This is a genomic window from Fuscovulum blasticum DSM 2131 (assembly GCF_003034965.1).
Lineage (GTDB): Bacteria > Pseudomonadota > Alphaproteobacteria > Rhodobacterales > Rhodobacteraceae > Pseudogemmobacter > Pseudogemmobacter blasticus.
Map to the genome: position 1 here is coordinate 1 of NZ_PZKE01000003.1, position 55,577 is coordinate 55,577.

General features: G+C 67.8%; 51 protein-coding genes (1 of these 51 running past the window's edge). 17 read left to right on the forward strand and 34 right to left on the reverse strand.

Annotated features, from left to right (window positions below):
- Positions 1-53 precede the first annotated feature (53 nt).
- Positions 54-1,037, reverse strand: a complete 984-nt coding sequence (locus tag C5F44_RS03810; protein WP_107672194.1) for an aldo/keto reductase — start codon at positions 1,035-1,037, stop codon at positions 54-56.
- Positions 1,034-2,353, reverse strand: a complete 1,320-nt coding sequence (locus C5F44_RS03815; RefSeq protein WP_107672195.1) for a serine hydroxymethyltransferase — start codon at positions 2,351-2,353, stop codon at positions 1,034-1,036. Before C5F44_RS03815 ends, C5F44_RS03810 begins: the two co-directional genes overlap by 4 nt.
- 89 nt (positions 2,354-2,442) lie before the next feature.
- On the opposite strand from C5F44_RS03815, the gene C5F44_RS03820 reads away from it, so the two are divergent.
- On the forward strand, positions 2,443-3,312 hold the full coding sequence (locus C5F44_RS03820) for a LysR family transcriptional regulator (RefSeq protein WP_107672196.1): 870 nt from the start codon (positions 2,443-2,445) through the stop codon (positions 3,310-3,312).
- Here the strand turns inward: C5F44_RS03820 and deoD are convergent.
- The 5 genes from deoD to C5F44_RS03845 all read right to left on the reverse strand — a co-directional run bounded on the left by deoD (position 3,309) and on the right by C5F44_RS03845 (position 7,507).
- On the reverse strand, positions 3,309-4,010 hold the full coding sequence (gene deoD, locus C5F44_RS03825) for a purine-nucleoside phosphorylase (RefSeq protein WP_107672197.1): 702 nt from the start codon (positions 4,008-4,010) through the stop codon (positions 3,309-3,311). The two genes, C5F44_RS03820 and deoD, sit on opposite strands and share 4 nt — an antisense overlap.
- A 147-nt stretch (positions 4,011-4,157) precedes the next feature.
- Positions 4,158-4,520 carry a DUF1127 domain-containing protein gene (locus C5F44_RS03830; protein WP_107672198.1) on the reverse strand — a complete coding sequence of 121 codons (363 nt, stop codon included), beginning with the start codon at positions 4,518-4,520 and terminating at the stop codon, positions 4,158-4,160.
- Positions 4,521-4,628: 108 nt separating this feature from the next.
- Entirely contained in the window at positions 4,629-5,081 is a 453-nt protein-coding gene (locus tag C5F44_RS03835) for a hypothetical protein (protein ID WP_107672199.1), read from the reverse strand.
- Entirely contained in the window at positions 5,078-5,479 is a 402-nt protein-coding gene (locus tag C5F44_RS03840; protein ID WP_107672200.1) for a hypothetical protein, read from the reverse strand. Before C5F44_RS03840 ends, C5F44_RS03835 begins: the two co-directional genes overlap by 4 nt.
- A 72-nt stretch (positions 5,480-5,551) precedes the next feature.
- Entirely contained in the window at positions 5,552-7,507 is a 1,956-nt protein-coding gene (locus C5F44_RS03845; RefSeq protein WP_107672201.1) for a protein meaA, read from the reverse strand.
- Between the two features lie 189 nt (positions 7,508-7,696).
- Between C5F44_RS03845 and C5F44_RS03850 the strand changes: the two genes are divergently transcribed.
- The 5 genes from C5F44_RS03850 (at position 7,697) to C5F44_RS03870 (ending at position 12,714) form a co-directional block, all read left to right on the forward strand.
- The gene (locus tag C5F44_RS03850; protein WP_107672202.1) at positions 7,697-9,043 is read left to right on the forward strand and encodes a 1-acyl-sn-glycerol-3-phosphate acyltransferase; all 1,347 of its coding nucleotides are present in this window, start codon (positions 7,697-7,699) and stop codon (positions 9,041-9,043) included.
- A gap of 136 nt (positions 9,044-9,179) precedes the next feature.
- Positions 9,180-10,472, forward strand: coding sequence for a crotonyl-CoA carboxylase/reductase (gene ccrA, locus C5F44_RS03855; protein ID WP_107672203.1), 1,293 nt, complete (start codon positions 9,180-9,182; stop codon positions 10,470-10,472).
- 160 nt (positions 10,473-10,632) lie between these two features.
- Complete coding sequence (locus tag C5F44_RS03860) at positions 10,633-10,818, forward strand: hypothetical protein (protein WP_107672204.1); 186 nt, start codon at positions 10,633-10,635, stop codon at positions 10,816-10,818.
- A gap of 71 nt (positions 10,819-10,889) precedes the next feature.
- Entirely contained in the window at positions 10,890-12,416 is a 1,527-nt protein-coding gene (locus tag C5F44_RS03865; protein WP_107672205.1) for an ATP-dependent DNA helicase, read from the forward strand.
- A gap of 61 nt (positions 12,417-12,477) precedes the next feature.
- Positions 12,478-12,714, forward strand: a complete 237-nt coding sequence (locus tag C5F44_RS03870; protein ID WP_107672206.1) for an Lrp/AsnC ligand binding domain-containing protein — start codon at positions 12,478-12,480, stop codon at positions 12,712-12,714.
- A 74-nt stretch (positions 12,715-12,788) separates the two neighbouring features.
- Here the strand turns inward: C5F44_RS03870 and C5F44_RS03875 are convergent, their stop codons facing one another.
- Together C5F44_RS03875 and C5F44_RS03880 are read right to left on the reverse strand one after the other, a co-directional pair.
- Positions 12,789-13,850, reverse strand: a complete 1,062-nt coding sequence (locus C5F44_RS03875; RefSeq protein ID WP_107672207.1) for a quinone-dependent dihydroorotate dehydrogenase — start codon at positions 13,848-13,850, stop codon at positions 12,789-12,791.
- Positions 13,847-14,185, reverse strand: a complete 339-nt coding sequence (locus C5F44_RS03880; protein ID WP_107672422.1) for a DUF952 domain-containing protein — start codon at positions 14,183-14,185, stop codon at positions 13,847-13,849. The genes C5F44_RS03875 and C5F44_RS03880 overlap by 4 nt, the downstream gene beginning before the upstream one ends.
- Before the next feature lie 154 nt (positions 14,186-14,339).
- Here C5F44_RS03880 and C5F44_RS03885 point away from each other — a divergent pair, with 154 nt between their 5' ends.
- Entirely contained in the window at positions 14,340-15,938 is a 1,599-nt protein-coding gene (locus C5F44_RS03885; protein WP_107672208.1) for a bifunctional metallophosphatase/5'-nucleotidase, read from the forward strand.
- 57 nt (positions 15,939-15,995) lie between these two features.
- Here C5F44_RS03885 and C5F44_RS03890 read toward each other — a convergent pair whose 3' ends face one another.
- The 3 genes from C5F44_RS03890 to C5F44_RS03900 all read right to left on the reverse strand — a co-directional run bounded on the left by C5F44_RS03890 (position 15,996) and on the right by C5F44_RS03900 (position 18,579).
- Positions 15,996-16,946, reverse strand: coding sequence for a Hint domain-containing protein (locus C5F44_RS03890; protein ID WP_107672209.1), 951 nt, complete (start codon positions 16,944-16,946; stop codon positions 15,996-15,998).
- The gene (locus C5F44_RS03895; RefSeq protein ID WP_235822497.1) at positions 16,933-17,556 is read right to left on the reverse strand and encodes a toxin-activating lysine-acyltransferase; all 624 of its coding nucleotides are present in this window, start codon (positions 17,554-17,556) and stop codon (positions 16,933-16,935) included. Before C5F44_RS03895 ends, C5F44_RS03890 begins: the two co-directional genes overlap by 14 nt.
- A 120-nt stretch (positions 17,557-17,676) precedes the next feature.
- A complete protein-coding gene (locus tag C5F44_RS03900; protein WP_107672424.1) occupies positions 17,677-18,579 on the reverse strand; it encodes a choline/ethanolamine kinase family protein in 903 nt (300 codons plus the stop codon).
- Between the two features lie 97 nt (positions 18,580-18,676).
- On the opposite strand from C5F44_RS03900, the gene C5F44_RS03905 reads away from it, so the two are divergent.
- The gene (locus C5F44_RS03905; RefSeq protein WP_107672425.1) at positions 18,677-19,291 is read left to right on the forward strand and encodes a class I SAM-dependent DNA methyltransferase; all 615 of its coding nucleotides are present in this window, start codon (positions 18,677-18,679) and stop codon (positions 19,289-19,291) included.
- Positions 19,292-19,382: 91 nt separating this feature from the next.
- Here C5F44_RS03905 and C5F44_RS03910 read toward each other — a convergent pair whose 3' ends face one another.
- Both C5F44_RS03910 and C5F44_RS03915 read right to left on the reverse strand, forming a co-directional pair.
- Entirely contained in the window at positions 19,383-20,048 is a 666-nt protein-coding gene (locus tag C5F44_RS03910) for a YiaD family glycine zipper/OmpA-like lipoprotein (protein ID WP_235822498.1), read from the reverse strand.
- A gap of 111 nt (positions 20,049-20,159) precedes the next feature.
- A complete protein-coding gene (locus tag C5F44_RS03915) occupies positions 20,160-20,999 on the reverse strand; it encodes a methylated-DNA--[protein]-cysteine S-methyltransferase (RefSeq protein ID WP_107672210.1) in 840 nt (279 codons plus the stop codon).
- Positions 21,000-21,126: 127 nt separating this feature from the next.
- Between C5F44_RS03915 and nth the strand changes: the two genes are divergently transcribed.
- Entirely contained in the window at positions 21,127-21,768 is a 642-nt protein-coding gene (nth, locus tag C5F44_RS03920) for an endonuclease III (protein ID WP_107672211.1), read from the forward strand.
- Positions 21,765-22,748 carry an adenosine kinase gene (locus C5F44_RS03925; protein WP_107672212.1) on the forward strand — a complete coding sequence of 328 codons (984 nt, stop codon included), beginning with the start codon at positions 21,765-21,767 and terminating at the stop codon, positions 22,746-22,748. The genes nth and C5F44_RS03925 overlap by 4 nt, the downstream gene beginning before the upstream one ends.
- Positions 22,749-22,799: 51 nt before the next feature.
- Here C5F44_RS03925 and C5F44_RS03930 read toward each other — a convergent pair whose 3' ends face one another.
- Positions 22,800-23,756, reverse strand: coding sequence for a zinc ABC transporter substrate-binding protein (locus tag C5F44_RS03930; protein ID WP_107672213.1), 957 nt, complete (start codon positions 23,754-23,756; stop codon positions 22,800-22,802).
- A gap of 69 nt (positions 23,757-23,825) precedes the next feature.
- Here C5F44_RS03930 and C5F44_RS03935 point away from each other — a divergent pair, with 69 nt between their 5' ends.
- The 4 genes from C5F44_RS03935 (at position 23,826) to C5F44_RS03950 (ending at position 27,050) form a co-directional block, all read left to right on the forward strand.
- Complete coding sequence (locus C5F44_RS03935) at positions 23,826-24,344, forward strand: transcriptional repressor (protein ID WP_107672214.1); 519 nt, start codon at positions 23,826-23,828, stop codon at positions 24,342-24,344.
- The gene (locus tag C5F44_RS03940) at positions 24,341-25,114 is read left to right on the forward strand and encodes an ATP-binding cassette domain-containing protein (RefSeq protein WP_107672427.1); all 774 of its coding nucleotides are present in this window, start codon (positions 24,341-24,343) and stop codon (positions 25,112-25,114) included. The genes C5F44_RS03935 and C5F44_RS03940 overlap by 4 nt, the downstream gene beginning before the upstream one ends.
- Positions 25,107-25,898, forward strand: coding sequence for a metal ABC transporter permease (locus C5F44_RS03945; protein ID WP_107672215.1), 792 nt, complete (start codon positions 25,107-25,109; stop codon positions 25,896-25,898). The genes C5F44_RS03940 and C5F44_RS03945 overlap by 8 nt, the downstream gene beginning before the upstream one ends.
- A 108-nt stretch (positions 25,899-26,006) precedes the next feature.
- The gene (locus C5F44_RS03950) at positions 26,007-27,050 is read left to right on the forward strand and encodes a hypothetical protein (protein WP_107672216.1); all 1,044 of its coding nucleotides are present in this window, start codon (positions 26,007-26,009) and stop codon (positions 27,048-27,050) included.
- A gap of 50 nt (positions 27,051-27,100) precedes the next feature.
- Here C5F44_RS03950 and C5F44_RS03955 read toward each other — a convergent pair whose 3' ends face one another.
- Together C5F44_RS03955 and C5F44_RS03960 are read right to left on the reverse strand one after the other, a co-directional pair.
- The gene (locus tag C5F44_RS03955; protein ID WP_107672217.1) at positions 27,101-28,504 is read right to left on the reverse strand and encodes a PepSY-associated TM helix domain-containing protein; all 1,404 of its coding nucleotides are present in this window, start codon (positions 28,502-28,504) and stop codon (positions 27,101-27,103) included.
- Positions 28,505-28,542: 38 nt separating this feature from the next.
- On the reverse strand, positions 28,543-28,935 hold the full coding sequence (locus C5F44_RS03960) for a hypothetical protein (RefSeq protein ID WP_107672218.1): 393 nt from the start codon (positions 28,933-28,935) through the stop codon (positions 28,543-28,545).
- 185 nt (positions 28,936-29,120) lie between these two features.
- Between C5F44_RS03960 and C5F44_RS03965 the strand changes: the two genes are divergently transcribed.
- Entirely contained in the window at positions 29,121-31,619 is a 2,499-nt protein-coding gene (locus tag C5F44_RS03965) for a GcvT family protein (RefSeq protein ID WP_107672219.1), read from the forward strand.
- A gap of 149 nt (positions 31,620-31,768) precedes the next feature.
- Here the strand turns inward: C5F44_RS03965 and C5F44_RS03970 are convergent, their stop codons facing one another.
- The 9 genes from C5F44_RS03970 to C5F44_RS04010 form a co-directional block, all read right to left on the reverse strand.
- On the reverse strand, positions 31,769-32,074 hold the full coding sequence (locus C5F44_RS03970; RefSeq protein ID WP_107672220.1) for an Mpo1-like protein: 306 nt from the start codon (positions 32,072-32,074) through the stop codon (positions 31,769-31,771).
- A gap of 86 nt (positions 32,075-32,160) precedes the next feature.
- Positions 32,161-32,970, reverse strand: a complete 810-nt coding sequence (locus C5F44_RS03975; protein ID WP_107672221.1) for a glycoside hydrolase family 25 protein — start codon at positions 32,968-32,970, stop codon at positions 32,161-32,163.
- Positions 32,971-33,064: 94 nt separating this feature from the next.
- The gene (locus tag C5F44_RS03980) at positions 33,065-33,565 is read right to left on the reverse strand and encodes an EF-hand domain-containing protein (RefSeq protein WP_107672428.1); all 501 of its coding nucleotides are present in this window, start codon (positions 33,563-33,565) and stop codon (positions 33,065-33,067) included.
- A gap of 64 nt (positions 33,566-33,629) precedes the next feature.
- Positions 33,630-33,974 (reverse strand): carboxymuconolactone decarboxylase family protein, encoded by a 345-nt coding sequence (locus tag C5F44_RS03985; RefSeq protein ID WP_107672222.1) that lies wholly within the window; start codon positions 33,972-33,974, stop codon positions 33,630-33,632.
- 96 nt (positions 33,975-34,070) lie between these two features.
- Positions 34,071-35,147: an NAD(P)/FAD-dependent oxidoreductase gene (locus tag C5F44_RS03990; protein WP_107672223.1), complete on the reverse strand. Its 1,077-nt coding sequence runs from the start codon at positions 35,145-35,147 to the stop codon at positions 34,071-34,073.
- Between the two features lie 79 nt (positions 35,148-35,226).
- Positions 35,227-37,494, reverse strand: coding sequence for a VWA domain-containing protein (locus C5F44_RS03995; protein WP_235822499.1), 2,268 nt, complete (start codon positions 37,492-37,494; stop codon positions 35,227-35,229).
- An 8-nt stretch (positions 37,495-37,502) separates the two neighbouring features.
- Positions 37,503-38,306, reverse strand: a complete 804-nt coding sequence (locus tag C5F44_RS04000) for a CbbQ/NirQ/NorQ/GpvN family protein (RefSeq protein ID WP_107672224.1) — start codon at positions 38,304-38,306, stop codon at positions 37,503-37,505.
- A gap of 56 nt (positions 38,307-38,362) precedes the next feature.
- Positions 38,363-38,719, reverse strand: a complete 357-nt coding sequence (locus C5F44_RS04005) for a ribulose bisphosphate carboxylase small subunit (RefSeq protein WP_107672430.1) — start codon at positions 38,717-38,719, stop codon at positions 38,363-38,365.
- A 21-nt stretch (positions 38,720-38,740) separates the two neighbouring features.
- Positions 38,741-40,162 (reverse strand): form I ribulose bisphosphate carboxylase large subunit, encoded by a 1,422-nt coding sequence (locus C5F44_RS04010; protein ID WP_107672225.1) that lies wholly within the window; start codon positions 40,160-40,162, stop codon positions 38,741-38,743.
- A gap of 109 nt (positions 40,163-40,271) precedes the next feature.
- On the opposite strand from C5F44_RS04010, the gene C5F44_RS04015 reads away from it, so the two are divergent.
- Complete coding sequence (locus C5F44_RS04015; protein ID WP_235822500.1) at positions 40,272-41,177, forward strand: LysR family transcriptional regulator; 906 nt, start codon at positions 40,272-40,274, stop codon at positions 41,175-41,177.
- Here C5F44_RS04015 and C5F44_RS04020 read toward each other — a convergent pair.
- The 8 genes from C5F44_RS04020 to xdhA form a co-directional block, all read right to left on the reverse strand.
- Positions 41,174-42,460 (reverse strand): NAD(P)/FAD-dependent oxidoreductase, encoded by a 1,287-nt coding sequence (locus tag C5F44_RS04020; protein ID WP_107672226.1) that lies wholly within the window; start codon positions 42,458-42,460, stop codon positions 41,174-41,176. The two genes, C5F44_RS04015 and C5F44_RS04020, sit on opposite strands and share 4 nt — an antisense overlap.
- 156 nt (positions 42,461-42,616) lie before the next feature.
- On the reverse strand, positions 42,617-43,708 hold the full coding sequence (locus tag C5F44_RS04025) for a BMP family ABC transporter substrate-binding protein (protein ID WP_107672227.1): 1,092 nt from the start codon (positions 43,706-43,708) through the stop codon (positions 42,617-42,619).
- Positions 43,709-43,771: 63 nt separating this feature from the next.
- Positions 43,772-44,878 (reverse strand): ABC transporter permease, encoded by a 1,107-nt coding sequence (locus C5F44_RS04030; RefSeq protein WP_107672432.1) that lies wholly within the window; start codon positions 44,876-44,878, stop codon positions 43,772-43,774.
- On the reverse strand, positions 44,878-45,972 hold the full coding sequence (locus C5F44_RS04035; RefSeq protein WP_107672228.1) for an ABC transporter permease: 1,095 nt from the start codon (positions 45,970-45,972) through the stop codon (positions 44,878-44,880). The genes C5F44_RS04030 and C5F44_RS04035 overlap by 1 nt, the downstream gene beginning before the upstream one ends.
- A complete protein-coding gene (locus tag C5F44_RS04040; protein WP_107672229.1) occupies positions 45,959-47,524 on the reverse strand; it encodes an ABC transporter ATP-binding protein in 1,566 nt (521 codons plus the stop codon). Before C5F44_RS04040 ends, C5F44_RS04035 begins: the two co-directional genes overlap by 14 nt.
- Positions 47,502-48,464 (reverse strand): xanthine dehydrogenase accessory protein XdhC, encoded by a 963-nt coding sequence (gene xdhC, locus C5F44_RS04045; protein WP_107672230.1) that lies wholly within the window; start codon positions 48,462-48,464, stop codon positions 47,502-47,504. Before xdhC ends, C5F44_RS04040 begins: the two co-directional genes overlap by 23 nt.
- Positions 48,457-50,802 carry a xanthine dehydrogenase molybdopterin binding subunit gene (gene xdhB, locus C5F44_RS04050; protein WP_107672231.1) on the reverse strand — a complete coding sequence of 782 codons (2,346 nt, stop codon included), beginning with the start codon at positions 50,800-50,802 and terminating at the stop codon, positions 48,457-48,459. The genes xdhC and xdhB overlap by 8 nt, the downstream gene beginning before the upstream one ends.
- Positions 50,799-52,205 (reverse strand): xanthine dehydrogenase small subunit, encoded by a 1,407-nt coding sequence (gene xdhA / locus C5F44_RS04055; protein ID WP_107672232.1) that lies wholly within the window; start codon positions 52,203-52,205, stop codon positions 50,799-50,801. The genes xdhB and xdhA overlap by 4 nt, the downstream gene beginning before the upstream one ends.
- A 246-nt stretch (positions 52,206-52,451) precedes the next feature.
- Between xdhA and dnaE the strand changes: the two genes are divergently transcribed.
- Positions 52,452-55,577: the 5' portion of a DNA polymerase III subunit alpha gene (gene dnaE, locus C5F44_RS04060; protein WP_107672233.1), read on the forward strand. The gene runs 378 nt beyond the window's last position; the window shows 3,126 of its 3,504 coding nt (coding positions 1-3,126); it begins with the start codon at positions 52,452-52,454; its stop codon lies beyond the right edge, outside the window.

Consider the following 55,577-nt stretch of genomic DNA (forward strand, 5'->3'; position numbering starts at 1 on the left):
CCTTCCGCCCCCCGGACCCCCCCCGACGGGTATTTTGGCCAAGGGGAAGCGGATCAGCAGTAGCGTTCGACGGTGGCCGCCTGCGCATCGTCATAACGGTCACCCCAGGCCCAGCCGACCGGCAGAAGGCGGTCAATCTCGGCCTGGTCCGCTTCGGTCAGCACGATGTCGGGCGCGGCGGCCCAGGCCCGCAGGTGAGCGGCGCTGCGGGTGCCGGGGATGGGGATCAGGTGGTCGCCCCGCGACAGAACCCAGGCCAGCGCCAGGGCTGCGGGCGCCCAGCCGCGGACACGGGCAAAGGCGTGGAACGCCGCCAGCCGGTCGCGGTTGTGCGGCCAGTTCCCGGCCTGAAACCGGGGGATGCGGGCGCGGAAATCGTCCGGCGCAAAGCGGGCCGGATCGGCCATCGGCGTGCCAAAGGCGCCACGGGCCAGCGGAGAGAACGGGACGAAGGCCACGCCCAGACTGGCGCAGCGCTGGATCATCCCCAGCTCTGGCTGGCGGGTCCAGAGCGAGTATTCGTTCTGCACTGCCGTCACCGGATGCACGGCATGGGCGCGTTCCAGCGTATGCGGCGCGATTTCCGACAGGCCGTAGCCGCCGATCTTCCCCTCGTCCACCAGCCGCGACATGGTGCCGGCAACGTCCTCGATCGGGATCAGCGGGTCGTGGCGGTGGGCATAGAACAGCGCGACATGATCCACCCCCAGCCGTTTCAGCGACGCTTCCAACTCGCGGCGCAGGTGTTCGGGCCGGTTGTCCACACGGCGGTTCGGGTCATCTGTAAAGGCCGCCTTGGTGGCGATGGCGGGGCGGTGCGGGCGGCTGGCCAGCCAGCGCCCGATCACCGTTTCGCTGACGCCCTTGCCGTAGATATTGGCGGTGTCCAGGAAGGTGATCCCCGCCTCCCACGCGGCATCCAGCGCGGCCAGGCTGTCGGCCTCGGTCGTGGGGCCGAAGATGCCGCCGAAGGACAGGCAGCCGAACCCCAGCGCCGAGACGGTCGGGCCACCGGCCCCGAGACGGCGCTGTTTCATGCGGTCACATAATGCAGGCCCTGGAACCGGGCGCGCAGGGCGCGGGTGCGCGGGGCAACGGTTTCCGGGGCGTTCGAGCGCAGCCCTTCGGCGATCAGCGCGGCAAGGGCGGGGGCATCGGCGGGCGTCACGCCCCGGCGCACCAGTTCCGGCGTGCCGATGCGCAGCCCGTTCATGTCACCCGGCACGGCGGCGATGGGCAGGCCGATGCCGCAGGCCAGGAACCCGGCCTTGCGCAGCGTCTTTGACGCCGCCTGCCCGCCGCCGAAGGCCGCCGCCTCGACCGCGAACTGGTGGCTTTGCGTGGCGCCACGGTCCCCTGCGAACACCGGCAGGCCAAGCGCGGCCAGCTCGCGCGCCAGCGCCTGCGCCAGATCGACCATCGCCTGCGCATAGGCCGCGCCGTGATCGCGCCAGTCCAGCAGCGACAGCGCCAGCGCCGCGGATTTGGCCGCGTCGAAATTGGCGGTCAGGCCGGGGAAGGCGATGGCGTCCAGCCGTTCGGCAATGCCGGCGTCATTGCTGACGATCAGCCCGCCCGCCGGGCCGCCCAGCGATTTGTAGGTGCTCATCGTCATCAGATGCGCGCCTTGCGCCAGCGGATTGGCCCAGACCCCGCCCGCAATGATGCCGCATTGGTGGGCCGCGTCGAACAGCACCTTCGCGCCCACCTCATCGGCAATGGCCCGCACCTCGGCCACGGGATGCGGAAACAGGTTCAGGCTGCCGCCGACGGTGATGATCTTCGGCCGCACCTTGTGGGCCAGCGCGCGCAGCGCGGGGATGTCCAGCGTATAGCCGTCGCTGTCGATGGGGGCGTCATGGGAGATCAGCCCGTAAAGCCCGGCGCAGCCGGGGGCGTGGTGGGTGACATGGCCGCCGATGCTGGCGGGCGGCGCGATGATCGCATCGCCGGGTTTCGCCAGCGCCATGAAGCCGTAAAGATTGGCCAAGGCGCCGCTGGCCACGCGAATCTCGGCATGAGTGGCGTCAAAGATCTCGGCGGCCAGTTCGGCGGCGATCACCTCGATTTCCTCGATCGCCTCCAGCCCCATTTCGTATTTGTCGCCCGGATAGCCCAGCGACGGGCGCGACCCCAGACCGCGCGCCAGCGCCGCCTCGGCCCGCGGGTTCATCACATTGGTTGCGGGGTTCAGGTTGAAACAGTCGCGGTCGTGAATGTCGAGATTGCGCGCGATCAGCGCCTCGATCCGGTCGGCGACCTGGGCCGAGGGCGCGGCCACCGCGGCGGCCAGCGTCTGGACGCGGGTTTCACAAGGGGCGGGAACCCAGGGGCGGGGGGCAAGATGGGACATGCGACACTCCTTTTTCCCGTAGGCTAGGGGGGGCGGGGGCTTGCGTGCAACCAAGTTCTGCGAAAAATTAGGGTCAGGAAAACTAAGCCATGCCCGTTGCGCCGCCGCCCCCGAAAAGCCTGCCCCTGACCGCGCTGCGTGCCTTCGAGGCGGCGGCGCGGCTGGGCGGCTTCACCGCCGCCGCCGCCGAACTGGGGGTGACGCCGGGGGCGGTGACGGCGCATGTGAAGGCGCTGGAAGAGGGGCTGGGGGCCGCCCTGTTCGAACGGCAGTCCAAGGGTGTGCGGCTGACGGCCCTGGGCGCGGCCGCGGCGGGCGGTTTCACCGAAGCCTTCGATGCGCTGGCGCGGGCCGAGGCGGTGCTGCGGGCGCGGGCGGCGCCGCAGGTCGTGCATGTGGCCACGCTGCCGGCAATTGCGCAGTTGTGGCTGTCGCCGCGGCTGCCGGCGCTGCGGGCGGCGGCGCCCGAGATTTCGGTGTCGATCACGGCGCTTGAAGCCCCGCCGAACCTGAAGCGCGCGCCCTATGACCTGAGCCTGTTCCCCGCGGCCACGGGCGGGCGGCTGGTGGCGGTGGATGCGGTGTTTCCGGTCTGCGCGCCGGCGCTGGCCGACCGGCTGCGCCGCCCCGAGGATCTGGCGGCGGTGCCCTGCCTGTCGGATGCGGCCTGGGCCGGCGACTGGGATCTGTGGCTTGCGGCGGCCGGGGTTGCGGTCCGGCCGCGCGGCCCGGTGTTTTCCCTGTATGCGCTGGCGGTGGAAGAGGCGGTCAACGGGGCCGGGGTGCTGATGGGCCATGCAGCCCTTGTCGCGGACCATCTGGCCCGCGGCAGGCTGATTGCGCCGTTTCCCCAGCGGGTTGCGCTGCCGCAGGGCTTGCGGCTGTGGTCGGCCCGGCCCATGCCCCGGGGCAGCGCGGTTGCCCGTGTGGTCGAGGAACTGTCGCGCGGCGCGCCTTAGGCGAAGGCGGCCTCCAGCGCGATGTCCACCATGGCGCCGAAGCTGGTTTCGCGGTCGGCGGCGGGCAGGGCTTCGTCGGTCAGGATATGGTCGGAAATGGTCAGCACGGCCAGCGCCCGCGCGCCGTAACGGGCGGCCAGCGTGTAAAGCTCGGCCGCTTCCATTTCCACGGCAAGGCAGCCATGGCGCTGAAGCTGGTCGAACAGATCGTTGCGTTCATTGTAGAACGTATCCGAGGAATGGATCATCCCGACATGGGTTGTGGCCTTGCCCTGTGCCGCCTTGTGGGCCGCGGCCAGCAGGTCGAAACTGGCCGTGGGGGCGAACTGCATCTCGCGGAAGATCGTTGACGATGGCGTATGCGTGGTCGAGGACGCCATGGCCAGCACCACGTCGCGCACCTTGACATGCGGTTGCAGCGCCCCGGCCGATCCGATGCGGATCAGCGTCTTGGCCCCGTAGTCGCGGATCAGCTCATTGGCATAGATCGACATCGACGGCATCCCCATGCCGGTGCCGTGGATGGTGACGCGATGCCCGCGCCAGGTGCCGGTATAGCCCAGCATCCCGCGCACCTCGTTCACCAGAACCGGGTTTTCCAGGAACTTCTGCGCGGCCCAGCGGGCGCGGTAGGGGTCGCCCGGCAACAGCACGGTTTCGGCAATATCGCCGGGTTTGGCACCGATATGAAAGGTCATCTCTTCTCCCTGCGGCCCGAAGGCCCTGACCCAGGGGCGGGCGAGGATTCCCCGGCCGCGCCCCTGGCTGTTGTCCCGCGCCCCCGGTCAGGGGCGCGGTCCGGCGCATCAAAGCGGGACGCGGGCGCAGGTGCAAGGGGGGGCGGATCAGGCCGCGACGGCCTCGGCAAGCTCGTGGAAGCTGCGGGCGTTGCGGCAGAAGCTGCAATCGCCGGGGCGGCTCAGATCGCCCTTGGCCAGCGCCAGCTTGCAGGCGCCGCGGTCGCCGCAGGTGCAGCAGGTTTCCAGAAGTTCCAGATAAAGCGCATGGTCGCGCTGCACCTGATCTTCCGGGATGCCGAAAATCTCGGCCATGGCAAGCACGCGGTCGGGCACATCCTGCGGGATGCAGACAAAGGCGCGCATCTGTTCGCGGGTAACGCCAAGATCGTCGAGTTCGTGGTCAGACATCGCCTCGACTTCGCTGAGTTCCTGCCAGCGTTCGATCATGGCCTTGATGCGTTCGAACATGGTCCTGCTCCTTGAGAGTTCTGTTCTGCGGGCAGGACCATGGCAGAGCCGGCCGCCGGCGGCCTTGATCTGGGGCAAGGGCAGGCGGGCTGCGGCGGCGGGTCGCGGTCAGGGGGCCGGCCCGGCCGGGACCAGCGATTCCGCCGCCCTGTCCCAGACCAGCCGGAAGGTGGCGTCTTCGGGCAGGTTCATCAGTTGCCCCGCCTTGGTGACCACCAGAACCTGCCGGTCGTCGTCGGGTTCAAGCGACCAGTCAAGCACAACCAGGCTGAGTTCGTTCTGGTCCACGAAGACGGTCAGTTCGCAGCCGATGCCGTCGGCGCAGAACATGTGCGGGGCGTTTGAGCAGGACAGTCGGGCGCTGTCGAGCAGAAGGTCGGGCGTGTCGCCGCCGGACAGATGGGCCTCTTGCACGGCATCGGGGCCGATGGTCAGCGTGCCGCCCTGCCCGGTGCAGGCGGACCAGTGATAGTCAAGCAGCCCCTGCAGGGCCGGCGGGTAGGGCGTTTCGGCCAGGGCCGGAGCGGCCAGCACGGCAAGGACCGGCGCGAAGCGGATCATTGCAGTTGCCAGTCGCGGCCGGTCCACAGGAAGCGCACCGTTTCCCCCTGGTCATTCGGTGCGGTCAGGTAGGTCTGCCCGCCGTCTGTCACGGTGCCCCAGTCGTGCAACAGAAGATCGCCGCGCTGCCCGTCGATCAGGGTGGTGACGCCACAGCCCGCGCTGCCGCAGTAAAGCGTCGCCGTGGTCGGGCAAGAGAAGGCGCCGGTGTCCACGACCCAGTCATCGGTGCCGTCGCCGTTCAGATCGGCCTGCGACACCGCGCCTTCGCGCAACTCGACCGTGCCGTCGCAAAGGCCGGCCGCCTCATCGACCAGGGCCTGCACATCGGCCGGCAGATCCCCCGCGGCGGCCGCGGTTGCGACAAGGGACAGGGCAAGCAGGGAAAACCGCAACATCGGCGCACCTTCAGGTTTGAACGCCCGCTCACGGTATCCCCCCGCGTACCGCCACGCGAGGGCAGGAATTCCCTATTCCGCCGCCACCGGCTGCGGATCGACCAGACCCACGATGTCCAGCATGATGCGGTTCAGTTCGAAATCCTTGGGCGTGTAGACGGCCGCCACACCCATGCCGCGCAGGGTTTCGGCGTCGTCCTCGGGGATGATGCCGCCCACGATCAGCGGCACGCTCAGCCCCGCCTTGCGCATACAGGCCAGAACTTCGGCCACCAGCGGCATATGCGACCCTGACAGGATGGACAGGCCGATGACATGCGCCTGATCTTCTGCCGCCTTGTCCACGATCTCGGCCGGGGTCAGGCGGATGCCGTCATAGGTGATGTCCATGCCGCAATCGCGGGCGCGGGCGGCAATCTGTTCGGCGCCGTTGGAATGGCCATCCAGCCCCGGCTTGCCAACCAGGAACTTCAGCGGGCGGCCCAGCCGGGACGAGACGGCCTGCACCTGCTGGCGGATCTCGTCCAGCCCGTCGGTGCGGTTCGACGGCGTGCGGGCCACGCCGGTTGGGCCGCGGAATTCGCCGAAGGCGCGGCGCAGTTCGGCCGCCCATTCGCCGGTGGTCACCCCGGCCCGCGCGCAGGCAATCGACGCCGGCATGACATTCTCGCCCGTCGTCGCGGCCCGGCGCAGGCTGGCCAGCGCGGTGGTGACCGCCGCCGCATCGCGCCCCGCCCGCCAGTCGCGCAGCCGCGCGATCTGGTCGGCCTCGGCTTGCGGGTCGGATTGCATGATGGCGCCATCGCCCGTGGTCAGCGGCGAAGGCGCGCCCTCTTTCCAGCGGTTCACGCCGACCACCGTGGTTTCCCCGGATTCGACGCGGGCGATGCGCTCGGCGTTGCTCTCCACCAGACGTGCCTTCATGTAGTCGATGGCCTCGATGGCGCCGCCCATGGCGTCGATCCGGGCCAGTTCGTCCCGCGCGCCGGTTTTCAGCACCTCGACCTTGCGGTCGATGGCGGGGTTGCCGTCGAACAGGTCGTCATATTCCAGAAGGTCGGTCTCATAGGCCAGGATCTGCTGCATCCGCAGCGACCATTGCTGGTCCCAGGGCCGGGGCAGGCCAAGCGCCTCGTTCCAGGCGGGCAGTTGCACGGCGCGGGCGCGGGCCTTCTTCGACAGGGTGACGGCCAGCATTTCCAGCAGGATGCGATAGACGTTGTTTTCCGGCTGCTGCTCGGTCAGGCCCAGGCTGTTGACCTGCACGCCATAGCGGAAGCGGCGGGCCTTTTCATCGGTGATGCCATAGCGGTCGCGCAGGATTTCATCCCACAGGTCCACGAAGGCGCGCATCTTGCACAGTTCGGTGACAAAGCGGATGCCGGCATTCACGAAGAACGAGATGCGGCTGACCATATTGGGGAAGTCGGCGGCGGGCACCTTGGTCTTCAGGTCATCCAGCACGGCGATGGCGGTGGCCAGCGCGAAGGCCAGTTCCTGTTCCGGCGTCGCCCCGGCCTCTTGCAGGTGGTAGGAACAGACGTTCATCGGGTTCCACTTCGGCAGGTGAACCCGGGTATAGGCGGCCACATCGGTGATCATGCGAAGGCTGGGCTTCGGCGGGCAGATATAGGTGCCGCGCGACAGGTATTCCTTCATCAGGTCGTTCTGGACCGTGCCCTGCAGTTTCGAGACATCGGCGCCCTGCTCCTCGGCCACGGCGATATACAGCGCCAGAAGCCAGGGGGCGGTGGCGTTGATCGTCATCGAGGTGTTCATCTGTTCCAGCGGAATATCGCGGAACAGCGCGCGCATGTCGCCCAGATGGCAGACCGGCACGCCGACCTTGCCCACCTCACCCAAGGCGCGCGGATCGTCGCTGTCATATCCGGTCTGGGTGGGCAGGTCGAAGGCGACCGACAGGCCGGTCTGCCCCTTGGCCAGATTGGTGCGGTAAAGCGCGTTCGAGGCGGCGGCGGTGGAATGGCCCGCATAGGTGCGGAAGAGCCAGGGCGCGTCTTTGGTCATGGGGGCCTCGCGATTCTGCGGCGCAACATTCTTTCGTTGAGCTGGAAATAGGGGTTATTTCCTTCCAATGTCAATCGCTGCGCTGCGGCAAGCGGCGCCTGGGGTTTCCCACCCCCGGACCCCCGTGGGGTATTTGGACCAAGCGGAATGAAGGATTGCCGCAAGGCGAAGATCGGATAGGCTGGGCCGATGTTCGGCTCGGTTGCGGTTCCGGTCTGGTTGCTGATCCTGATCCTTGGCTTCGCCGCGATCAGCTTTGCCACGCATTTCCTGTTTCCCTCGGTGCGCTGGTTCTTTCGCCGGCGGGCCGAACGGGCGCTGTCGCGGCTGAATGCGCGGCTGGATCGCAAGATCGACCTGTTCAAGCTGGCGCGGCGGTCCGACATGATCGTGCGGCTGTCCTATGATGCCCGGGTGATTGCCGCCGCCCAGGCCCATGCGGCGGAAACCGGCGAGCCGGTCGAAGTGGCCTTCGAGGAGGCCCGGTCCTATGCGCGCGAAATCGTGCCGGCCTTCAGCGCCACGGTCTATTTCGGCTTTGCCACGCGGGCGGCGCGCTGGCTGTCGCGGCTGCTGTATCGGGTGCGCGTGGGCAAGCTGGCCGAGGAGCTGCGCCAGATCGACCCCAGGGCGACCGTGGTCTTCGTGATGAACCACCGCTCGAACCTGGATTATGTGCTGGTGACCTGGCTGGTGTCGGAGCGCAGCGCCATTTCCTATGCGGTGGGCGAATGGGCGCGGGTCTGGCCGCTGTCGGCGCTGATCCGGTCGATGGGGGCCTATTTCATTCGGCGCGGCAGCCGCAATGCGCTCTATCGCAAGGTGCTGGCCCGCTATGTGCAGATGGCCACCGAAGAGGGCATGACCCAGGCGATGTTCCCCGAAGGCGGCCTCAGCCTGGATGGCCGGGTGGGGCCAGCCAAGCTGGGGCTGATCTCCTATATCGTGGAAGGCTTCGATCCGGCCGGGCGCGATGTGGTCTTCGTACCGGTCGGGCTGGGCTATGACCGGGTGCTGGAAGACCGCGTTCTGGTCGAGGCGGCGCAGGCCGGCGGGCGGCGGTTCCGCAACCGGCCGCTTTGGGTGGGGTTCCATGCGCTGCGCTTCCTTTGGGCGCGCTGGCGGGGCCGGACCACGGGCTTCGGCACCGCGGCGGCGGGGTTCGGGGCGCCGGTGTCGCTGCGCGACCATCTGGCGGGCGGCGGCACGGTGGAAACGCTGGGCACGGTGCTGATGCAGCGGATTGCCGGGGTGGTGCCGGTGCTGCCGGTGCCGCTGGTTGCCGCCGCGCTGGGCACGGGCGCGGCCAGCCGCGAGGAACTGGCCGCGCGGGTGGCCGCCCTGACCGAGCGGTTGCAGGCGGCGGGGGCGGTGTTGAAGCTGCCGCCGCAGGGCGGGCAGGCGGTGCTGGACGAAGGGCTGGCGCCGCTGATCGCGCGCGGCATCGTCACCCCCGGCTTGCAGGTGGCGCCGGGGCAGGCGGATCTGCTGGCCTTCTACGCCGCTGCGGTGCCGCAGCCGGTTTCGGCCCCGTGACCCCACGTTCTGCGCTGCGGCGGACATAAAATTTCAAAACATGCTTTGCAGCTATTGCAAAGTTGCGCGGCGAATCTTAATCCTTCGCCCAAAGCCCGCCGATTCTGCGGCGCGGCACGAATGCAGGAGGTTTCCCGTGCCCTTGGATCGTCCGACCGAGATCGTGTCCTACGACGCGCCGAAAAAAGACCTGTACGAGATCGGCGAGATGCCGCCCCTCGGCCATGTGCCGGCAAACATGTATGCTTGGGCCATCCGCCGTGACCGGCACGGTCCGCCGGAACAGGCGATGCAGCTTGAGGTCGTGCCGACCTGGAAGCTGGACAGCCATGAGGTGCTGGTTCTGGTGATGGCGGCGGGCGTCAACTACAACGGCGTCTGGGCCGGCCTGGGCGTGCCGATCAGCCCCTTCGACGGCCACAAGCAGGACTATCACATCGCCGGCTCCGATGCCTCGGGCATTGTCTGGGCGGTGGGTGACAAGGTCAAGCGCTGGAAGGTGGGCGACGAGGTCGTGATCCACTGCAACCAGGACGATGGCGATGATGAGGAATGCAACGGCGGCGACCCGATGTTTTCCCCCAGCCAGCGGATCTGGGGCTATGAAACCCATGACGGCAGCTTCAGCCAGTTCACCCGGGTGCAGGCGCAGCAGCTTATGCCGCGCCCCAAGCACCTGACCTGGGAAGAAAGCGCCTGCTACACGCTGACGCTGGCCACCGCCTACCGGATGCTGTTCGGCCATGCGCCGCATGACCTGAAGCCGGGGCAGAACGTGCTGGTCTGGGGCGCCTCGGGCGGCCTTGGCTCTTATGCGATCCAGCTTGCCAACACGGCCGGCGCCAATGCGATCGGCGTCATCTCGGATGAGACCAAGCGCGATTTCGTCATGTCGCTGGGCGCCAAGGGCGTGATCAACCGCAATGATTTCAAATGCTGGGGCCAGTTGCCCAAGGTCAACAGCGAGGAATACAACACCTGGCTGAAAGAGGCGCGCAAGTTCGGCAAGGCGATCTGGGACATCACCGGCAAGGGCGTCAACGTGGACATGGTGTTCGAACACCCCGGCGAGGCGACCTTCCCGGTGTCCAGCCTGATCTGCAAGAAGGGCGGCATGGTCGTGATCTGCGCCGGCACCAGCGGCTTCAACTGCACCTTCGACGTGCGCTACATGTGGATGCACCAGAAGCGCCTGCAGGGCAGCCACTTCGCGCATCTGAAGCAGGCGGCGGCGGCGAACAAGCTGATGTGCGAACGCCGGCTTGACCCCTGCATGTCCGAGGTCTTTCCCTGGGCCGACATTCCCAAGGCGCATACGCTGATGTGGAAGAACAAGCACAAGCCCGGCAACATGGCCGTGCTGGTGCAGGCCCCGCGCACCGGCCTGCGCACCTTTGACGACACGCTGGAAGCCAGCCGCCAGGGCTGAGCCGGCAAAAGCCTGCCATCCGCCGCCGAGGCCGCCACGCCCCGGCGGTTTTTGCTTGTGATTTCCGTCCAGTCAACGCTCAGTTGAAAAATCGTGGCGGCCCTTCATTCAGAACATGTGGTGTCCTGCCGCCAAAGGGACTTGCAGGTTCGGGGGCGCCATGCCGCATGACTGGGTGTTCGAGGTGTTGAAAGACCTGATGGCCTATGCGCAAAGGAATGAACTTCCGGCGCTGGCGGCGCGGGTGGAAGAGGCCATGGCGGTGGCCGAGGCCGAGATTGCATCGCTGGGGGAAGAGGCCGCTCTGCCGCAGCGCCCGGGGCCGCACAACGGGCGCCCGCATTAGCGGCAGGGGCCGGGGGGGCAGGGCGGCTGCGGGGGTGGCCCTTGCCGGGCTGGTTGGCTAAGGTCGCCGCCATGGCGCGCAGCGAACTGATCCTTTCCGACGACCAGGCCGAAGCCTGGGACAGGCTGGCCGCCGAATTCGCGGGCCAGGGCATCGACATGGCCGAAGGCGCGCTGTCGCCCGCGGTCGAAGGCAAGGCCATGGTGATGGCCGTGGTGGGCAAGGCCGGGTCGGGCAAGACAATGCTGCTGGGCAACCTGTACCGCGCGCTGCAAGAGGCCGGGGTCGATATCGTCTCGGCCGACTGGGAGGGGCGGCGGCGCAAGGACCGCCGGACGCTGGCCATTCTGGCCCCCACGAACAAGGCGGCATCGGTGCTGCGCCTGCGCGGCGTGCCCGCGACCACGATCCACCGCATCCTTTATACGCCGGTCTATGATCCGCAGTATGAAAAGATCGCCGAATGGCTGGCGGGGCAGGGCACGCGGCCGGTGATCGAAGGGCTGACCGATCAGGCGCTGGACCGCGCTTTTGCCTTTTATCAACAAGTGGCGTCGATTCCGGGCGCGCTGGCCGCCGCCGGTTTGAAGGGATCAGACTTCATCAAGGGATGGAAGCGCCGCGAGGAACCGCTGGACGTGGGCTTTGTCGATGAAGCCTCGATGCTGGACGAACGCCAGTTCGACGACCTGCGCGAGACCTTTCCCCGGCTGGTACTGTTCGGCGATCCGGCCCAGTTGGCCCCGGTCGGCCAGTCGGGCGAGATGGTGTTCGACCGGATGGGCGAAACGCGCAAGCTGATCCTGCACCGCATCCACCGCCAGACGCAGGACAACCCGATCCTTGATCTGGCCCATGCGCTGGCCGATGACCGGCTGGGGTTCGAAGGCTTTGAGGAAATGATCCGCGACGCCGCGCGGCGCGATGATCGCGTTGTCTGGGCTGAACGGGTGGATGCCGACCTGATGGCGCGCAGCCCGGTTCTGGTCTGGCGCAACGTGACGCGGGTCAAGCTGATCACCGCCTTCCGCACCGCGCAGGGCGCCCCCGACTTCGACCTGATCCCCGGCGAGCCGCTGATCTGCGACGGGATCGAACTGCCGCTCAAGCACCGCAAGAAGCGCATCGACCTTGAGGCGCGCGGGCTGATCAAGGGCGCGCAGGTCATCTATCTGGGCGCCGGCAACCGCCCCGGCTTTGCCAAGCTGCATGTGCTGGGGGCCGAAGATCCGCAGCTTTCCGCCGCCTCGATCATCAAGATCGAGAAGCCGGACGAGGAAGAGCCCTTCATCCCCCATGCCGCCACCATGGGCGCGGCCTTCCTGCACGGCGCGGCGGTGACCATCCACAAGGCGCAAGGGTCGCAATGGCCCGAGGTGCAGGTCTTCGCACCCGACCTCTGGGCGGCGGCGCAGACCGGCCGGTCCGAGGCGGGGGTGCCGCTGTGGAAGCGGCTGGCCTATGTGGCGATCACCCGCGCCGAATCGCGGCTACATTGGGTGGTGCGCAACCGGCTGGGCCTGCCCCGGCGCCCGCTGGGGGTGGAGGATCTGCGTGGCCCGGCCCCGGCGCTGTCGCTTTCGGCCGATCAGGGCTGAGCGGGGGATTTTCCTTTCCGCGCCGGGCGGCTAGGCTGGCGCGAAGAAACGGGAGGCACTGATGGCGCTGGTCTTCGTCCAAATCCGCTGCACGCCGGGCCGGACCTATGAGGTCGCCGATGCGATCTGGGACCGCGAGGTGGTGAGCGAACTCTATTCGACATCCGGCGAATATGACCTGATCGCCAAGGTCTATATCCCCGAGGGCGAGGATGTGGGGCATTACCTGTCGTCGCGGCTGTTCGACATCGACGGCATCCAGCGCACGCTGACCACGATGACGTTCAAGGCGTTCTGACAGGGCGGCTGGCGCCGGGGCGCTGCGCCCCGGACCCCGGGGTATCTGGGCCAACTGGAAGCTGCAGGGGCTGGTCAGAGCCAGCGGGTGCGGTCGGTGCCGATGGCGCTGGCCAGCGTCTTGTGCCCGTCGCGGCGCAGCAGCGCGTCCAGCCCGCGCGCGATGGCGGGGGCCAGGCTGAGGCCCTGATAGACCAGCGCGGTGTAAAGCTGCACCGCATGGGCGCCGGCGCGGATCTTCGCATAGGCGTCTTCGGCGCTGGAAATGCCGCCGACGCCGATCAGGGGCATCTTTCCTTCGGTCAGGTGCGACAGCCGGGCCAGCACGCGGGTCGATTTCTCGAACAGGGGCACGCCGGACAGGCCGCCGGCTTCCGGCGCATGGCGGCTGCGCAGCCCGTCGCGCGCCAGCGTGGTATTGGTGGCGATGATGCCGGACAGGCCCGCCTCCTGCGCCACCCCGGCGATCTGGGCAAGCTCATCATCGGTCAGGTCGGGGGCGATCTTCAGGAAGACCGGGATCGGCTGCGCCAGCCCGGCCCGCGCCTCCATCACGCCGTTCAGCAGGGCGGCCAGCGCGGCGGGGCCCTGCAGATCGCGCAGCTTTTCGGTGTTGGGGCTGGAGACATTGACCGTGGCGAAATCGACATGCGGGCCGCAGGTCGCCAGCACACGGGCGAAATCGGCGGCGCGGTTTTCGCTGGTCTTGTTGGCGCCCAGGTTCAGGCCCACCGGCACCGCCGTGCGTTCGCGTTTTTCCAGCCGCGCGGCAATCGCCTCGGCCCCGTCATTGTTGAAGCCGAAGCGGTTGATGACGGCGCGGTCCTCGGCCAGCCGGAACAGGCGGGGCTGCGGGTTGCCGGGCTGCGGCAGCGGCGTGGCGGCGCCCACCTCGACAAAGCCGAAACCGGCGCGCGACAGCGGTGCCACCACCTGCGCGTTCTTGTCGAAACCGGCGGCAAGGCCGACCGGGTTCAGCAGCGGCATCCCCGCCAGCTTGCAGGCCAGCCGGGGCGAGGTGACATTGCCCGACAGCGGCGCCACGCCGATCTGCAGCGCCAGGAGCGCGAGGCGATGCGCCCGTTCCGGGTCGCGGCGTTGCAGATAGGCCAGGCCCAGACGTTCAAACAGGCTCATACCACGCCCTCGGGGAAGATATGGCCGGTGGCGCCCAGCGGCAGCGACTTGTCCCAGACCACTTCGTTGATCCGCAGCCTGCGGTACAGATGCGGGAACAGCGCCCCCCCGCGCGAGGCTTCCCATTTCAGCGCCGCGCCAAGGGTTTCGGCGCGGAAGGCGACCAGCACAAGGTCGCTTTCGGTGGCGAACCACTTGGCGGCGGTTTCGGCCACCTGCGCGGCGGTCGAGAAATGGATGAAGCCGTCGGCCAGATCGACGGGCGCACCCGCCGTTTCGCCGGCGGCGCGGAAGGCATCCCATTCGGGGCGGCGGAAGATCTTGAAGATCAGCATGGGCGGCTTTTGCCGCTTTGCCGGGGGCGGGTCAATGCTGCGCTTGGGCGCAGGCGCGCGCAGGCGGGCGCGGCCCTGCCCGGGCAGGCGGCCTTTGACTTGGGCGCCGGCAGCGGGCAGGCTGCGACGGTGAACCAACACGGGAGTTTTGACGATGAAACGGTTTTGGCTTTCCACCGCGTCGCTGGCGCTGATGGCCGGGGCGGCGCAGGCGGATTACACGCTGAACATCCTTCACATCAACGATTTCCACAGCCGGGTCGAGGCGGTGAACAAGTATGATTCGACCTGTTCCGCCGAAGAGGCGGCGGCGAACGAATGTTTCGGCGGCATCGCGCGGGTGAAGGCCAAGGTCGATGAACTGCGCAGCGGCATCAAGGCCGCGGGCGGCAATGTCATCGTACTGGATGCGGGCGACCAATATCAGGGCAGCCTGTTCTACACCACCTACAAGGCCGATCTGGTGGCCGAACTGGTGGCCGATTACGCGCCCGACGTGATGGCGCTGGGCAACCACGAATTCGACGACGGCCCCGAGGGGCTGGAGCCGTTTCTGGACAAGGTCGGCATCCCGGTCATTTCCGGCAACATCGACGTCAGCCAGTCGAACGTGCTGAAGGGCAAGGTGAAGAACCATGTCGTGCTTGAGGTGGGCGGCGAGAAGATCGGCATCATCTCGGCGCTGGCGACCGACACGCCGGAAACCGCCAGCCCGGGCCCCAGCGTGATCTTTCAGGACGATATCGACAGCCTGAAGGCCGATGTCGCCGCGCTTGAGGCCGAGGGCGTGACCAAGATCATCGCGCTGACCCATGTCGGCTATAACCGCGACAAGGAAATTGCGGCGGCGGTGCCGGGCATCGACGCGGTGGTCGGCGGGCACAGCCACACCTTCCTGTCCGCGCGCGACCCCAAGCGGGCCGGTCCTTACCCGACCTGGATCACCCGGGGCGAGGGCGATCTGGTGCCGGTGGTGCAGGCCTATGCCTATTCCAAATATCTGGGCCATCTGGTCCTGACCTTTGATGACACGGGCAAGCTGAAATTCGCGGAAGGCGACACGATCCTGCTGGATTCCAGCGTCACCCCCGATGCCAAGCTGGAAGCGCGGGTCAAGGAACTGGCCGGCCCGATAGAGGAGCTGAAGGCCAAGGTCGTGGCCGAAAGCACGGCCGCCATCGACGGCAGCCGCGACACCTGCCGCGCGGTGGAATGTGCCATGGGCAATCTGGTGGCCGATGCCATGCTGGACCGGGTCAAGGATCAGGGCGTGACCATCGCCATCGCCAATGGCGGCGGCCTGCGCGCCAGCATCGACGCCGGCCCGGTGACCATGGGCGAGGTGCTGACCGTGCTGCCGTTCCAGAACACCCTGTCCACCTTCGAGGTGGACGGCGCTGCGGTGATCGCCGCGCTGGAAAACGGCGTCAGCCAGCTTGAAGACGGCGCGGGCCGCTTTGCCCAGGTGGCCGGGCTGAAATACACCTTCGATCCGGCCGCCCCGGCGGGCGCGCGGGTGTCGGATGTGCTGGTGCAGGGCGCCGATGGCACCTGGGGCCCCATCGACCCGGCCGCCACCTACAAGCTGGTGTCGAACAACTATGTCCGGGGCGGCGGCGACGGCTTCAAGATGTTCGTCAACGCGGCCAATGCCTATGACTTCGGCCCCGATCTGGCGGATGTCACCGCCGAATACATGGCCAAGGTCGGCCCCTACACGCCCTATACCGACGGGCGCATCACCCGGAAGTAAGGGCTTCGGTTGAAAGCGAAGGGCCGTCCGCCAACGCGGGCGGCCCGTTGCATTGGGTCAGGCGGGAACGGCCGACAGATCCGGCGCGACCAGCGCATAGGAGCCAGGCCGGGCCTGCAACTGCGCCACCAGCGCCTTTGCCTGCGGCGCGGGCGGAATCGGGCGTGCCGGGACGGCCAGCCGGTCGCGGGCGGGCTGATCGGGAAAGGCCAGGTGGATTTCGTCCAGTTGTTCTTGCGTCAACATGGCCTCGACCTGCGCCCCCAGCAGCAGCGATTCCGACGCCACCCCTTCGGCAAAGACCACATGATGCCGGTCGAACAGCAGATGGACATAGATGATGCCGCCTTCCGGAAGTGTCTGGCTGACACCGGGCAGCGGCAGCAGGCGGTGGGCGGCAAGCAGCACCTGATCGGCGCCGCAGACCTCTTGCGCAATCGCCCCCCTGATCACCATCCGGTGTTGCGGCGAAACCCGTAGATCGGCCAGCGGCAGCCCGTTGCCCATGGCGCCCCGCGCAAGGGTGACCGGGCGTTTGCGCGGCGCATCGGCCAGATCGGCGCGGCTGACCGGGGTCAGCCCGATCCAGCGCAGCGGCTGCAACCCGGCATCGGCGGTCAGCACCAGATCGCCGGGCCGCAGGCTTTCCACCGGGCGCAGGCCGGTTGCGGTCTGCAACCGCGTGCCGGCCACGAAACAGGGCACGCCGGTGATGGTGATGGTGATGATCTGCGTGTCGGTTCCCCAGAAGTCAGAAACCTGCACCGTGAAGGTGTCGGTCAGCGTGTCGCCGGGGTTCAGCGCCTGCACCGCCGGATGGCTTTCGTTCAGCGTATAGGTCCACTGGCCGCTGCCATTGATGCTGGCCGTGCCGTAGCTGGACCCGCCGCTGATCGACCAGGTGTTGGCCGAGTTGTTGCCATTGTCGTCCAACTGGCCCGTGATCGGCGTCGCCGAAACCGAGGGAACCCCGCCCGTGACCGCGCCGATGATGTTAGGAGTACCCATGTGATGCCTCTTGCAAATGATTCAGGAACTGGCCCGCACCCCAGGATCTGACCCGCACTTCGGTTTCGCCCGGCGGGCGGCTCCATTCCACGATGCGGTACTTGCTGCCCTGCCGGTTGTGCCACAGCGTGCGGACATGTGTGATGTGGGGATTGCCGGCCAGATGCGGGACGATCTGGTCGACATGCCCGAAGGGGGCAAGGAAATCCACCAGCCAGGGCGATTGGCCACTGTTCCAGTCTTCCGGGCGAAGCGGCTGGTGATCGACGGCGAAGCGGCGCTCCTGATCGGGACCAAGCCCGGCCCAGGTGATCGCGGCACGGGGATAGCCGTTGTGACGCAGGATCTTGTACTGCCCCAGCCGCAGTGGCGGCTCAAAGGCGGCGAACAGGTCGGCCAGCGTGCGCGGGCGGTGATACCGGGTCAGCCCGGCCAGATAGAACAACGCCCCGAAATCGGCCAGAAAGGCCGGCGGCAGGTCGAACCAGTCGGGCGGGAAGGGGCGATCACTTTCGGCATCCAGCGGACCGGCGGCCCGCATCTCGGAGAAGTGGCGCATCGTGGCGCGGAAGAAATCGTCTTGTCCGGGAGCCGCGCCCGCATCACTCATAATGGACCTCCGGGCCTCTCGGCCCAAGGATATAAACCCCTGTAAATTGCAACCGGCGCTGGGGAAACACCGCAAGCACGCTAACAGGAGTTGTCCCCGATTCAAACAAAATCTGCGGCCTCAGCCCGCCACCGCCGCCAGGTGGCGGGCAAAATCGGGGTTGGCCATCAGGGCGCGGCAGCGGGCGAAGCGGGTGTCGGCATAGCTGCGGAAATCGTCGGCGGGGTTGCCGTTCGCAAGCTGGATCAGGCCCCACAGTGTCCAGAGCAGGTCGCACATCGCCTTGTAGATCACCATCCGCCCCATGTCGCGGGGGGAGGGCGGGGCGCCGAAATAGGCCTGCATCATTTCGGCCTCCTGTTCCTCATCGAAACCGGCCTCGACCGACAGGTCGCCCAGATCCCACATCGGATCGTTCATGCCGGAATATTCCCAGTCCACCACCCACATGGTTTCCCCGGTATCCAGGAAGTTCTCGCAGAGCGGATCGCAGTGGCAGGGCGCCTGCGGCAGCGGATGCGCGGCCAGCGCGGCGCGCACCGCCCCCGCTTCGGCCAGAACGTCGTGATAGCCCTCGGGCAGCGCCACCTCCTTGCCCGACAGCAGGCGAAGGTAGTCGTCGATCATGGCGAACAGCTCGAACCGCGCCGGAAAGACCGCGCCTGACGCGTGCAGCCGGGCAAAGGCGCGGGCGGCACGGGCGGGGCTGCCGGGGCGGGCACGGAACCCTTCGGGCGACATGGTGACGGTGCCGGGGATGAAGCGCGTGATCATCAGCCCGCTGGTCGGATCGGCATGAATCACCTCGGGGCTGACCCCGGCCGCGGCGGCGGCGCGGGCGGCGGCGGCCTCGTTCCTGCGGTCGATGTATTCCTCGGTCCCGTGGCCAGGCAGGCGCAGCACCAGATCGCCCAGCCGGTACACCCGGTTCGTCAGCCCGCCCATCCGTTCCGGAACACCCGTTGCCCCGGCCAGCACGGGAAGTTCGCGGATCAGTCGGGCAATGTCTTCGGTGTCGCTCATGGGTGTCTCCGGGCCGGTTCGGGGGTGCGTTCCGTGCGAAAGGTTATACTCTTCGCCGCACTTGGCCATGCAGGAATCGGCAGAAGCGGGGTGCGACATGACAGGGCATGACGGACATCTGGGCGCGGTCTATGACGCGAAGGCGCCGGACGAGGTGGCGGCGGCCTATGACGCCTGGGCCGAAGGCTATGATGCCGAAATGGCCAAGGCCGGTTATCGCCATCCGACCATCGGTCTGGCCCTGCTGGCCCGCCACCTGCCGCGCGGGGCGGCGCCCATCCTGGATGCCGGCGTGGGCACGGGGCTGGCGGGGGCGTGGTATGGCATCCTGGGCTGGCCCCAGGTCTGGGGCGTGGACATCAGCGAAGGGATGCTGGGCGTTGCCGCCCGCAAGGGCAGCTATGCCCGCCTGTCGCGCGCCGTGCTGGGCGAGCCGCTGGCGTTCGCCGATGGCCAGTTCGCCGCCGTGATCTCGACCGGGGTGTTCACCACCGGCCATGTCGGCGCCGAGGCGCTGCCCGAACTGATCCGCATCACCGCGCCGGGCGGCGTGATCGTGCTGACGGTCAAGGGCACGCTCTGGGACGGCGGCTTCGAAGCCGCGCTGATGGCGCAGCCGGTAGATCTGCTTGAGCTGACCGAACCCTATGTCTCGATGCCCGGCGATGCCGCCACCACGCCCAGCCGGGCCGTGGCGTTGCGCGTGCGCTGACCACGGCCCCGGCAGGCCGGGGGGCAGAACAGAAAAAGGCCCGCCGGACACGGGGTCGCGGCGGGCCGGATCGGCAACTATGCCGGGGCGCTTACTGGTTCGGGCGGATGATGATCTCGACCCGGCGGTTCTGCGCGCGGCCTTCCGGCGTCAGGTTCGAGGCCACGGGAACATCCTCGCCGCGGCCATAGGCCACCAGACGGCCCGAGGGGACGCCACCGTCACGCAGGATCGACGCCACCGAAGAGGCGCGGCGCTGCGACAGGTCCATGTTGTAGGCGGCGGTGCCGGTGTTGTCGGTATGGCCGATCACCTCGATCCGGCTGTTGGGGTATTTCAGCAGGCTTGCGGCAACCGCCTTGACATCGCGGGTCAGGTCGCCGCGCACCGTGGCGCTGTTGGTGGCGAACAGCAGGTCTTGCGGCATGTTCACGATCAGATAGCCACCGGCGTTGGTCACCGTGATGCCGGGCGACAACTGGCTGCGCAGTTCGGCCGCCTGCTGGTCCAGCGTGGCGCCGATGGCCCCGCCCAGAACGCCGCCGATCACGGCGCCGACGGCCGCCTTGCCCAGCTTGTTGTCGCCGGACGAAGCCCCGACGGCCGCCCCGGCCAGGGCCCCGATGGCCGCGCCGGTCTTGGTGCGGGCGTTCGGGTCGTTGGGATAGGCATTGGGGTCGACGCAGGCCGACAGGGCCAGGGTTCCGGCCAGTGCCAGCAGAACAGGAGATTTCATCATATGTATGCTCGTTGCCATTTGCTTCACTGCCCTGCCGGGTGGCCGGGCTTGGCAAAGATATAACACGTTCGGCGGGATTACGGCCAGTGCCCTGCCCGGTTGCGCAAGGTTCCGCGCAAGGCGAGCTGGTCACATCCCCGTGCGTGCCGCTTCCCAGGCCAGCATGGCGCGTTTGCGCGGCAGGCCCCAGTGATAGCCGCCAAGCCCCCCGTCCCGGCGCAGCGCGCGGTGGCACGGGATCAGGAAGCTGATCGGGTTGCGCCCCACGGCGGTTCCGACCGCGCGCTGCGCGCTGGGATGGCCGACCCGGGTGGCGATTTCGGAATAGGTGGTGACATGGCCGGTGGGAATGGCCAGCAGCGCCTCCCACACCTTGATCTGGAACGGGGCGCCGATCAGATGCAGCGGCGTTTCGGCCCCGGCCGAGGGCGCGAAGGCCGACAGGGCCCAGGGGCGCAAGGCCTCGGGGTTCTCGACATAGGTCGCGTGCGGCCAGCGGCTGGCCAGATCGACAAAGGCGGCCTCCTCTCCCACCTCGTCGGAAAATCCGATGCCGCAGATGCCCCGGTCGGTGCCCATGACCAGCGCGGGGCCGAAGGGGCTGTCGAACCAGCCCCAGAGAATGGTCAGCCCCGCGCCGCCGCGGGCATAATCGCCGGGCGACATGGCTTCCCAGGTCAGGAACAGGTCATGCAGGCGGCCGCTGCTCGACAGGCCCACATCCTGCGCGGTGGCCAGCGTGGTGTGGCGTTCGGCCAGCAGGCGGCGGGCGTGGTCCAGCGTCAGATATTGCTGATAGCGCTTCGGGCTGACGCCGACCCACTGGCTGAAGGTGCGCTGGAAATGCGCCGGGCTCATGCCCATGCGGGCGGCCAGACCGTCCAGCGTCAGCGCGGGGCCGGCCTCGTCGATGATCTTCAGCGCGCGGCCGATGACGGCATAATGATAGGAGGGGGATTGATCGGTCATGGCGGGCCTGTGAACAAGGAAAACAGTCTGGGAAGCGGCACCCCTGTCTTACCCCGCCGCCCCGTACCCCGGCGACCCGATTCCTGCGGCTTGTGGCAGGGCGGGGTTTGTGGTCTGAAACGGAACCATGGTCCGCCAGCTTGATTATCCTGCCATGAAGGCCGTCTTCACCCGGTTCCGCGACCTTGAGGCGGAACCGAAGGGCGAGCTTGAGCATGTGAACGCCTATACCCTGCTGGTGGCCGTCGCCCTGTCGGCGCAGGCCACCGACAAGGGCGTGAACCGCGCCACGCGGGGGCTGTTCGCCCTTGCCGACACGCCGGAAAAGATGCTGGCGCTGGGGGAAGAAGGCCTGATCGAGCATATCAGGACCATCGGCCTTTACCGCACCAAGGCGAAGAACGTCATCAAGCTGTCGCAGCGCCTGATTGACGCCTACGGCGGCGAGGTGCCCTCCAGCCGGGCCGCGCTGATGACGCTGCCGGGGGTGGGCCGCAAGACGGCGAATGTGGTGCTGAACATGTGGTTCCGTCTGCCCGCGCAGGCGGTCGATACCCATATCTTCCGCGTCGGCAACCGCAGCGGCCTTGCCCCGGGCCGGGATGAGGCGGCGGTGGAACGCGCCATCGAGGACAATGTTCCCGCCGAGTTCCAGCAGCACGCACACCACTGGCTGATCCTGCACGGCCGGTATATCTGCCTGGCGCGCAAACCGAAGTGCGGCATCTGCCCGATTTCGGACTGGTGCCTTTTCGAGGAGAAGACATGAAGACCTATCAGGTGGTGGGAATCGGGAACGCGATCGTGGACGTGTTCTCGACGGCGGATGACAGCTTTCTGGACCTGATGGGGATCGAGAAGGGCATCATGCAACTGGTCGAGCGCGAGCGCGGCGAGATGCTTTATGCCGCGATGAAGGATCGCCGGCAGGCGCCGGGCGGATCGGTGGCCAACACGCTGGCCGGAATCGGGGCGCTGGGCCTGTCCACCGCCTTCATCGGGCGCGTGCATGATGATGCACTGGGGCGGTTCTACGCCCAGTCGATGGCGGCCGAGGGCACCGATTTCGTCAACCCGCCGGTCAAGGGCGGCGATCTGCCCACCTCGCGCAGCATGATCTTCGTCTCGCCCGATGGCGAGCGGTCGATGAACACCTATCTGGGCATCTCGTCGGAACTGGGGCCGGACGACGTGTCGGAAAGCGTGGCCGGCCGGGCCGAGATCCTGTTCCTTGAGGGCTATCTTTACGACAAGCCCGGCGGCAAGCAGGCGTTCGAACGCGCGGCGCGGCTGACGCGGGCGGCGGGCGGCAAGGCCGGCATCGCGCTGTCAGATCCGTTCTGCGTGGAACGCCACCGGGCCGACTTCCGCCGTCTGGTGAAGGAACTGGATTTCGTGATCGGCAACGAACACGAATGGTCGTCGCTGTATCAGACCGACCTGTCTGCGGCGCTGGAACGCGCGGCGCAGGATGCGGGCACCGTGGTCTGCACCCGGTCGGGGCATGATGTGGTGCTGGTGCGCGGCGATGAACAGGTGGTGGTGCCGGTGCGCCGCGTGGTGCCGGTCGATGCCACCGGCGCGGGCGACCAGTTCGCCGCCGGTTTCATCTACGGTCTGGCCACCGGCGCCTCGCTCGATGTGGCGGGGCGCATGGGCTGCGTTGCCGCGGCCGAGGTGATCGGCCATTTCGGCGCCCGCCCCGAAGCCGATGTCATGGCGCTGTTCCGGGCCGAAGGGCTGGCCTGACAGGCGCCCGTCGGCGGCCCCTCGGATGACGGGCCGCCGGTTCCTGCGGGGTCAGCCCTGCAGGCAATCGGCCAGCGTGCGGGCCAGCGTCGTCAGAAGCGCCGGATAGGCGGCGGGGCCGGTCTCGCCCGAGGCCGATCCTTCCGGGTCAAGCGCGGCCCCGACGCGGATGCCGGTGCCATCGGCCATCTGCGCCACCAGCGCGGGGTCGTGCTGCACCTCGGGGAAGATGCAGACCGCGCCGTCATGCTCGATCTTCTCGCGCAGCGCGGCCAGACGCTTGGCCCCGGGCGTTGCGGCATCGCCAAGCGCGACGGTGCCGGCGGAGGTCAGCCCGTAATGGCCCACGAAATAGCCATAGGCTTCGTGGAAGGCGACGAACGGCTTGTCCTTGACCGGGGCCAGCAGGGCGGCGGCTTCGGCATCGGCGGCGTCAATGGCGGCAACCGCCTTGTCGGCATTGGCGGCATAGGCGGCGGCATTGTCCGGGTCGATCCGCGCCAGTTCGGCGGCAATCGCCCGCGCCCAGAGCTTGCCATTGGCCGGTTCCAGCCAGGCGTGCGGGTCCAGCCCGGTATGGGAATGGCCGTGTTCGTCATGGCCGGCCTCGCCGTCATGGTCCGCCGCTTCGGCATGATCGTGATCCTCGCCCTCGGCGTGATCATGGTCTTCGGCGGGGGCGAAGTCTTGCCGGTGGGTGCCTTCGGTCGTCAGCAGGGTCAGCAGGGCGGCGCCTTCGGGCCGGATTTCCAGCGCCTTGTCCAGCCAGGGCGTCAGTTGCGGGCCGATCCAGATCACCAGATCGGCGTCCGACAGCGCGGCGGCCTGGCTGGGCTTCAGCTCATAGCTGTGCGGCGAAGCACCCTTGCCCAGCAGCATCTGCGGGGTTCCCACGCCCTCCATCACCGCGGCGGTGATCGACTGCACGGGCGGAATGTCGGTGACCACGGTCGGCACCTCGGCCATTGCGGCGGTGCTGGTCAGTAGAAGTGCAATGATATAACGCATGGGTCAGGCCTTTCGGACTCGGGGTTCGAGGTCTATGTATGTAATATCATAACACGTCAAGGCCCCGCCATGCCGCATGACCACGCCGAAGCCTGCCCCGGTTGCGCCGATCCCTCGGCCGCCTTCGCGCCGCATGACCACACCCATTGCGCCGCCGATGTGCTGGCGCGGGCCGAAGTCTTGGCCGGGGCCGCCGGTGCCCGGCTGACGCCGGTGCGGCGGCGGGTGCTGGAAATCCTGCTGGAAAGCCATCGCGCCATGGGCGCCTATGACGTGCTGAACCGGCTGTCGGCGGAAGGGTTCGGCAACCAGCCCCCGGTGGCCTATCGCGCGCTGGAATTCCTTGAAGAACAGGGCTTTGTCCATCGCATCCGCCGGCTGAACGCCTTTGCGGCCTGTATGCACCCGGGCGAAAGCCACGCGCCGGTGTTCCTGATCTGCCGCACATGCCAGTCGGTCGCCGAAGCGGCCGGTGCCCCCGTGCGCGCCGCGGTCGAGGCGGCCGCAGCCGGCATGGGCTTTGCCGTCGAACGCACCACGGTCGAGGCGCTGGGCCTGTGCCCCGCCTGCGCGGGGGCCGCCGCATGAGCCTGATTTCCGCCGATCACATCTGCGTTCGCCTTGGCGGCGAAGAGGTGCTGCACGATGTTTCGCTGCGGCTGGAACCGGGCGAGATCGTCACCGTTGTCGGGCCGAACGGATCGGGCAAGTCCACGCTGCTGCGGGCGATGCTGGGCATCGTGCCGGTGGCGGGCGGGCGGGTGACGCGGGCCGCCGGGCTGCGGCTGGGCTATGTGCCGCAAAAGCTGATGATCGACCGCAGTATGCCGATCAGCGTGCGCCGCTTCCTGTCGCTGCCGCTGCGGGTTGGCGCGGCCGACGTGGCGGCCGTGCTGGCGCGGGTCGGCATGGAGGGGCAGCAGGAGGCGCAACTGACCGCGCTGTCCGGCGGGCAGTTGCAGCGTGTGCTGCTGGCGCGCGCGCTTCTGGGCCGGCCGCAGGTGCTGATGCTGGATGAACCGACCCAGGGTCTGGACCAGCCGGGCGAGGCCGCCTTCTACCGGCTGATCGAGGAAGTCCGCACGGAAACCGGCTGCGCGGTGCTGATGGTCAGCCATGACCTGCATGTGGTGATGGCCGCCAGTGACCGGGTGATCTGCCTGAACGGCCATGTCTGCTGCGAAGGGGCGCCGCATGTGGTGTCAACCGCGCCGGAATACCGCGCGCTGTTCGGGCTGGGCACCCGGGGGGCGCTGGCGCTCTATCGCCACGAACATGACCATGACCACAACGCCGGGCCGGACCACGGCCACGACCACCACCATCATCCCCATACCCACGATCATCATCATGCTTGACGATTTCCTTGTCCGCGCCGCGCTGGCCGGCGTGGGCCTGTCGCTGGCCACCGGGCCGCTGGGCGCCTTTGTCGTCTGGCGGCGGATGGCCTATTTCGGCGATGCCACCGCCCATGCCGCCATTCTGGGCGTCGCGCTGGCGCTGGCAACGGGCCTGCCCATCGTGGCCGGCACGCTGGTGGTGGCCGCCGCCATGGCCGTCACCGTGGCGGGGCTGGCCGCCCGGGGCTGGGCGATGGACACCACGCTGGGCGTGCTGGCCCATTCCGCGCTGGCCTTCGGTCTGGTGGCGGTCAGCTACTTCCCTTCGGTGCGGACCGATCTTTCGTCCTATCTGTTCGGGGACATCCTGGCCGTCACCCGGGGCGATCTGGGGCTGATCTGGGGCGGGGCGGTGGCGGTGGCGGTCTTGCTGCTGTGGCGCTGGCAGGCGCTGTTGACCAGCACCCTGAACGAAGACCTGGCCCATGCCAGCGGCCTGAACCCCGACCGCGAGCGGCTGGTGCTGGTGCTGGCCATGGCGCTGACGGTGGCGGTCTCGCTCAAGGTGGTGGGGGCGCTGCTGATTGCGGCCATGCTTATCATCCCGGCCGCCGCCGCGCGCGGTCTGGCGCGCAGCCCCGAAGGCATGGCGCTGGGCGCCACCCTGATCGGGGCGCTGGCCACGCTGGCCGGGTTGCGGCTGTCGCTCTGGCAGGACACGCCGGCGGGGCCGTCGATCATCGTGGCGGCGGCGGCCTGCTTTGTGGTCGCGGCGGTGCTGGGGCGGGTGCGCCGGGCCTGACGCGCCGCTGAAAAACTGCCCCGGACCTGCCCGAAGCCTGCCGCAATCACCGCCTATTCCGGCCCCACGGACGCGCCGCCCCCGGGCGCGGCCAGGGGGATTTCGCGGATGCGCGGCTTGAACTTCATCCTGTCGCTGGTTTTCTCGGTCTTTGGCCTGTGCGCCTATCTGGCCTTTGATTATGCCATGGTCGCCCGGCAGGCCAAGGCGCGCGGCGAGGAACCGATGTCGGTGGTCACCTATGCCTCGGGCCTGCTGCAACTGGCGGGGGCGCTGTCGGGCAATGACGGCGATCCCGCCCGGTCGGATGCCCCGCAGACGCTGGTCGCCATGCTGCCCGCCCCGCCCGAAGGCTGGACCGTCCGCCCCGCCGAACCCGCCGATGTCGAGGCCTTCCTTCCCCCCGGCGCGCGCGGCAAGCAGGCTGACAGGGTGCGCGCCATCGGGGTGCCGCGCGAAGGCAAGGGCCTGACGGGGGCCAGGGTGATTTACGAAAAGGGGCCGCGCAAGGTGGTGGCCGAGCTGATCCGCTACCCGGATTTCATCTTCACCAGCTTCATGGCCATGACGCAGAAGTTCGAATTGCAGATGCTGACGGCCGAGTTCGAGGGCCGCGATTTCGCCACCGTCCGGGGCCTGGAAATCCGCGAGGCGCCGCTTCCAGAAGATTTCGGCGCCCGCCTGTTCGTGGCCGAGGTGGGCGCGCAGATTCACCTGCGGATGCTGGCTTCGAAGGCCATGTCCGACGAAGACCTTCTCCCCTTTCTGTCCACGCTGAACGTGCCCGCGATGAACGCCAATGTGGTGGAACGCACCACCGGGCTGGGCGAGGTGCCGGTGATCGTGCTGGCCTCGGTTCTGGATGCCGAAACCCGCAAGACATTCGAGGCCGAGCGTGACGCCGAACGCCAGCGCCGGGCGGAAGAACAGGCCGCCCGCGAGGCCGAGCTTGAGGCCGAGCGCAAGGCGGCGGAAGACGCCGAGCGGGGCCTGACCACCGACGAAAAGACCGGGGTCAAGGTGCGCAAGGGTACCGGCACCGGCGACGGCAGCCGGTTTGAAACCAGCGGCGGAACGCTGGATGATTCCGGCTGCGTCGCTATCGCCGGCGGCAAGACCTGCGGGGCACCGCCCCCGCCCGACGCGGACTGATCGCCGGAGATGCAGCCCGCCCCGGCGCAAGGGGGGCGGGCCGCAAGGCTTCAGGACAGCGCGCGTTTCAGCGCCGGGATCGGAGTCAGCACCAGCAGATCAACCGCGATCACCGCCAGCAGGGTCAGCCCCAGCATGGGAAAGGCCAGCGACAGCGCCAGCGTGATCAGGATCGCGCCCTTGGCATAGGGTAGTTCGGCCGGCATCGGCGGGGCGGCCAGACGCGCCGCCCCCGAGGGCCGCCGCTTCCACCACATCACGATGCCCGACAGGCCAAGGAACATCACCGACAGGCAGAACAGCGTGTTCAGCGCCACGTTCCACAGGCCAAGGTCGCCCTCATGGAAGGCGATGCCCCAGGCCATCGCCTTGGCATAGGCCGAATAATCGGCATAGCGCACATCGGCCAGCACATTGCCGGTGTATTGGTCGATATGGATCGTGCGGTCCGCCGCCGGGTTCGGCCCGTCGTTCGACATGCTGTCATGGCTGATCGTCCAGACCCCCGCGCCATCGCCCGGCAGGTTCACCTGATAGCGGTTTACGAAGCCCAGCGATTGCGCGAAGCCGGTGACCGAGTCGATGGTCACCGGCCCGCGGATCGCCGCCGTGCCCGCCAGTGACCCGGATTCCGGCAGCGGCGTCTGTTCCAGATTCCACGGCACTTCCTTGGCCGGGGCGTGGTTCATGTCGGCATGGGTCTTGTCCGACAGGGGCACGTTGTCCCATTTCTCGGCCGGAAAGGTGGACCAGGCCTGCACGAACTTGGTGCCCCAGACCCCGGCCCAGCTTAGGCCCGAGATCAGGAACACGATCAGCACCACCGAAACCCACAGCCCGACGGTGGCATGAAGCGATTTCCACAGCGCCCGGCCCCGGGCCCCGGTCTGCACCGTCAGCGCCTTGCCCCAGCCGGTGCCGTTGCGTGGCCAGTGCATGTAAAGCCCGGTTACGCACAGCAGCAGGCCAAGGCTGGCCGCCGCCTCGATCAGCCAGTCGCCGGTGTTGCCGATCAGCAGGGTGCCGTGAATGTCGGTGGCAAAGTCATACCAGCCTGCCCGCCAGGGAAAGGTGTTCAGCACCTCGCCGGTATAGGGGTTCAGCGTGACGCCGGTCTTGCCGGCGTCCGACGCCACGGCGAAGGTGGCCACATGGTCCGGCCCCAGCGGGGCCACATATTGCGTGGCGGCGCCGCCCGGCACAGCGGCCTCGGCCATGGCCTGCAGGGCGCTGACGGCCAGCGGCGTGCCGCCGGGGGCGATGGTCATCTTCTCGTCGCCGATCCCCGACAGGAAGGCGATCCACAGCATGATCAGGCCGGTGGCCGCCAGCATCAGCAGGAAGGGAATGACGTAAAGCCCGGCGTAGAAATGCCAGCGCCAGGCGGCGAAATACAGTTTGTTGGCGGCAGGCGCCGCCGCCGGGGCCTCGGCCCCGCGGAAGGTGTCAGTCATGGATGTCTCCGGTTGTCTGGTTTCTGGAAAACGAAACGTCAGACGGCGGAGGGGGGCCCCGTGGCGGGCGGCAGGCCGGTGGCCTCGGCCCGGGCAAGCGTGGTGGTGGCCGGCGGCGGATCGGCCCGGCGCAGCGCCAGATGCGGCAGCGCCGCCCCGGCACAGCCGCCCGGACAGGCGCCCGCACATTGCGCGCAGGCCCAGGCGCAACGGTCGGGGCTGCCATCGGGCGCCTTCTTCGCCGGGGCGCCGGTGGCAAGGTCGATTGTCATCTCGACCGGCCCGTCGCCGGTGCACAGCACCAGCGTCAGCGTGCCGTCATCGGCCCGCGCCGGCATGACCGCGGGCGAGATCAGCGACATGAGAAGGAAGGGCACCAACAGCACCCATGCCATCCCCTGCCGTTTCTGGCCCTGCGTCCTTGCCTTCATGGCAAAAGGCGTAGGCTGGATTCCGCTATCTGGTCAACCCGTCGCCGGACCTTTGGCCTTCCGGCACGGCTGCCCCGGTGGCCTGATCGCGACATGTCGTTTTCTGACGCGAAGGGTCGGGCGGGCTTGCCCGGCAAACCCGAGGTCTGTCACATATGGCCCAAACCACATTCGGAGTCGGGTCCATGAAAACGCATGTCAAAGCCCTTGTCGTTGGTGGCGGGGCCGTCGGCACCGGCATCGCCTATCACCTGGCCAAGGCCGGCTGGGATACCCTGCTGGTCGAGCGCGACGAACTGACCTCGGGGTCCACCTGGCACGCGGCGGGGCTGCTGCCGCTGTTCAACATGGGCTACGCGACCACCCATATCCACAAGTACAGCGTTGATTTCTACAAGGGGCTTGAGGCCGAAACCGGGCTGAACCCCGGATTCTATGTCGTGGGCAACCTGCGCATGGCCCAGACCCAGGACCGGATGGACGAATACATGCTGTATTCCAGCGTGGCCGAAACCGCCGGGGTCTACCATGAATTCCTGACGCCCGCGCAGATCAAGGAACGCTGGCCGCTGGTCCGCACCGATGACCTGAAGGGGGCGCTGTTCCACCCGCAGGACGGCTATATCAACCCTGCCGACGTGACCCAGGCCATGGCCAAGGGCGCGCGCCAGCTTGGCGCCACGATCGAACGGAAGATCCAGGTCGATGCCTACCGCTGGACCGGCAGCGAATGGATCGTTTCCGTCACCCGCATGGTGGAGCAGGGCGGCCGTCTGGTGCCCGGCGACGAGAAATACGAAATTCACGCCGAACATGTGGTCACCGCCACCGGCAACCACGCACAGCGCACCGCGCGGCTGCTGGGCATTAAGATCCCGGCGATCCCGGTCGAACACCAGTATATCGTGACCGAACCCGACCCCGCGCTGGTGGAGTGGCGCAAGACCAATCCGCAGCACCCCGTCCTGCGCGATGCCGATGCCAAATGGTATGTGCGCGAGGAACGCGGCGGCTGGATTCTGGGCCCCTATGAAAAGAACGCCCCGGCGCGGTTCCTGTATGACGTGCCGGAAACCTTCCGCGCCGACCTGTTCCCGCTGGATCTGGAACGGATCGAGGCGGAATACATGTCGATGATCCACCGCCTGCCGTCCTCGGAAACCGTGGGGCTGAAGGACGATTTCAACGGCCCCATCTGCTATACCCCCGACGGCAACCCGCTGGTCGGCCCGGCGCCGGGCCTGCGCAACATGTGGCTGGCCGAAGGCTTCAGCTTCGGCATCACCGCCGCGGGCGGCACCGGCTACTATCTGGCGCAACTGATGACGCAGGGCGAGGCCGAGATCGACATGGCCAGCCTTGACCCCAAGCGCTACGGGTCGTGGATGACCACGGAATATGCCGCGCGCAAGAACGAGGAATGCTACGACCACGTTTTCATCCTGCATCACCCCGATGAAGAACGCGAAGCCTGCCGCCCGCTGCGCACCGCCCCGGCCTATGACCGGCAGAAAGACCTGGGCGCGCAGTTCGGCCAGGTGAACGGCTGGGAACGGCCCAACTACTATGGCCCGGTCGGGGCGCCCGCCGATTACGACCATCACGCCCGCAGCTTCCGCCGCGCCGCCTGGTGGCCCTTTGCCGAGGCCGAGGCGAAAGCCGTCCGTGAAACCTGCGGCATCATCGACGCCAGCGCCTTCACCAAGCATCTGGTGCGCGGCCCCGGCGCGACGGCCTTCCTGGACCATTTCACCTGCAACAAGCTGCCGAATGTGGGCCGGATCAACCTGACCTATGCCCTGACCGAAGCCGGCACCACGCGGACGGAATACACCATCGTCCGGCTGGCGCAGGATGAATACTACATCATCTCGGCCGGGGCCTGGACGGCCTATGACTATGACTTCCTGCAAAAGGCGGCGGATGATTTCACCGCGGCCGGCGGCGGCCACATCGACATTCACGATGTCACCACGCAATGGGGCGTCTATGCGCTGGCCGGCCCCACGGCCCGCGCCATTCTCAAGGAGATCGTCAAGGACCGTGATCCCGAAACGGTGCTGTCGAACAAGCGTTTCCCCTGGCTGTCGATGCGCAACATCGAACTGGGCATGTGCCCGGTCCGCGCCATCCGCGTGGCCTATACGGGCGAATTGGGCTGGGAACTGCATTATCCCATCGAATTCGGCCGCTACCTGTGGGATCTGCTGCTGAAAGCTGGCGAAAAGCATGGGCTGAAGCCGGTGGGCGCGCGGGCGCAGAACTGGCTGCGGCAGGAAAAATCCTACCGCGCCTTCGGCACCGAACTGGGCCGCGATGCCACCCCGCTTGAGGCCGGTCTGGACCGTTTCGTCGATCTGACCAAGGACTTCCGCGGCAAGGACGCGATGCTGAAGACCGGCATCCGCGCCAAATGCGTCACCCTGCTGATCGACGGCCCCTCGGACACCGATCCCTGGGGCAAGGAAGCCCTGTTGCTGAACGGCGAAAAGATCGGGCGCCTCACCTCGGGCGGCTGGTCGGTGGCCTTCGGCAAGCAGATCGGCATGGGCTATGTCCGCCCCGATCTGGCCGAGGTGGGCACGAAGCTGAAGGTCAAGATCCAGCTCAAGGAATGGGATGCCGTGGTGGTGGAAGACAGCCCCCACGACCCGACCAACACCCGCATCCGGGTGGATGGCTGACGGCGATTTCGTCCGGGCACGGGCGCCGGAGCCTTCGAAGGCTCCGGTCCGAAATCTTTGAAGATTTCGGTCAGGAAACGAACGGGCCGCATCCTTCCGGGGTGCGGCTTTTTCGTTCAGGCGCGGGGATGCGGGTCAGATCCGCCCGGTCACCTTGGCCCACCACCAGCGGGTGCCCACCAGCAGCGGGTGCCCACCAGCAGGAAGCGCCAGTCCTTGAAGAATTCGGGCGGCTTGCCTTCGATGGCATGGCCCACGAACTGCAAGGCCCAGCCAAGGATGAACAGCGCCACCGCCCAGCCCCACAGCCCCGGCACAAGGATCGACAGCACCGCCAGCGCCAGCGACACCACGATCATCGGAATCCCGAAGGCATGGGTCAACTGGTTCCACCTGTTCTGATGGCTTTGCTGATACTGCGCGATCCACTCGCTCCAGCTTCGGCCTCCCAACATCGCAGCCTCCCCTTTTTCCGGCCCGCGTCGCCGGGCCGGAAAAGGTTAGGGGGCGATGCCGGTTTCCGGCAAGCCTGACGCGACGTTCACCGCGTCCGCGCGGCCAGCCAGGCGGCCCATTGCGCGCCCGACCCTTCGAAGACGTTGATGTCAACCCGGCCGTTCACACCCGGCACCAGCCCGGTCGAGGTGTATTGCCAGAACGTCCAGGGGTGGCCGTCATACAGATCCTTCGGATGCTTCGCCACGGCGCGCAGCCAGAAGTCGGCGCCGTTCACCTTCCACATCTCGTTGTCCTGGAAGAAGTCGATCGAGGTGTAAAGGATCGGCCGCTGTCCGTAATGGTTGGCCACCGCGCGGATGAAGATGTCGGCGTCGCGGCGAATTTCCTCGGGCGTGCGGCGGATGGTGCAGGTGGGCGAAAACGGCGTCCACTCCATGTCCAGCACCGGGGGCAGGGCGCCGGCGGTGCGCGGCACATTGCGGATGAACCAGCGCGCCTGTTCGATGGCCGGGCGGCAGTGGTAGAAGAAGTGATAGGCCCCGCGCGCCACCCCGGCCCGGCCGGCGCCGCGCCAATGGTCGAGGAACATCTCGTCCACCCGGTCGCCGCCCTCGGTCGCCTTGACGAAGACGAAGTTCACGCCGTTGCTGCGCGCGATTTCCCAGTCGATGGTCCCCTGATACTTCGCCACATCCAGCCCGTGCACGGGGAATGATTGCGGCGGCTTTCCGCCCCAGTCCGTCACCGGCTTGGCATCCGAGAAATTGGCAGAGGTGACCTGACCCGCCGGCACAGCGGCGGCGGGGCGGGCGTTGGGTGCATGGGCCGAAGGCGTGCGCGAGGCACCGCAGGCGGCCAGAACAAGGCAAAGGAACAGGGGAAGGATACGCATGATCCGGCCATGCTGGCCGAAGCGGGGGCGGATGTCACGCCCCCGCGCAGCAAAAAACGTCTTCAGCCGCCTGCCATTGGCGGCAATCCGCGGCCTATCTGCGGCCGAAATCCCCGGTCGTCAGGCTGCCGTCGCCGTTGCGGTCCATCCGGGCAAAGAAGGCGGTGGTCAGGCCGACAAATTCTTCCCGCGTCACCTGCCCGTCGCCGTTGGCGTCCCGCAGGGCCGCGCCGCCGCCGCCCACGCCGGCCCCTTTGCCGTGCCCCATTCCCATGCCCATATCTTTTCCCATGCCTTTGCCCATCCCGGCCTCGCTCCGGGCCTCCTGCATCTGGGCGCGCATGTCGGTCCGGGCGTCATCCAGCGCCGCCAGTTCGTCGGGCGACAGGATGCCATCGGCATTGGCGTCAAAGGTGGTGAAGATCTCGTCCCGCCGTTCCCGCGCCTCGGGCAGCGTCACGGCGCCATCGCCGTTGCGGTCCCACATGGTCAGGAACTGCTGGCCCGGCACAAAGGTCTGGGCCAGGGCGCCCGTGCCGGCAAGGCCCAAGGCAAGGGGCAGGGCAAGAGTCAGGGAAAGCGCGCGCGTGGTCATGATGACCTCCATATTCCGCTGTGTGAATATGGAACGCGCGCGCCCCGGCTTTCCGTCGCAGCGATCAGGCCGCCGGTTGCGCCAGCTCGTCCCAGCAGGCCAGCGCATGGGCGGCATACATCACCGCCGGGCCGCCCCCCATCTGGATGCACATCGCCAGCACGTCGCCCAGTTCTTCCCGCGTCGCGCCGCATTTCATCAGCGCCTCGACGTGAAAGTTGATGCAGGGCTCACAGCGCTGGCTGACCGCGATGGCCAGCGCGACATATTCCTTTTCCTTGACGGAAATCGCCGGGCTGTCCTTGGCCGCCTTCGACAACTGGCCGAACCCCGCCATCGTGTCGGGAATCAGCTTGTTCATCACCCGCAGCTCGCTGCGCATGTCGGCGATCTTGGCCTTGTAGCTCATCTCATGCTCCTTGAGGGGCGGCCCGGAGGCCACGGCGTTTCGCCCTCAATTCACATTCAAATAAATGAATGTCAAGTGCCGACCTGCCGCACCCCGTCAGCCAAAGCGGACGGGCGACAGCGCCGCCACCAGATCGGCGCGCAGGGCAGGGGGGCGCCCGGCGATCAGGTCGGCCACCAGCGCGCTGGCGCCCGGGCAGGACTGGAAGCCCTGTCCCCCCTGTCCGCCCAGCCAGAAGAAGGCCGGATCGCGCGCGTCGGGGCCGATCACCAGCACCCGGTCGGGGGCAAAGGTGCGCAGGCCCGCCCAGTTGGCCAGGATGCGGGTCACCGGCTCGGTCATGAAGGATTCATACCGCGCCAGCCCCTCGGCCAGCACCATGTCATCGGCCCAGGCATCATGCGGTTCCATCGGGTCTTCGTCGGCGGGCGACACGATCAGCGCCCCGGCATCGGGCTTGGCATACCAGTCCTCGCCGGGGCCAAAGATCATGGGCCAGCGGCTGACATCCAGCCCGCCCGGCGCCGGAATCCGCGCCATCGACCGGCGGTGCGGCACAAAGCCCAGAGGCTGCACCCCGGCCAGCTTCGCCACCTCGTCCACCCAGGCGCCCGCCGCGTTGATCAGCAGCTTCGCCTCGGCCTCGCCCCCGGCCCATGCCACCCGCCAGCCCGATGCCGTGCGGGTGATCGCGGTCGCCCGGGCCCGGGTGACTATGGCCGCCCCATGGGCGCGCGCCTCCTTGGCAAAGCCCTGCAACAGCAGGTCGGTGTCGATGTCATCGGCATGGTCCGCCAGCCCGGCCAGCTTGACCACCTCCAGATTCAGGATCGGCACGATCGCCTGCGCCTCGGCGGGCGAAATCGGATCGAAGGCCATCGCCTTCACGTCCTCGTCGAAATCTGCCCGCTGATCTTCCCGCGCCACCAGCATCAGCCCGCGATGCGTCAGCAGACCGGGAACCGACCGGAAATAATCGCCCGAGGCCATCGACAGCTCCACCACGGCGGGCGTGCCATAGCGCGGCTCATAGAGCGCGGCCGACCGGCTTGAGGCGTGATGTGCCAGCGTGTCCTCGGCCTCAAGCAGGAGGACAGACCCAAGGGGCGCCAGCCGCGCCGCCGCCGAAACTCCGGCGATGCCGCCGCCGATGATCAGGAAATCATGTTGCATGTCGTGCCCTCGAACCCTGGCCGACAGAACCACCCCGCCCGGCGAAGCGCAAGCCGTCAGCCGCGCCGGACCGCCCCGGTCAGCCCTGCCGCGCCAGCCCGGCATAAAGCCGGGGCAGCCGTTCGGGCAGGCGGTCGATCCGGTCAAGGATCTGGTAGCCGCGCGCCCCGAAGATCTGCGCGACATAGGCATCGGCCTGCGGGTCCAGCGTCAGGCAGAAGGGCGAAACGCCCTGCCGCGCCACCTCTGCCACGGCGGCGCGGGCGTCGTGGCGCAGATGGGCCGGGTCGCGCACGTCAATATCGGCGGGCGCGCCATCGGTCAGCACCAGAAGCAGCTTGCGCGCCGCGCGCTGCTGCGACAGGTGCCAGCCGGCATGGCGGATCGCCGCCCCCATGCGGGTGGACAGCCGCCCCTCCATCCCGGCCAGCCGCGCCTTGGGCAGCGGCCCCCAGTCTTCGCCGAATTCCTTGAAGCGCTGGTAGAACACGTTATGCCGCCCGTCCGAGCTGAACCCGTGCAGCGCGAAGGGATCGCCCACCCGATGCACCGCCTCGGCCAGCAGAGTGGCGGCGGCGCGGGTCAGGTCGATCAGCCGTTCCCCGCCTTCGCCCACCACATCGTTGGTCGATTGCGACAGGTCCATCAGCAGCAGCACTGCCACGTCGCGGGTGATCCGCACCTGCCGCATCATCACCCGCGGGTCGGGCTGCCGGCCCAGCCGCAGGTCAAGCCGGGCGGCAATCGCGGCGTTCAGGTCCAGATCGTCGCCATCCTCCAGCCGCCGCAGCCGCTGCACCCCCTGCGGCTGCATCGCCTCAAGCACGCGGCGCATCCGCTGCAACACCGGGCGGTGTTCGGTCAGGATCGCCTCCACCGCCTTGGGGTCGCCGGCCAGCGGGCGCTTTTCCAGCACGGTCGCCCAGTCGGGCCGCTCAAGCTGGATGCGGTAGTCGAACTCGGGGTAGCTGCGCGGCGGGGCCACCGGATCGCGCCCCTCGCGCGCGTTGAAACTGGTGCCGTCGTCATCGAAGAACTCGGTCGCGCAGACCAGAATCTCCTGCGCATCCTCGCCCGCGGTTTCCACCTCGACCTCGTTCACCATTTCCGAAACCGAGACATAGCGCCGCCGCTGCGCCGGGGCGGGGGCTTCGTCCCAGTCCACCTCTTCGGTTTCCCAAAGGTGGCGGTTGTCGTCGCGATAGGGTGCGGCCACCGGCGCGGGCAACCGCCCCGGTCCCAGCCGTTCGGCCAGCGCCAGCCCGATCCGCTGCGACGCCGTGGTGCTTGCCAGATCGGCCCCGGCAAATTCGGCCCGCGCCCAGGCAACCAGCGGGTCGGTCGTGGCCGCCTCGGGCAGCAGCAGCCCGCGCGCCACCCGGTCCAGCGGCATTGCCTCGCCGTGGAACCGCGCCCACAGGTCGCGCAGCCGGGGAAAGCGGGCAATGGCCAGCGCCTCGGCCCGGGCATCCTCGATCACGCCGATACAGGCCATCTGCCGGGGCGACAGGCCGTCGGCCGCCAGCGGCCCGCGCCAGGCCATCACATGCGCGGCCGCATGGGCGGCGGCGGCGCGGTAGATGTCGGCCCCCGCGATTCCCTGCCAGTCGTCCCAGGCGTCGGGCAGGTGCAGCAGCCCCGCCTCCAGAAACGGCCGCAGCCCTTCGCGCGCCTCGTAATCGCCCGAGGTGGGGCGCATCGCGAAATCGCGGCCCCACAGCGCGCGCAGATAGGCCCCGATCCGGCGGTGGATGTCCACGAACAGCGTGCCCTTGCGTTCGCGCTGCAACACGGCCTTCGATTCGGCGCTGGCCAGCGCGAAGTAACGCATCTGTTCTTCCGGGTTGCTGCGGTGCGCCTCGGCCCCCCACAGCGCCCAGCGGCGCAGCCCGCCCAGCGTCAGCACGCCCAGCAGTTCGTCCAGATGGTCCAGCAGCGGGCGCAGCCCGCGCGGTGCCTGGGCCAGCAGCGTGTCCAGAAACGCCATCCAGCCCCGGAACAGCGCCGCATCCCCCAGCCGCCGCGCCGCCAGCGGTGCCGTCGCCAGCACCCGCGCGATCACCGCCCCCGAGGTGCGCGAGGCCAGCCGCAGACAATCGCGCACCAGATCGGGCAGCACGTCTTCGCCCAGCTCGCGCGCCAGCGGCGGCGCAGCTTCGATCCAGGCCCGCACCACCTCGGGCCCGCGGCCCATCCGGTGCAGCGCCAGCGCCCCTTCGGCCCACAGCACCAGCCCGCCGGGCGACAGGCTGCGCGCCGCCTCGGCCCGCAGGCTGGCGTGCAGCTCCCGCTCGGCCGGCGGCAGGTCGGCCAGGGCCTCGGTCATGCGGGCGGCCGGGTCTGTCATGGCGCGGCTCAGAAGAACGTGGTGACGGCGGCGTCAAGCGCGTCGCGCATGTCGGGGTCGTCGGTGATCGGGCGCACCAGTGCCATCCGGCAGGCCGGCACCGGCGCCACGCCCTGCGCGATCAGCCCGCCCGCGTGCACCAGCATCCGGGTCGAAATGCCTTCGTCCAGCCCGTGTCCCTTCAGGTTGCGCGCCCGTTCGGCAATCGACACCAGCTTGTCGGCCAGGCCCCGGTCAATGCCCGTTTCATGCGCCACGATCTCCACCTCGACCGCATGGTCGGGATAGGTGAAATCCAGCGCGCCGAAGCGTTGCTTGGTCGATTGCTTCAGGTCTTTCATCAGGCTCTGGTAGCCGGGGTTATAGCTGATCACGAGGTGAAAGTCGGGGTGCGCCCGCAGCAGTTCGCCCTTCTTTTCCAGCGGCAGCACTCGGCGGTTGTCGGTCAGCGGGTGGATCACCACGGTCGTATCCTGCCGCGCCTCGACCACCTCATCCAGATAGCAGATCGCGCCATGCCGGGCGGCAAATGTCAGCGGCCCGTCCTGCCAGCGCGTGCCCTCGGCATCCAGCAGGAACCGCCCCACCAGATCCGAGGCGGTCATGTCCTCGTTGCAGGAAACCGTGACCAGCGGCTTGCCCAGCCGCCAGGCCATATGTTCCACGAACCGCGTCTTGCCGCAGCCGGTGGGGCCTTTCAGCATGACCGGCATCTTCGCCGCATAGGCCGCCTCATACAGCGCAACCTCGTCGGCCACCGGGCGATACCAGGGGTCGGCGGCAATGCGGAAGGGGGCGGTGATCTGGTCCATGGCGGCCTCGGGGCATCGGGAAAGCGCCCGCCGCAGGGCTGCGGCGGGCAGGGCGGTCAGACGGGTGTTCCGCGATAGACCACCATGTTCGCGCCCTGGCTCTGGGTGAAATTGTTGTAGCCGATCAGCCGGACGTGATTGTCGGGGTTGGCCTCATGGCAGGCTTTCAGCTCGGCCAGAATGGCATCGACATCGGTTTCCCCGAACATCGGCAGCTTCCACATGTACCAGAAGTTCGACTTGGCGAACTGCGGCTCGGTGTGTTCGATGGCCGGGTTCCAGCCGTGTTTCACGATCCATTCCACCTGCTTGCGGATCTGCGCCTCATCCATCGGCGGCAGATAGGAAAACGTGCCCATCTTGCGGCTCGCCGGGTCGGACAGCCGCGAGGTATAGTCCTGAACTTTGCTCATCATCTCTCTCCCTTTGGCGGCTCAGCGGTGCTGGGTGTCCAGCTTGTCCACGGTGTCGAACTCGAACTTGATCTCTTTCCAGGTCTCCATGGCGATCTTCAGCTCGGGGCTGTGCTGCGCGGCAGCGGTCAGGATGGCCTTGCCTTCCTTCTCCAGCTCGCGGCCTTCGTTGCGGGCCTGAACGCAGGCCTCCAGCGCCACCCGGTTCGCCGCGGCGCCCGCCGCATTGCCCCAGGGGTGGCCCAGCGTGCCGCCGCCGAATTGCAGGACCGAGTCATTGCCGAAGATCGAAACCAGCGCCGGCATGTGCCAGACGTGAATCCCGCCTGATGCCACCGGGAACACCCCTGGCATCGGCCCCCAGTCCTGATCGAAGAAGATCCCGCGCGAACGGTCTTCCTTGATGTGGCGGTCGCGCAGCAGGTCGATCCAGCCCAGCGTCGCCGCCCGGTCGCCCTCCAGCTTGCCCACCACGGTGCCGGAATGAAGGTGGTCGCCGCCCAGCAGGCGCAGCAGCTTCGCCAGAACGCGGAAGTTGATGCCGTGGTTCGGGTTGCGGTCCATCACCGCGTGCATGGCGCGGTGAACGTGCAGCAGCATCCCGTTGTCGCGGCACCATTTCGACAGCGAGTTGTGCGCCGCCCAACCCAGCGTCAGGTAATCCGACATGATGATCGGCGTGCCGATCTCCTTGGCGTATTCCGCGCGCTTGTAGACCTCTTCCATCGTGGCGGCGGTCACGTTCATGTAGTGACCCTTGCGCTCGCCCGTCTCGGCCTCGGCCTTGACGATGGCCTCCTGGCAGAAATCGAACCTGTCGCGCCAGCGCATGAAGGGCTGCGAATTGACGTTCTCGTCGTCCTTGGTGAAATCCAGCCCGCCGCGCAGACATTCATAGACCGCCCGGCCATAGTTCTTGGCCGAAAGGCCCAGCTTCGGCTTGATGGTGCAGCCCAGCAGGGGGCGGCCGTACTTGTCCAGCTTGTCGCGTTCCACGTTGATGCCATGCGGCGGGCCGAAGCAGGTGGCCACGAACCACAGCGGGAACCGCACGTCTTCCAGCCGCAGCGACCGCACCGCCTTGAAGCCGAAGACGTTGCCCACGATCGAGGTGAACACGTTGACGACCGAGCCTTCCTCGAACAGGTCCATCGGATAGGCGATGAAGGCATAGAAGGCGTCGTCAGACCCCGGCACGTCCTCGATCGCGTAGGCGCGGCCCTTGTAATAGTCGAGGTCGGTCAGAAGGTCGGTCCAGACCGTTGTCCAGGTGCCGGTCGAGCTTTCGGCGGCCACGGCGGCGGCGGCTTCCTCGCGCGAAACGCCGGCCTGCGGCACCACCTTGAACACGGCAAGGATGTCGCTGTCCTTCACCGTGTAATGCGGTTCCCAATAGGTCGATCGGTATTCCTTCACACCGGCGTCATAGGTCTTCGCGGCCATCGGCTCTCTCCCGTTTGTCGTGCCCGAATGTGCGGGTCGCAGCCGGTATCGCGCCTTGTATGACTAAACAAAACTGAATAGTTTTTAGTTTCAGAACAGGGAAAAGGTTATGATAAGGTACACCCTGCGCCAGCTTCAGGTGTTTCGCGCGGTGGCCAGCCACGCCAGCTACACCCGCGCGGCCGAAGAATTGCACCTGACCCAGCCCGCCGTGTTCGCCCAGGTGAAGCAGTTGGAAGACGCGCTTGGCCTGCCGCTGCTGGACCGGATCGGCAAGCGCCTGTTCCTGACCGAGGCCGGCCGCGCCGTGGTGGAAACCGCCCGCGAAACGCTGGAAGGCGTCGAACGGCTGGACATGCACCTGGCCGATCTGCAGGGGCTGCGGCGCGGGCGGCTGCGCATCGCCATCGTCTCGACGGTGCAGTATTTCCTGCCCCGCCTCCTGGGCACCTTCTGCACCGAAAACCCCGGCATCGAAATCGCGCTGACCGTGACCAACCGCGAAACGGTGATCGCCCGGCTGGCCGCGAATGAAGACGATCTCTGCATCCTGGGCCAGCCGCCGGCGGGGCTGGACGTGGTGGCCACGCCCTTTGCCCGCAACCCCATCACCCTGCTGGCGCGCGGCGATCATCCGCTGGCGGGCCAGCCCGCGCTGCCCTTCGCCCGGCTGGCCGCCGAACCCTTCATCCTGCGCGAACAGGGATCGGGCACCCGCGCCGCCGCCGAACGCTACTTTGCCGATTGCGGCCTGCGGCCCCGCGTGCGGATGGAGCTTGGCTCGAACGAAGCGATCAAGGAAGCGGTGGTCGCCGGCCTTGGGCTGGCGATCCTGTCACAGGACACCATTGCCGAAGACGTGGCGACCGGCCGGCTGGTGGCGCTGGACGTGCAGGGCTTCCCGTTGATGCGGGTCTGGAACGTGGCCTATCCGCGCGGCAAGCACCTGTCGGTCGCCGCCAGCGCCTTTCTGGACCACCTGATCGACCAGACCCGCGGCGCCGCCGCGCCCTAACCCTTGCGGGTTTCCTTCAGCTTGTCGATCCCCAGCACCTTGAGCGCGAGCGCCTCGTAGAACGGTTCGGCCGTGCCCTTGCGCAGCTTGCGCAGGAAGTATTTCTCGAAGCCCACCTTGGCCAGATGCACCCATTTGCCGCTGGACGACCAGTTCACGTTGCGCGGCGGAATCTGCGGCTGCGCCACGAAGGCCACGCCCCCGTCGCCAAAATCCGCCAGGCAGACCGCGTTCCAGGTGCCCACCTGATCGGGTTCCTTCCCGCGCAGGATGTTGCCGATGTTATGCGCCGTGGCGCTGACCATGCTTTCGATCATGAAGCCGGTCTTCGGCACGCCGCAAGGCACCGGCGTCGGCCCCATCGGCGGGATGGCCACACAGACGCCCACAGCAAACACATTGGGATAGGCCGGGTTCTGCTGGTGCTGGTCCACGATGGTAAACCCGCGCGGGTTCGACAGCCCCTCGATGCCGCGCACCGGCGCGATGCCGCGAAACGCGGGCAGCATCATCGAGAATGCAAAGGGCAGCACCTTCTCGGCCTTCACGCTGCCGTCGTCATTGATCTCCTCGACGGTCATCTTGCCGTCCTCGACCTGCTTCACCCGGGCCGAGGTGATCCATTTGATGTGTTTCCCGCGCATCTCGGATTCCAGCAGCCCCTTGGTGTCGCCCACCCCGTCCAGCCCCAGATGGCCGATATAGGGTTCGGCGGTGACAAAGGTCATCGGCACCTTGTCGCGGATCTTTGCCTTGCGCAGGGCGGCTTCCAGAATGAACAGGAATTCATAGGCCGGGCCAAAGCAGCTTGCCCCCTGCGCCGCGCCAATGATCACCGGGCCGGGCGCCTTGAGCAGTTTCTGGAACACCTGTTCCGCCTGTTCGGCATGGTCGATATGGCAGACCGACTGGGTAAAGCCGCCATGCGGGCCAAAGCCCGGGATTTCGTCGAAGGCCAGTTCGGGCCCGGTGGCAATGATCAGGAAATCATAGGTCACGTCGCTGCCATCGACCAGACGGATGCGGTTTTCCTGCGGGATCACCCGTTCCGCCGCGACAGGCCGGAAGGCAATGCCCTTGCGCGCCATGGTCGGCCCCAGGTCCACCGTGATCTCCTCGCGCTTGCGCCAGCCCACCGCGATCCAGGGGTTCGACGGCACGAAATGGTAAACCGGGTCTTTCGTCACCACGGTGATCGTGTCTTCGGGGCGAAGCTGGTCCTTCATCTCATAGGCCATGATCGCCCCGCCCAAGCCAGCCCCCAGCACAACGACATGCGCCATTCTTCATCCTCCCTCTGAAATTCTGCCTCCCCGGCTTCACTATAATAAATTCGAATGTTTGAATTTCAAAACGTAATGTTTGCTGTGAAATCCGGTGCTTCGGAAAATGAAAAGGCCCGCCGAAGCGGGCCTTCTGTCGTCAGGTCCGAAGGGGGCTCACTTCGGAATGTCGCCCTTGATGCCTTCGACGAAGAAATCCATCCCCAGCAGGTCGCCGTCCGGCGCGGTCGCGCCTTCGGCCAGCCACTCCGAACCGTCCTGCTTCTTGATCGGGCCGGTGAACGGGTGGAAGGTGCCGGCGGCGATGTCGTCGCGCACCTTTTCGGCGGCGGCCTTCACCTCGGCCGGAACGGCATCGGTGATTTCGCCGATCAGCACTTCGCCCCCGGCGATGCCGGCCCAGATGTCGGACTGTTCATAGGTGCCGTCCAGCAGCGCGCCGACGCGCTCCACATAGTAGGGCGCCCAGTTGTCGATGATCGAGCTGACACGCGGGCTGGGCTTGTAGGCTTCCATGTCCGACGCCTGACCGAAGCCGATCACCGCGCCGCCGGCCTTGGCGGCCTCGGCCAGCGGGGCGGTCGAATCGGTATGCGCCGCGATCACGTCGACGCCCTGGTCGATCAGCGCCTTGGCGGCATCGGCCTCTTTCGCCGGATCGAACCAGGTGAAGGCCCAGACGACCGACAGTTCGACGTTCGGGTTCACCTTCTTGGCGGCCAGGTAATACGAGTTGATGCCGTTCATCACCTCGGGGATCGGGAACGACCCGATGTAGCCGATCTTGTTCGATTTGGTCATCATGCCGGCAATCGTGCCCTGCACCGCGCGGCCTTCATAGAAGCGCGCATTGTAGGTGCTGACATTCGGATGCTCGCGCTTGAAGCCGGTGGCATGTTCGAACTTCACGTCGGGGAACTTGGCGGCCACCGCATTGGTCGCGTCCATGTAGCCGAACGAGGTGGTGAAGATGATGTTGCAGCCGCCCAGCGCCATCTGGGTCAGCACCCGCTCGGCATCGGCGCCTTCCGGCACGCTTTCCTGATACTGGATCTCGACCTTGTCGCCGAACTTCTCTTTCACGGCCAGGGCGCCCTGATGGTGCTGGAACGTCCAGCCGCCGTCACCGATCGGGCCGACGTAAACGAAACAGGCCTTCACCTTGTCCATGCCGGCAGCCTGGGCACCGCCTCCGAAAGCCAGGCTCAGGCCCAGCGCGGCGGTTGCAAGCAGCGTTCTGCGGTTCATGTAGCGTCTCCCCGTTGTGGCAGGGCCTTGATCGGCCCCGCGAAGTAAGTCCCCGCCCTGATGTCAGCGCGAGGCGTGAAAGTTCTGTCCCAGGCTGGCCGGCGCGCCCGTCGCCGCCTTGCCGCGCCCCGAGGACATGATGACCAGCACCACGATGGTTAGCACAAAGGGGGCCATGGACAAGTATTCGACCGGCACCTTGATCTGCGTTACCCCCATGGCAAGCCCCACCACCCAGACCAGCGGCGGCACTGCCAGCACCGCCACGGCGGCCGGGTGCATCTGCGGCCGTTCCGGCGTGGATCGCCGCAGCAGCCCCACCGCCAGGATGGCACCGCAGACCAGCGCGATCAGGCCCAGGATGCCAAGCGGAATCCCGCCCGAGACCTGCACATTCAACTGAAGCGCCCCGATTCCGCCGAAGAAATAGGCACCGGCCAGCACGCGCCAGGGCCGCCAGCTTGCAAAGACCACGATCGCCAGCGCGATCCAGCCGGCGCCGGCGGTGATGCCGTCCACCCATTGCGGCACCCGGGCCAGGCTGACATAGGCGCCGCCGATGCCCGCCATCGCCCCGCCGAACAGGATGCACAGCAGGCGGATGCGGTTCACCTTGTAGCCCAGCGCATGGGCCGAGTCGTGGCTTTCGCCCACCGCGCGGATGATCAGCCCGATCCGGGTGGCCTTCAGCACCCACCACACCAGCGCCGTCATCGCGATCGAGAAATACACCACCCAGTCATGGCCAAACAGGATGGGCCCGGCCACCGGGATACCCGCCAGCGCCTCGGGCAGCAGGCCCGGCGTATGCGGCGGCTTGATCCCGTTGTAACCCTGTCCGCCCAGCGAACTGACCCCCAGCCCGAACAGCGTCAGCGCCAGCCCGGTTGCCACCTGATTGGCCAGGAACACCTGCGTCAGCGCGGCAAAGATCAGGCTCAGCAGCGCGCCCGCGACCGCCCCTCCCAGAAAGCCCAGCGCCGGGCTGCCGGTGTGCACGGCGGTCACAAAGCCGCCCAGCGCGCCGATCACCATCATCCCCTCGACGCCCAGGTTCAGCACGCCCGACCGCTCGACCACCGTTTCGCCCAGCGCCGCCAGCAGGATCGGTACCGCCGTGGCCATCAGGCCCGCGATCAGGATGACCGGATTGATACCGCCGAAATCCATCACTTCGCTCCTGCGCTTGCGGCACCCGCGCCCAGGCGGAAGCGGTAGTTGGTCAGCACGTCCACGGCCAGCAGGAAGAACAGCAGCATCCCCTGGAACACCTGGATCGCCGCCGCCGGCAGGCCCAGGTTGGTCGAGGCCATCTCGCCGCCCACATAGGTCAGCGCCATCAGGAACCCCGCCAGCACGATGCCCAGCGGGTTCAGCCGGCCCAGGAAGGCCACGATGATCGCCGTGAACCCGTAGCCCGTGTTGAAGTCGATGCTGATCTGCCCCGCCGGGCCCGTCACCTCGAACAGGCCCGCCAGCCCGGCCAGCGCGCCCGACAGGCCCATGCACAGCATGACCAGCCGCGTCGGGCTGACCCCGTGGAACCGCGCCGCGCGCGGCGCCTGTCCGGCCAGCTTGATCTGGTATCCGGCAATGTGCCGGCTCAGCAGGATATAGGCCAGCACCGCCGTCACCAGCGCGGTCACGCCGCCCCAGTGCAGCCCGCTGCCCGCAATCAGTTCAGGGTTTGCCGCCGCCGGATAGCTGCTGAAATTGCGGCTGCCCGGAAAACCCATCCCTTCGGGGTTCTTCAGAAACCCGGTCGCCGCCTTGGCCAGAATGGTCTGCGCCACATAGACCAGCATCAGCGACACAAGGATTTCGTTGGTGTTGAACCGCGTCTTCAGGATGGCCGGGATCATCGCCCAGGCCCAGCCGCCGAAGGCGCCCGCCAGCACCATCACCGGAAAGATCAGCCGGTTGTCGGTGGGAAACACCGCCAGCCCGACCGAGGCCCCGACCACGGCGCCCATGATGTATTGCCCCTCGGCCCCGATGTTCCAGATGCCCGCCCGGAACCCCAGCGCCAGCCCGATGGCGATCAGGATCAGCGGTCCCGCCTTCACCAGAAGCTGGCCGCGCAGGTAAAAGGCGAACTCGCCGAACACCGGGTCCCAGAAGATGGTTCGGATCACCTCGAACGGGTTCTTGCCCATCAGCGCGAACAGGATGCCGCCGACGATCATCGTCAGCACCACGGCCACCACCGGCGTCGCGTAAAGCCAGAACCGGCTGGGCGTCGGGCGCTTCTCAAGCCTCAGCATGATGCGCCACCTCCATGCCATGCGCGCCGCCCATCATCAGGCCGATCTCCTCCATGGTCAGCCCGTCGGTGCTGCGGGGCCGGGTCAGCCGTCCCTCGTTCAGCACGGCAAAGCTGTCGGCCACCTCCAGCAGCTCGTCCAGATCCTGGCTGATCACCACCACCGCCGCCCCTTCCGCCGCGCGGTCCAGGATCGACTGCCGGATCGCCGCCGCCGCCGCCGCATCCACGCCCCAGGTCGGCTGGTTGATCACGATCACGCTGGCGCCCTGCATCAGCTCGCGCCCCATCAGGAATTTCTGCAGGTTGCCGCCCGACAGCGCCCGCGCCGCCACATCCGGCCCCGGCGTGCGCACGTCATAGGCGGTGATGATCTCTTCGGCAAAAGCCTTGGTCGCGGCCCAGTCGATGAAGCCCGCCCGCGTCAGCCCCTTGCGCACCGCCCCCGACAGAAGCGCGTTTTCCACCAGGCTCATGTCCGGCGCCGCGGCATGGCCGTAGCGGTCCTCGGGCGCGGCCACCAGCCCGGCCTTGCGCCGTTCGGACGGGCCCAGATGGCCCGCCGCGTGGCTGTCGATCCGCACCCGGTCGGCGTCGGATTTCAGCTCGCCCGACAGTGCCAGCAGCAATTCGTCCTGCCCGTTGCCCGCCACCCCGGCAATGCCCAGCACCTCGCCGCGCGCCACCGTGAAGGACACCGCCTTCAGCGAGGTGCCGAACGGAATGGGCGAGGCGACCGACAGGTCGCTGACCCCCAGCGCCACCGGCCCCTTTTCGCCGCGGCTGCGTTCGGGCGGCTGCAGGCTGCTGCCCACCATCAGTTCCGCCATTTCGCGCGCCGTGCGATCGCGCGGAGTGCAGGTCGCCACCACGCGGCCCCGCCGCAGGATGGTGGCCGTGTCGCACAGCGACCGGATCTCTTCCAGCTTGTGGCTGATATACAGGATCGCCGTCCCCTCGCGCGACAACTGGCGCAGCGTCTTGAACAGGATCTCCACCTCCTGCGGCGTCAGCACGCTGGTGGGTTCGTCCATGATCAGAAGTTTCGGGTCTTGCAGCAGGCAGCGGATGATCTCGACCCGCTGGCGTTCCCCCGCCGACAGGTCGCCCACCATGCGGGCGGGGTCCAGCGGCAGGCCGTATTCCTCGCTCACGGCGCGGATGCGGGCGGCCAGTTCGCGCATCGGCGGCGGGTTTTCCATGCCCAGCGCCACGTTCTCGGCCACGTTCAGCGCCTCGAACAGGCTGAAATGCTGGAATACCATGCCCACGCCCAGCCGCCGCGCCTCGGCCGGCTTGGCCGGGGCATAGGGCTTGCCGCGCAGGGTCATCCGTCCGCTGTCGGGGCGCACCAGACCGAAGATCATCTTGACCATGGTCGACTTGCCGGCGCCGTTCTCGCCCAGCAGCGCATGGACCTCGCCCTCGCGGATCGTGAAGGACACATCGCTGTTGGCCACCACGCCCGGATAGGCCTTGGTGATCCCCTCCACCCGCAAAAGCTCGGGTCTTGCGGTCGTCTCCGCGCTGTCAGCCGGCTGCGTCCCTGTCATTCCCCCGTCCCGTCCCCCAGGTTTCTTTTCGTTGTCCCGCCCTGATCATCGCCACCGCGACGCCAATCGCAATGGCCTGCGGATGCTTGCCAAGGCCGGTATCGCCGATCGGGCAGTCGATGCGCGCGATTTGGGCAGCCGAATGGCCCAACCCCGCCAGCCGCGACCGGAACCGCGCCCATTTGGTGGCAGACCCGATCACCCCCGCCCGGGCAAAGCCATGGCCCAGCAAGCGATGGCACAGTTCCAGATCCAGCGCATGTGAAAAGGTCACGATCAGATGCTCGGCCCCCTGCGGCGCATAGACCACCAGCGACTCGGGCGCCGGCGCGGGCAGCACCGTCACGCCCTCGGGCACCGTGTCGGGAAACCGCTCCGGCGCGATGTCCACCCAGGTCAGCCGCAGGCCGGGCAGGGGGGCCAGCACCGCCACCAGCGCCCGGCCCACATGGCCCGCGCCCCAGATCCAGACCTCGCGGCCGGGGCGGGCCAGCGGTTCGATCATCCAGCCCTGAACCTGCTCGGTCACCAGCGGCGCCTCGCCGTTGCGCGCCCGGCGCAGCCGGTTGGCCACCTTCAGCGGCATCTCCCCCGCCGTGCCCGGCATCGGGCGCACGACCGCATCCCCCGTCACGCCGGCCAGCCGCGCGCTGTCCCAGACCTCGGTCAGCAACAGCACCGCGCCACCGCAGCACTGCCCCAGCGCCGGGCCCAGCGGCACCTTGTCCAGCCGGTCCTGCCCGTCAAGCGCCGCCCGGGCGCGCTGCACCGCTTCCCATTCCAGCGCCCCGCCGCCGATGGTGCCCGATTGCCCGCCCCGCCACACCAGCATCGCCGCCCCCACCTCGCGCGGGGAAGATCCGTCATGCGCTGCAATCACCACACGGGCCACCCGCCCTTCGGCGGCCACCGCCGCCTGCAGGGCGCCCAGGTCAAACATCGCGCTCGACCCGCCGCACCGCCGCCAGCACCGCCTCGGCCGTGGCCGGGGCGCGCAGGTCGGGGTAGATGGTTCCGTCGCCGCAGGCCGCCACCGCATCGGACAGCGCATAAAAGGCCGAAATGCCCAGCATGAAGGGCGGCTCGCCCACCGCCTTCGACCTGCCGACCGCCTCTTCGCGGTTCGGCCGGTTCCACAGCGCCACGTTGAAGATGCGCGGCCGGTCCGAACAGGCCGGAATCTTGTAGGTGCTGGGGGCATGGGTCGCCAGCCGCCCCTTGCCATCCCAGACCAGCTCTTCCGTGGTCAGCCAGCCCGCACCCTGCACATAGGCGCCCTCGATCTGGCCGATGTCCAGCGCCGGGTTCAGCGGATTGCCGGTGTCATGCAGCAGATCCGCCCGCAGGATGCGGTTCTCGCCGGTCAGCCGGTCGATCACCACCTCGGTCACCGCCGCGCCATAGGCGAAATAGAAGAACGGCCGCCCCTCGCCCTTCACCCGGTCCCAGGTGATCTTTGGCGTCGCGTAATAGCCGGTGGAGGACAGCGAGATGCGCGCCTGATAGGCGGCCTGCGCCAGTTCGGCAAAGCTGTAATCGGCGCCTGCCACCTGCACCCGGCCCGCCTGGAACTGCACCTCCGCGGCCGTCGCCTGATGCCGGTCGGCCAGAAACGCGGCCATCCGCCCGCGGATCGTTTCGGCCGCCACCTGCGCCGCCATGCCGTTCAGGTCGCTGCCCGAACTGGCCGCCGTGGCGCTGGTGTTCGGCACTTTCGACGTGTCGGTCGCGGTGATCTTCACCGCCCCCGTCTCAACCCCGAAGACTGCGGCCACCACCTGCGCCACCTTCTGGTTCAGGCCCTGGCCCATCTCTGTGCCGCCGTGGTTCAGGTGGATGCTGCCATCCTGATAGACATGCACCAGCGCGCCCGCCTGGTTCAGCCAGGTCAGGGTGAAGGAAATCCCGAACTTCACCGGCGTCAGCGCGATCCCGCGCTTCAGGATCGGATTTGTCCGGTTCCAATCGGCAATCTCCGCCTTCCGCGCCTGATAATTGCTCGATTTCTCCAACTCGGCCACCAGCGCCTGCCCGATGAAATCTTCCACCGGCATCAGATAGGGCGTTGTCTGAACCCCTTTCATCTGTCCGGAAATATCCTCGGGGGGGCCGGAGGGCGAAGCGCCCCCGGCGGCATCCGCATCGCGGTAGAAATTGGCCCGGCGCACCTCCAGCGGGTCGCGGCCCAGCGCAAAGGCCACATGGTCCATCACCCGCTCGATGCCGATCATGCCCTGCGGCCCGCCAAAGCCGCGATAGGCGGTGGCGCTTTGCGTATGGGTGCGCAGCCGGTGGCTCTCGATGCGGATCGCCGGCAGCCAATAGCAGTTGTCGGCATGCAGCATGGCACGGTCGGCCACCGGCAGGCTCAGGTCCTGGCTCCAGCCGCAGCGGAACAGATGGGTGAACTCGATCCCCGTCACCCGGCCCACGTCATCGAAACCGGCCCGGTAGCGGATCTTCAGGTCATGGCGCTTGCCGGTGATCACCATGTCGTCGTCGCGGTCATAGCGCATCTTGCAGGGCCGGCCCAGGCGCCGCGCCGCCACCGCGCAGGCAATGGCCAGCGCATTGCCCTGGCTTTCCTTGCCGCCGAACCCGCCGCCCATCCGCCGGGTTTCCACCCGCACCGCCGCCATCGGCAGGTGCAGCGCATGGGCAACCTTGTGCTGAATCTCGCTGGGATGTTGGGTCGAGGACAGGATGTGAACGCCATCCTCCTGCGGGATCGCCGCGGCGATCTGGCCTTCCAGATAGAAATGCTCCTGCCCGCCAACCGGGAACTCGCCCTCCACCACATGCGCGGCGCCGGCGATCGCGGCCGCCGCATCGCCGCGCGCCCAGACGATGGGGCCCTGCTCGAACCGGCTGTTCGCCGCCAGCGCGTCCTCTACTGTCAGCAGCGCCGGCAGTTCGGCATAGCTCACCTTGCCCAGACGCGCCGCCTTGCGCGCCGCCAGATGGCTGGTCGCCACCACCAGAAACACCGGCTGGCCAACGTAATGCACCCGCCCCACCGCCAGCAGCGGCTCGTCATGGACCGAGGGGCTGCAATCCGGCATCTCGGGCAGGTCGTCCGCCGACAGCACGGCCACCACGCCCGGCGCCGCCCGCACCGCCGACAGGTCCAGCGCGGTGATCGTGCCATGCGCCACCGTTGACAGGCCAAAGGCCAGATGCAGCGTGCCCGCCGGCAGCGGAACATCGTCCAGATAGCGGGCCTGCCCGGTTACATGCAGGGGCGCACTGTCATGGGGCAGGGGTTTGCCAAGGCTCATGCGCCCACCTCCAGCACCGACACCGGCCGCCCGGCCAGATCATGGAAATAGCGCAGCAGCATCGCCTGCGCCGTGCGCCGGCGATAGTCGGCACTGGCGCGCATGTCGCTCAGCGGCGTGAAGTCGGCGTCCATCGCCGCCATGGCCGCGCGCACCGTGTCCTCGGTCCAGGCCTGCCCGGCCAGCGCCGCCTCGGCCGCCGCGGCGCGTTTCGGAATCCCCGCCATGCCGCCAAAGGCGATGCGGGCCCCGGTCACCCGCCCGTCCTGCACCGTCACGTTGAACCCCCCGCAGACGGCGCTGATGTCCTGATCAAAGCGTTTCGACAGCTTGTAGATCCGCAGCGCCGGCGCCTGGGCCGGGATCGTCACCGCCTCGACGAATTCGCCGGGCTGCCGGTCCTGCTTGCGATAGTCCAGGAAGAAGGCTTCCAGCGGCAGGCTGCGGCGGACCTCGCCCCGGCGCAGGTGCAGCGTGGCGCCCAGCGCGATCAGCGCGGGCGGCCCGTCGCCGATGGGGCTGCCATTGGCGATATTGCCGCCGATGGTGGCGGCATTGCGCACCTGAAGGCTGGCAAAGCGGCGCAGCATTTCGGCCAGCGCCGGATGCGGCCCGGCCATCGCCTGCCGCAGCGCCTCGACCGTGACGCCCGCGCCGATGCGGATGGTGTCGCCCTGCGGCGCGATCCGCTTCAGGTCTTCGATCCCGCCCAGAAAGGCCACCGGCGACAGGTCGCGCAACTGCTTGGTCACCCACAGGCCCACGTCGGTTGCCCCGGCGATCAGCGTCGCCTCGGGGTGGGCGATATACCAATCGGCCAGGTCGTCCGTGGTCGCGGGGCGGCACAAGCCGGGGGCGCTGCCCCCGGACCCCCGGGGTATTTCGGCCAATAGGAAGCCCGCATCGGTTTTCATCCAGTCCGGCACCGGGGCGGCTTCGGCGGCTTCGGCCGCGCGGATGATGGGGGCATAGCCGGTGCAGCGGCACAGGTTTCCCGCCAGCACGTCATCATGCGCCCGGTCGCCGTTCAGATGCGCCGTGGCCATCGAGACCACGAAGCCCGGCGTGCAGAAGCCGCATTGCGACCCGTGATGCGTGACCATCGCCTCCTGCACCGGATGCAGCGCGCCGTCCGGCCCGGCAATGCCTTCCACCGTGCGCACCGCCTTGCCGTGCAGTTGCGGCAGGAACAGGATGCAGGCGTTAAGCGCATGGCTGCCCGAGGCATCGGTGACCATCACCGTGCAGGCGCCGCAGTCGCCTTCGTTGCAGCCTTCCTTGGTGCCGCACAGGCCGCGCTCTTCGCGCAGCCAGTCCAGCAGCGTCTGCGTCGGGCTGGCACCCGACAGCTCGACCGGCGTTCCGTTCAGCAGAAACGCGATCCCAGACCCGTGTCCGGTCATTCCGTTCGTCCGCCGCCTTCTCCCCGTTTGGGGCCCCGTGCGCGACCGCCCGATGCGGCGTAAAGCGGGACGCGCGCCCCTGTTCTGATTGCTTTCATCAAGCCGGGGGGCGCTGGTCAAGGCAAGCGGAAACTTTCCGCCCGTTGCGAAAGCACCTTCAGGTTTCGCGCGACAATCCCGGTCTGCCGCCCTGCGCGGCCGTTCTGCGGGGTTGCGCCCCCGGACGGGTGGGTTAGCCTGCGCCCCATGTCAGGCGCCCCCCGATTCATCCACCTCCGCACCCATACCGAGCACAGCCTTCTGGAAGGGGCGGTGCCCGTGAAGAAGCTGGTCAAGCTGGCGGCGGCGGCGCAGATGCCCGCCATCGCGGTGACCGATACCAACAACATGTTCTGCGCGCTGGAGTTTTCCAGCCATGCCAAGGATGCCGGGCTGCAACCGATTGTCGGCTGCCAGATCAGCCTGGCGCATGATCCGGCCGCGCCCGGCGAACGGCCCCGCCTGCCCGCGCCGCTGGTGCTGCTGGCGCAGTCCGAAGCGGGCTACATGAACCTGATGAAGCTCAACTCCTGCCTTTACCTGCGGGGCGACGGGCAGTTGCCGCATGTCACGGCCGAAGAGCTGGAGCGCCATTCCGCCGGCCTGATCTGCCTGACCGGCGGCCCCGATGGCCCCTTGGGCCGTTTCCTGCAGGCCGGCCAGGTGCCCAAGGCGCGTGCCCTGCTGGCGCGGCTGGCCGCGGCCTTTCCGCAGCGCCTGTATGTCGAATTGCAGCGCCACCCCGGCGAGGGCGGGCGTCTGCCCGCCGCCGAGGCCACCTCTGAACGCGGGCAGGTCGAACTGGCTTATGAGCTGGGCCTGCCGCTGGTTGCGACCAACGATGTCTATTTCCCCGAGGCGAAGATGTATCAGGCGCATGATGCGCTGATCTGCATCGCCGAAGGCGCCTATGTCGACCAGATGGAGCCGCGCCGCAAGCTGACGCCGCAGCACTATTTCAAGTCCGAAGCCGAGATGTGCGCCCTGTTCGCCGATCTGCCCGAGGCGCTGGAAAACACGGTCGAGATCGCCCGCCGCTGTGCCTTCATGGCGTCAAAGCGCAAGCCGATCCTGCCGCGCTTCGCCGAGGATGAGGTCGAGGAGCTGCGCCGCCAGGCCTGGGAAGGGCTGGACCGCCGCCTTGCCGTCATTCCGATGGCCGCGCCGCGCGAAGAATATGAAGCCCGCCTGAAGTTCGAAATCGACATTATCGAGAAGATGGGCTTCCCCGGATACTTCCTGATCGTGTCCGATTTCATCAAATGGGCCAAGGCGCAGGGCATCCCGGTCGGCCCCGGCCGGGGGTCGGGGGCGGGCTCGCTGGTGGCCTATGCGCTGACCATCACCGACCTTGATCCCCTGCGCTATGCGCTGCTTTTCGAACGCTTCCTGAACCCCGAGCGGGTCTCGATGCCCGACTTCGACATCGACTTCTGCATGGACCGCCGCGAAGAGGTGATCCGCTATGTGCAGGAACGCTATGGCCGCGAGAAGGTGGCGCAGATCATCACCTTCGGCGCGCTTCTGTCCAAGGCCGCCGTGCGCGACGTGGGCCGCGTGCTGCAACTGCCCTATGGCCAGGTGGACCGCCTGTCCAAGATGATTCCGGTGGAAGGGGTGAAGCCCGTCTCCATCACCAAGGCACTGGCCGACGAACCCCGGCTGCGCGAGGCGGCGAAGGAAGAAGTGGTCGGCCGCCTGCTGGACTATGCCGAAAAGATCGAAGGTCTTTACCGCAACGCCAGCACCCACGCCGCCGGCGTGGTGATCGGCGACCGCCCGCTGGATGAGCTGGTCCCGCTCTATCAGGACCCGCGCTCCGACATGCCGGCCACCCAGTTCAACATGAAATGGGTCGAGGCCGCCGGTCTGGTGAAGTTCGACTTTCTGGGTCTGAAGACCCTGACCGTCATCCAGAACGCCATCGCGCTGATCCTGAAATCGGGCCGGCCGCTGCATGTGGCCCAGGATGGCCGCACGCTTTACGAACCGAAACCGGGGGCCGAGAACGACATCGGCCACATCCCGCTGGACGACAAGGCCACTTACGACCTTTACGCCGCCGCCCGCACCGTGGCCGTGTTCCAGGTGGAATCCAGCGGCATGATGGATGCGCTGCGCCGGATGAAGCCCACCTGCATCGAGGATATCGTGGCGCTGGTGGCGCTGTATCGTCCCGGCCCGATGGAGAACATCCCGGTCTATTGCGAGGTCAAGAACGGCCTGCGCGAAATCGAACCGCTGCACCCCACCATCGACCATATCCTCAAGGAAACCCAGGGCATCATCGTCTATCAGGAACAGGTGATGCAGATCGCCCAGGTCATGGCCGGCTACAGCCTGGGCGGCGCCGACCTGCTGCGCCGCGCCATGGGCAAGAAGATCGCCGAGGAAATGGCCAAGGAACGGCCCAAGTTCATTGAGGGCTGCACGAAAACCCACGGCATCGACCCGAAGAAATCGGGTGAGGTGTTCGACCTTCTGGAAAAGTTCGCCAACTACGGTTTCAACAAGTCGCACGCCGCCGCCTATGCCGTGGTCAGCTACCAGACCGGCTGGCTCAAGGCGAACCACCCGGTCGAATTCATGGCCGGGGTGATGAATTGCGATATTCACCTCACCGACAAGCTGGCCGTCTACAAGCGCGAGCTGGACAAGCTGGGGATCGAGGTGGTTCCGCCCTGCGTCAACCGCAGCCTTGCCACCTTCGACACGGGGCAGGGCCGGGTGATCTATGCCCTTGGCGCGCTCAAGAACGTCGGCGTCGACGCGATGCGCCTCATCGTCGAGGCGCGCAGGACCGAAGCCGGCGACAAGCCCTTTGCCACGCTGTTCGACTTTGCCCGCCGCTGCGATCTGAAGCGCATCGGCAAGCGCCCGCTGGAAATGCTGGCCCGCGCCGGGGCCTTCGACCAGCTTGATCCGAACCGCGCCCGCGTGTTCGAGGCGCTTGATCCGCTGGTCGCCTTTTCCGCCGCCATCCACGAGGCGCAGGCGTCGAACCAGGTCAGCCTGTTCGGCGATTCCGGGTCAGACATCCCCGAACCGCGCCTGCCCTGGCGCGATGACTGGCTGCCGGTCGAACGGCTGTCGAACGAACACCTTGCCATCGGCTTCTATCTGTCGGGCCATCCGCTGGATGACTACATGTCCGCCCTGAAGCGCAAGGATGTGAAAACCCTTGCGGAACTGACGCAAACCGTCATGGCGCGCGGGGCGCCTATGGTGGCCAAGCTGGCCGGATCGGTGGCCGCGCGGCAGGAACGCAAATCCGCCAAGGGCAACCGCTTCGCCTTCGTCTCGCTCTCCGATCCGACCGGGCTTTACGAGGTG

Bases quoted from the DNA above. Each gene is read 5' to 3' on its own strand.
- C5F44_RS03810 (WP_107672194.1), bottom strand. From the start codon at position 1,037: ATGAAACAGCGCCGTCTCGGGGCCGGTGGCCCGACCGTCTCGGCGCTG.
- C5F44_RS03815 (WP_107672195.1), bottom strand. From the start codon at position 2,353: ATGTCCCATCTTGCCCCCCGCCCCTGGGTTCCCGCCCCTTGTGAAACC.
- C5F44_RS03820 (WP_107672196.1), top strand. From the start codon at position 2,443: ATGCCCGTTGCGCCGCCGCCCCCGAAAAGCCTGCCCCTGACCGCGCTG.
- deoD (WP_107672197.1), bottom strand. From the start codon at position 4,010: ATGACCTTTCATATCGGTGCCAAACCCGGCGATATTGCCGAAACCGTG.
- C5F44_RS03830 (WP_107672198.1), bottom strand. From the start codon at position 4,520: ATGTTCGAACGCATCAAGGCCATGATCGAACGCTGGCAGGAACTCAGC.
- C5F44_RS03835 (WP_107672199.1), bottom strand. From the start codon at position 5,081: ATGATCCGCTTCGCGCCGGTCCTTGCCGTGCTGGCCGCTCCGGCCCTG.
- C5F44_RS03840 (WP_107672200.1), bottom strand. From the start codon at position 5,479: ATGTTGCGGTTTTCCCTGCTTGCCCTGTCCCTTGTCGCAACCGCGGCC.
- C5F44_RS03845 (WP_107672201.1), bottom strand. From the start codon at position 7,507: ATGACCAAAGACGCGCCCTGGCTCTTCCGCACCTATGCGGGCCATTCC.
- C5F44_RS03850 (WP_107672202.1), top strand. From the start codon at position 7,697: ATGTTCGGCTCGGTTGCGGTTCCGGTCTGGTTGCTGATCCTGATCCTT.
- C5F44_RS03860 (WP_107672204.1), top strand. From the start codon at position 10,633: ATGCCGCATGACTGGGTGTTCGAGGTGTTGAAAGACCTGATGGCCTAT.
- C5F44_RS03865 (WP_107672205.1), top strand. From the start codon at position 10,890: ATGGCGCGCAGCGAACTGATCCTTTCCGACGACCAGGCCGAAGCCTGG.
- C5F44_RS03870 (WP_107672206.1), top strand. From the start codon at position 12,478: ATGGCGCTGGTCTTCGTCCAAATCCGCTGCACGCCGGGCCGGACCTAT.
- C5F44_RS03875 (WP_107672207.1), bottom strand. From the start codon at position 13,850: ATGAGCCTGTTTGAACGTCTGGGCCTGGCCTATCTGCAACGCCGCGAC.
- C5F44_RS03880 (WP_107672422.1), bottom strand. From the start codon at position 14,185: ATGCTGATCTTCAAGATCTTCCGCCGCCCCGAATGGGATGCCTTCCGC.
- C5F44_RS03885 (WP_107672208.1), top strand. From the start codon at position 14,340: ATGAAACGGTTTTGGCTTTCCACCGCGTCGCTGGCGCTGATGGCCGGG.
- C5F44_RS03890 (WP_107672209.1), bottom strand. From the start codon at position 16,946: ATGGGTACTCCTAACATCATCGGCGCGGTCACGGGCGGGGTTCCCTCG.
- C5F44_RS03895 (WP_235822497.1), bottom strand. From the start codon at position 17,556: ATGAGTGATGCGGGCGCGGCTCCCGGACAAGACGATTTCTTCCGCGCC.
- C5F44_RS03900 (WP_107672424.1), bottom strand. From the start codon at position 18,579: ATGAGCGACACCGAAGACATTGCCCGACTGATCCGCGAACTTCCCGTG.
- C5F44_RS03905 (WP_107672425.1), top strand. From the start codon at position 18,677: ATGACAGGGCATGACGGACATCTGGGCGCGGTCTATGACGCGAAGGCG.
- C5F44_RS03910 (WP_235822498.1), bottom strand. From the start codon at position 20,048: ATGGCAACGAGCATACATATGATGAAATCTCCTGTTCTGCTGGCACTG.
- C5F44_RS03915 (WP_107672210.1), bottom strand. From the start codon at position 20,999: ATGACCGATCAATCCCCCTCCTATCATTATGCCGTCATCGGCCGCGCG.
- nth (WP_107672211.1), top strand. From the start codon at position 21,127: ATGGTCCGCCAGCTTGATTATCCTGCCATGAAGGCCGTCTTCACCCGG.
- C5F44_RS03925 (WP_107672212.1), top strand. From the start codon at position 21,765: ATGAAGACCTATCAGGTGGTGGGAATCGGGAACGCGATCGTGGACGTG.
- C5F44_RS03930 (WP_107672213.1), bottom strand. From the start codon at position 23,756: ATGCGTTATATCATTGCACTTCTACTGACCAGCACCGCCGCAATGGCC.
- C5F44_RS03935 (WP_107672214.1), top strand. From the start codon at position 23,826: ATGCCGCATGACCACGCCGAAGCCTGCCCCGGTTGCGCCGATCCCTCG.
- C5F44_RS03940 (WP_107672427.1), top strand. From the start codon at position 24,341: ATGAGCCTGATTTCCGCCGATCACATCTGCGTTCGCCTTGGCGGCGAA.
- C5F44_RS03945 (WP_107672215.1), top strand. From the start codon at position 25,107: ATGCTTGACGATTTCCTTGTCCGCGCCGCGCTGGCCGGCGTGGGCCTG.
- C5F44_RS03950 (WP_107672216.1), top strand. From the start codon at position 26,007: ATGCGCGGCTTGAACTTCATCCTGTCGCTGGTTTTCTCGGTCTTTGGC.
- C5F44_RS03955 (WP_107672217.1), bottom strand. From the start codon at position 28,504: ATGACTGACACCTTCCGCGGGGCCGAGGCCCCGGCGGCGGCGCCTGCC.
- C5F44_RS03960 (WP_107672218.1), bottom strand. From the start codon at position 28,935: ATGAAGGCAAGGACGCAGGGCCAGAAACGGCAGGGGATGGCATGGGTG.
- C5F44_RS03965 (WP_107672219.1), top strand. From the start codon at position 29,121: ATGAAAACGCATGTCAAAGCCCTTGTCGTTGGTGGCGGGGCCGTCGGC.
- C5F44_RS03970 (WP_107672220.1), bottom strand. From the start codon at position 32,074: ATGTTGGGAGGCCGAAGCTGGAGCGAGTGGATCGCGCAGTATCAGCAA.
- C5F44_RS03975 (WP_107672221.1), bottom strand. From the start codon at position 32,970: ATGCGTATCCTTCCCCTGTTCCTTTGCCTTGTTCTGGCCGCCTGCGGT.
- C5F44_RS03980 (WP_107672428.1), bottom strand. From the start codon at position 33,565: ATGACCACGCGCGCGCTTTCCCTGACTCTTGCCCTGCCCCTTGCCTTG.
- C5F44_RS03985 (WP_107672222.1), bottom strand. From the start codon at position 33,974: ATGAGCTACAAGGCCAAGATCGCCGACATGCGCAGCGAGCTGCGGGTG.
- C5F44_RS03990 (WP_107672223.1), bottom strand. From the start codon at position 35,147: ATGCAACATGATTTCCTGATCATCGGCGGCGGCATCGCCGGAGTTTCG.
- C5F44_RS03995 (WP_235822499.1), bottom strand. From the start codon at position 37,494: ATGACAGACCCGGCCGCCCGCATGACCGAGGCCCTGGCCGACCTGCCG.
- C5F44_RS04000 (WP_107672224.1), bottom strand. From the start codon at position 38,306: ATGGACCAGATCACCGCCCCCTTCCGCATTGCCGCCGACCCCTGGTAT.
- C5F44_RS04005 (WP_107672430.1), bottom strand. From the start codon at position 38,719: ATGAGCAAAGTTCAGGACTATACCTCGCGGCTGTCCGACCCGGCGAGC.
- C5F44_RS04010 (WP_107672225.1), bottom strand. From the start codon at position 40,162: ATGGCCGCGAAGACCTATGACGCCGGTGTGAAGGAATACCGATCGACC.
- C5F44_RS04015 (WP_235822500.1), top strand. From the start codon at position 40,272: ATGATAAGGTACACCCTGCGCCAGCTTCAGGTGTTTCGCGCGGTGGCC.
- C5F44_RS04020 (WP_107672226.1), bottom strand. From the start codon at position 42,460: ATGGCGCATGTCGTTGTGCTGGGGGCTGGCTTGGGCGGGGCGATCATG.
- C5F44_RS04025 (WP_107672227.1), bottom strand. From the start codon at position 43,708: ATGAACCGCAGAACGCTGCTTGCAACCGCCGCGCTGGGCCTGAGCCTG.
- C5F44_RS04030 (WP_107672432.1), bottom strand. From the start codon at position 44,878: ATGGATTTCGGCGGTATCAATCCGGTCATCCTGATCGCGGGCCTGATG.
- C5F44_RS04035 (WP_107672228.1), bottom strand. From the start codon at position 45,972: ATGCTGAGGCTTGAGAAGCGCCCGACGCCCAGCCGGTTCTGGCTTTAC.
- C5F44_RS04040 (WP_107672229.1), bottom strand. From the start codon at position 47,524: ATGACAGGGACGCAGCCGGCTGACAGCGCGGAGACGACCGCAAGACCC.
- xdhC (WP_107672230.1), bottom strand. From the start codon at position 48,464: ATGTTTGACCTGGGCGCCCTGCAGGCGGCGGTGGCCGCCGAAGGGCGG.
- xdhB (WP_107672231.1), bottom strand. From the start codon at position 50,802: ATGAGCCTTGGCAAACCCCTGCCCCATGACAGTGCGCCCCTGCATGTA.
- xdhA (WP_107672232.1), bottom strand. From the start codon at position 52,205: ATGACCGGACACGGGTCTGGGATCGCGTTTCTGCTGAACGGAACGCCG.